Origin of the sequence: Arenibacter hampyeongensis, from assembly GCF_002909255.1 — a bacterium.
GTDB lineage: Bacteria > Bacteroidota > Bacteroidia > Flavobacteriales > Flavobacteriaceae > Arenibacter > Arenibacter hampyeongensis.
On record NZ_PIOB01000002.1, the window covers coordinates 173,015 to 230,685 of the forward strand.

Consider the following 57,671-nt stretch of genomic DNA (forward strand, 5'->3'; position numbering starts at 1 on the left):
TTGGCCCAGATAAAGTAAATGCCATTAACGCAATCACTCAGGACCGCTCAGGAAATCTATGGCTTAGCTGTGAAAAAAATATTGTAATACTAGACTCAAAACAACCTGAGAATATAAATTATTTTTATCCGGATGGAAATAAAAATTCCAATTCCAATTATAGCTTTATTCTTTTTGATCCCGAAAACAATCAATGGATCGGAACTTTTGGTGAAGGGGTATGGTACAAGGAATCTAATGACACCCATTATAAACGCCCTGATATTTTTATTGAAGATGTAAAAAATAGTCTAAATTCAATTTATGTAATAACCATGTTACTTGATACCAAAAATCAGTTGTGGATTGGCACATATGGTGATGGACTTTTTAAAATTGACATAGCACAAAGTCAGTTGAACCAATACTTGCCCGAAAAACATAATCCAAAAACCATTCAATACAAAGATATTCTCAGTATTTATGAAGACTATTCGGGAACCATATGGTTCGGAACGGACGGTGCAGGCATAAATTATTACGACCCCCTCTTGGAGAAATTCAACTCCATCATCAACTTTCAAACTCCCGAGAATATAAATATAGATGTAGTACGATCCATTGCATTGGATGGGCAAAACAATGTTTGGATAGGAACAAGTGGTAAAGGTTTATCAAGGTTTTCACCCAAAAAGAATGAATGGCATACCTTTCAGACAGATAATAAAAAAGGACTACGATCTAACAGAATCATGAGCTTGCTTAGCGATAATGATGGAGATTTATGGATTGGAACACAAGAGGGTGGTCTGCATATTATGGATGTCAAGGAGGATATAATTGAAAATCCAAGCCTAAAAAGTCTTGAAAATGTTACCGTATGGTGCATGCAAAATGATGCAGACGAAAGCAAGTGGATAGGGACCAGGGAAAGTGGACTTTTTAAGGTAAATAAAAAAAAGGGGATTCTAAAAACGTTTGAAAAAGGCAATAACGACAACGGACTACCCTCTAACAATATCAGGGCAATAGCACAGGAAGCCGGTCAATTTCTATGGGTAGGTACCCAGGACAACGGCATTTGCAAAATAGATCTAAGGACCAATAAAATTAAAGTGTACGCCCATGACCCAGAAAACAAAAATTCATTGGCCAATAACCAAATAAAATCTTTGTACTACGATAATAAAGGAATCTTGTGGATCGGCACCAATGGCAGTGGATTATGTGCTTTTGATATTGTAAATGACCAATTCTATAATTATACCGTAAAAGAAGGGCTCGCCAATGACGTTGTTTATGCCATTCTACCTGATGAAGAAAATAATTTATGGTTAAGTTCCAACAGGGGTATCACCAAGTTTTATGTTCCAGAAAATCTAAATTCAGCACCTAAAGTCAATAATTACACCAATTATCATGGACTCGCCACTGAATTTAATACCGGGGCATATTTTAAGGCAAGTAATGGGAACTTATATTTTGGTGGATTGGAAGGTTATTATTGGTTCAACCCTTCGGACATAGAGATAAGTAAAGTGCTTCCAAAAACAGAAATCACCAAGTTTGAAGTTTACAACACCACAAGACCTTTAATCCCCAATTTAAAACTTAGTTATAAGCAAAATACCATTGCTTTTTCATTCGCCAGTCTACAATTCTCCTTACCTGTTAGAAATCAATATCAATTTAAACTTGATGGCTACGATGCCGATTGGATCCAATCCGGTAATGAGAACAATGCAAGATATACCAATTTACCACCAGGCAAATACACCTTTATGGTAAAATCCAGTAATTATGATGGTGTGTGGAACAACAAGGAGGATTCCTATAGCTTTATTATTAATAAGCCCTGGTATCTGACTAATTTTGCAATTCTAATGTACTTACTATTGTTCTCTATCACTCTCCTTTTAATATTTAAATATTTTAAATGGCGGTGGAATATGAAAATACAATTGAAATTTGAACGACAGGAAACCATTAGGTTTAAGGATTTAAATGATTTTAAATCAAAATTATATTCCAATATCTCCCATGAATTTCGAACGCCTTTAACCCTAATTAAAGGGCCGATCAAAAAACAGTTGGAGAACAATCTGGAACCTGGTTTAAATAAAGACCTGTTGTTGGTCGATAAAAATACCAATAGGCTTTTGGATTTAGTGAACCAAATGATGGAATTGAATAAATTGGATACCGGTTCCTTAAAACTTAATCCAGAGAAAGTCCATTTAGGAGGTTTCATCCAGTCATTACTGGAACCCTTTGAATACCTAGCTAAAAATCGCAATCTGGTATTCTCCCATACCGTGTGCCCTATGCCCTTAACATTGGTGGATACTGATGTTATGGAAAAGATTGTTGGCAATCTGGTAGGTAATGCGATAAAATACACTCCACCCAATGGGCAAATTGACTTCAATGCCACCATAATAGATACCAATAAATTAGTAATAAGTATAAGCAATGATATAGACAAGATTATTGAAGAAGATACCAATAAACTTTTTGAGAGATTCTTTCAAGCTAGTCATACCAATGAAGGAACAGGAATTGGACTATCGCTCGTTAAGGAATTGGTTGAACATCTGCAAGGGTCTGCCAATGCATCATATTCCAATGATGGTAAAAAAATATCCTTTAAAATAGAAATTCCAATCCAATTGATCCATGATGATGAAATTAGTGATGTGGTTACTCCCGTTAAGGAGCCAGCAACCTATATCAAAAAGTCAAATCAAGACCTACCTCTAATATTATTAGTAGAAGATAATATATCCCTATTAAATTTTATGGTTTCACTTCTGGAGGACAAATACAAGGTCATAACATCAAAAGATGGCGAGGCAGGTATAAAAATGGCACTTGAAAAGATACCAGATCTTATAATTACAGATCTTATGATGCCCAAAAAAAATGGGATAGAACTATGTAATCAATTAAAGAATGATGAAAAAACTTCCCATATCCCAATTATAATGCTAACTGGAAAAACAGGTCCGGAAAATGAAATTGCCGGCTTGCAAAGTGGCGCAGAAGAATACATGATAAAACCATTTAACCCAAAGACCTTTCAAATAAGAATAGATAATATATTAACCACTAGAAATAAACTTAGGGCTCACTACAACAAGGAGAATGTTTTTAAGCCTAAGCAAATTGCTTTTACCTCAACCGATGAGAAATTTTTAATAAAGGTTGAAGGCATCCTGAACACGCATTTACAAGATTCCAATTTTTCCGCGGAGAAATTTAGCCATCTTCTGGGAATGAGCCGAATGCAATTACATAGAAAACTTATTGCCCTAACGGGGTACAACACTACAGCATTCATACGTCTGGAAAGATTAAAACAAGCACAAAAACTTCTAGAAAAACCAGGAATAACCGTTGCCGAAGTTGCCTATACAACAGGATTTAATACTCCTTCATATTTTATAAAATGCTATAAAAAAACCTTCGGAAAAACCCCTATGTCCTAAATCTATAGCTTTAAATTCCAAAAAGGTTACATCAGTACTATCTTCTGTTACATATAACGGATTGTTTGTCATACATAAAATAGAAATTTGATTCAACAAAAAAGGATCAAGTTTTATTCTTCTAAATATCTTATGTAATGAAAACAATAATGTTATGTGCTAGGTTATCAATTTTTATATTCCTTTTTTGTTTTGGAAATAATACATGTCATGCACAATTCCTGAAAAAATTGGGGAACCGGGTAGAGAATGCTGCAGAAGAAGCTGTCCTTAGAAAATCCGAACAAAAAGTTAACCGCGAAACAGAAAAGGCCATGGACACTATTTTGGATGGCAATAATGGTAATAAGCAGAAAAAGAATCCAAAATCCCAAAATCAGCAAAAAGAATCTGATAAATCAGTAGAAAACACCAACGAAAATACGAAGGAAGAAAAAGCGAAGAGTCAATTTGGGGTATATAGCAATTTTACCTTTATACCAGGAAACAATTTGTTGTTTTATGACGATTTTGCAGCGGATGCCATGGGCGATTTCCCGGCCAATTGGGAAACTGGAGGCTCCGGAGAAGTTGTTAATACGAATTTATCCAAAAGCAAATGGCTCTCCCTTATACGTAGGTCTGGATACTTGCCAACCATGAAAGATAAGCTTCCCGAAAACTACACCATAGAATTTGATTTATCCAATAACGGATATGGCGCTGGAAAACCGAGTAGTAAACTATTTTTTGCATTCCTATCTAAAAAAGCATATGGTATGGGATCAGGGGGCACTTTGGCCGATGTAGAAATACTGCTTTCCAATAATGGCTTTAAAGTAAGTAGTGTTGAAAATTTTGGTGGCGAGGTGGAAGTGAAGATTGGTAGTACAATTGATCGGAATATGCCCGAATATCTAAACAGTACCGTTCATATTTCCATTGCCGTAAATAAAAAAAGACTGAGGATGTGGGTGAACGAGGAAAAAATGGTGGATTCTCCAAATTTAATACAGGCAAATATTGGTAAGTATTTTATAATTCAGGCGATGGACGTATTACCCGAACAAGGCCATTTTGTGGGCATTACCAACTTCAAAATTGCCGAGTCTACAGAAGACTTGCGGTCATTACTACTTAAAAACGGAAAATTCAGCACTACAGGAATTTATTTTAATACCGCCGAATCGACCGTAAAAAAGGAGTCTTACGGAATACTCTTGGACATCGCCAATATACTTCGTGATAACAATAACATCAACCTAGAAATAATAGGGCATACCGATAATCAAGGCGAAGACAAGTATAACCAGACACTTTCTGAAAAAAGGGCGGCATCCGTAAAGCAGCTTCTTGTGGAGGAATTCGGGATACGTGAAGACAGGTTGCAATTTATGGGTAAAGGAGAAACAGAGGCTGTAGATGATAATACCACCGAAAAAGGTAGGGCCAATAATAGAAGAGTAGAGTTTATAAAAATCAATTAAAATAATCCAATCCAAAAAATCATGAAAAAAACAAAGAAAAGTCAAGTTAGAATTTTGTTAATCGCCGGCAGCTTAGTAGTACTTACGGGGTTTGTGAGTTGCAGTAAAGATGATGGCTTAGGTCCAGTTGGCTGTAACAATTGGTCGGAAAAATATCTTTCCCATGCCCAAGCGTATTCCGATGCTTCAGCGGCTTACAGCAATGACCCCAGCGTTACCAATTGTAATAAATTGAAAACAGAGGGTCTGAACTATGTAAAATCCCTAGAAGGAATTTTAAGTTGTGTTCCGACAGTTAATAAATCAGAATTTAATAACGACATAAAAGATTTGAAAGCAGAGATCAATGACACTGCTTGTGATCAATAATTCTAAAAACTAAAAAGATGGAAACAGCAAACAACAAAACAGCAGTGGCAGGTGAAGGTAAGAATATTGCCGTTATCGCCTACATCACCATTATTGGCCTTATTGTAGCCTTTGTAATGAACAATGACAAGAAAGACGCCTTTGCAGCTTACCATATTAAACAATCCCTGGGCTTGGCTTGTACAGGTCTTGCATTAGGGGCCATAGGCATGATTCCCGTATTGGGGTGGATCATTAACATCCTTGGTATTTTTGTTCTACTCTATATGTGGATTATGGGATTAATGAACGCTTTTAATGGCAAAGAAAGTCCAGTACCCTTCTTAGGGGAAAAATTTATGGAATGGTTTAAGAATATTTAAATAACTAAAGTTCATTGCAACCATTTTAAAAACTATCTATAATGCCATGCGTCTCCTATACCTGTTCTTCATAATTATGGTTTTGTTTTCATGTAGTGAAAGTAAAACCATAATTATATAGAACAACAGATTACATTCCCCAATGTGCAAATATTTTCGATGCCATCATTTCAAATATTGATAGCTAAAGAAACAATATAAAATAGGCAGTGATGATACCATATCCACCCCCCATGGCTTAAATGATTGCTGGCCCATAGAAAGTTCAAAAGAATACTTTTTACAACCAATAAAAACAAAATCATGCAAATGCGATTTATACTACTATTGGCGGTCTTACTATTTACCTTGAACATGGATGGACAAATGAATTTTGCAAACATTGATGCCAACGGGAGTTTTCCTAAAATAGAGATCGATACTGACAACACTACCCTATTCGCCAAAATAGGAGAAAATACCAAGCCCTGGTTACATTGGAACGAAGTACCTAAAAGCATTGAAAGCGGTAACGGTCGTTCTACATTTAAAATGACCGTTTACAACAACGACGGTATAGCCAACAGAACTTTCGAAATATCCTATACCATTCCCTATGGCCAAGCCAATACCGACCCAACGGCATACATTAAGGCAACATACATATACAGAGACAAAAGACCCAATAAGGTATTGGAAGAACATTTCAAATTAATACAATAATCAACTATGCTCATGAAAACCAATGTAATTTATTTATTGATCGCTTTGTTTTTAGGCGCTTGTCAAGATAGTCCTAAAACAGAAAATAAAGACGATGTAGGCCTACCCGCTACTTCTGTAGTAGAAATGGCCAAGGCCAAGGCTAAAGAGAATATAAAAGATCAAGAACCTAGCAACAAAGCTGCTTGGAAAGCCTTAAAAAGCACCACACCATTAAGTAGCGAGCAACTTCTACCCTATTTGCCAAAAATGATAAATGGCCACAAAATGGCAAACCAATATGCCTACCCAGGGGGCGGGCAAATGGCTACTGGGGGCTACGGCCCTTCAGATAATCAGTACAACTTTTCCATTGAAGATGGTGCCGGGTCCAAGGCCATAGTAAAAAACTTTTTCAATAGCTATAAACTTAGACAACAAGGACCTGTAGAAACCAAATACATTTTTCTGGAACGTGATGGTTACGAGACCATTGCTTTTTTACAGCCAAAAATTAAAAGAAACCAAATTTCTTTTATCTACAACAACAGGTTCAGGATAAGCTTGGAGGGTCCGGATAAAGCTGATGACCTCTGGTCCTATATCGACTTTGAAAACCTTAAACAATTAGATCAATTCAATTAATTAAATCCAACCAAAACAAAAATCATGATTAATATACTAAAACTAATACCAATTATCTTGCTTTTGGTTTCATGTAAAGAAACTCCAAAAACGTCAGACCCATCAGCATCCAAGATTTTGGATGGGGCAATAAATGAAGTTATTGGAAAGAATGACGATATCAATAAAAAATATGATAATCTACGCGAAGATTTAGGCACCAAAACACCTCTTACCAATGACCAACTCATAGAGGCATTCCCGAAAAAACTGAGCAATCTAAGTTTAGATCCTTCAGAACAGAATAAAATAGAACCTGAAATTACCGATACCCAACTTGTTTCCGGCAGCTTTGGAGATGATACTATTAGAATGGAAATTTTGGATGCCGCCGGGCAGAAGGCCGTTGGTGCGATTATCCCCTTAAAAATGTTGCACCTCAACAAGATAACTTCAGAAAGCAACAATACCATAAGGTATTCCAAAGTAGAGCGCAACGGAATTTTAACCTTTGGTACCGATCGGGATGCAGATACAAAAGCAGATTTTCAATCCGACCTTAGGTTTCTTTACGCCAATCGTTTTTATGTAACCCTGGAAGGCAAGGGGATGGACACCGATGCACTTTGGAAAGCTATGGGCATTGATAATTTGAGTGGATTTAAAAATTAAAATGAATAATAACTAAAGTTATGGAATACTTTCAATCCCTTAGTCAGTTTCAAATAGCAGGCCTTGTTCTGCAATTGGTACTTCTGCCCTTTTTATTTATGGCCCTTCGTCGCTGGTGGTGGGCAAAGCAATCCCTCCAATGGCCGAAAGTTAATGGAGTGGTTACAAAGGGACTCGATTTCCCCCTATCCAAAATAATCGATTTTCTATATACCTATGAATTCAATGGCGCCACTTATACAGGAAAAGAGCCATTTTTCGCCAATTCGTTTAAGAAATTTTCACAAATGAAAGCTTCAGGATTAATTGCCAAATATACTCTTGGAAAGCAGGTTACAGTTTTCTACAATCCGTCAAACCCCAGGATATCCACCCTGGAACCAGGAAGAAAAGATGGCGTAATGGGTGCCTTGCTACTAATGTTCGTGCTTTTTTTATTAGGAGCAGTGTCCTTTTATCGCCCATCCCTAATAGTGGATATCATAGATTATTTTTCAGGTTTATCAACTAACCAATAAAACAACAACATCATGAAAAAATCAGTTTTATTTTTAATGGCATGTGCCTTTCAAGTTGGTATGGCCCAAACAAATCCTATAGTGGAGAATTATCCATTGAAAGCTATGGATTTGGTATTGTTTACTTTTGGTATGGATCATCCTGTAAACATTGGAACGGTTGCCAATTCCGGAGAACTTAATATTAGTCTACCGAATAACTTAAACTCCATACCTGAAGAAGCTAAAGAAAATTTTCTGTCGGATACTGCATTTGTAATGTTTTCCAAATGTGATTATAGCAATGACATTCTATCGGAAAGTGAAAACATTAAAGCAGCTGGTGGAGGGTATATTTCATTAAGCTCAAAAGATAATCCGTATTCCGGTCTGATCTTTATGGTTACGGATGAAGATTTAGTGCCTTGGTTGGAAGATACTTATTCCAATAACGCGGTAGTGGGATCCTATTTTGAACTGGTGTATTTAATAGCGGACTTTAGCTACCAAGGACAATGTTCCAGAAAAGTCTCCAATACTGAGAATGATATTATTGAAACCGTTTATACCTATGACCTAAAATTAAATCCCGGATATAATTTTATAGAATATAAAATTGAAAGCGTACTTGAACATGCTGTTCCCAGTATGTACGAAGAAGGTGTTTTTGACAACTTAATGAAGCCCCGTACAATAACTGTTTCCTCAACGCAAGCAGTTCCGCCAACAACAAAGTGGATCGGTAAATACTTTTAAAAAAGCGAACCCATGAAGTCACTAAATTATCTTTTCCCAATTCTGCTGTTCGTTTTAGGGTTCCAAGGATCTGCCCAAACACCTGAACAACAAAAAATGATAGACAATGCACTAAGAATGCGCGATAGTATTTTGGAGTGCATTGGTCTTGAAGAAGTTCTGCAAAAGGCAGATCAGCAGCAAAAAGGGCTTGAAGCAGATAAGCAAAGTAATAATAAAACGAGCCCTATCCCTAAAGCCACAAAAAGTGAAGATAAATATTGGAAAAACACCTTGGCCAGCGATAAGGATAAGAAATTGAAAAATTGGAACAAAGGGGAAGCCGATCTTGTCTTCAACTATTTCTATGACTCCAGAAATGATAAAATAAATTATGTGAAAGTTGGGGTTATTAAGGTTGATGGAACTATTGACTTGAATCCTACTGGCAAAATTCCTGTGTTACAACCCTTGAACAACTTTAAAAACAGCAACAATTTTTTTGATATCCACAATCCGGATTCTTATCAATATAGTAATGAAAAAGCTGGCTTTAAGCTCAACCCTTATTTATTGGTTTACCAAAACGAGCAACAGATCGGAATTTTAACGATTGGAAATTCTGCAAAAGTTACCCTAAACCTATTAACCCCGGGAGATCTTTATTTTGGGGATGAGGGATATATGTTGTCTTGGATATATGTAGATGAGGCCTGTGCCATAAAGGCCAATGAAAATTGGAGCGGGGATTTAAGCAATACCGGAACTCCAATAATTGTGGAAACCAATGTTGTTTATGACCTGGATTTTAATCCTGGTTGGAATATGGTAAAAACCGAAGTCATAGGTACTTACGAATTTCCAAATGCACCGGAAGAGGACAGATCCAGATATAAAAAGCATAAGCACACTACTATTGCTTCCATACCAAATGATGCCACCTATTTCTTTAGATCAACGGTGCAATTTTAACCGAACATCATCTGTCCATAAAAACCGACTAAAATCTCTACATGATTTAGTAGATTTGTTGGCACCGGTTTTTCACTTTTCCAGCGTAAAAACAAACTTCGCACCGCTTCCCAATTCCGATTCCACATGTATTGAACCTCCTGATTTTTCCACAATTTTCTTTACCGTTGCCAGTCCTATTCCATTTCCAGGGCGGCCAAATTTATCCTTGGCCTTTAATTTTTCGAAAATTTTAAATATCCTTTCCTGATATTTCATTGCTATACCAGGTCCATTGTCACTAACGGAAAAAAGGTAATGGGTATTCAAGTCCGATACCTCCAACTCAACTTGAACCCTCTCCTTGTCATTGTATTTAATGGCATTGGTAACCAAATTAATAAGAATCTGATGTATAGCTGTTTTATTGACTTTAATATGGCCTAAATCCGATTTTAAAACCAGATTTAAACTGTGGTCATAGTTAAAAAGTCCCTCTATTTCCGTTCTCAAACGTTCCAAATCAATATTTGATTTTCCCTCCCTCAATATGTTCTCGGCCTTGCTATAGTGCAGTAAACCTTCAATTAGACCAATCAGGTTGTCGGAAGAAGCAATTATCATTTCCAACATTCCCAAACCTTCGCTCTCCAAAGTCTCCTTATATTGGTTCAGGAAAATTTGCGACAGACTAGAAATATTTATCAAGGGCGATTTAAGATCATGTGCAGCAACCTGGGCAAACCGTTCCAAGTCCTCATTTTTTTCTTCCAATTGTGCTATCGACTGCTCCAACAGCATTTTATTCCGTCTTAACTCCAGTAAATTCATCACCTGTTTTGAAAGGGCAGTTAACGATCGTATCTGGCTTTGACTTAATAAATTAGGTTTATGATCTATGACACACAAGGTTCCCAATGGAAGTCCAGCTTCACTGACCAGTGGTACACCTGCATAGAAAATAACGTGGGGATCACCTGTAACTATTGGATTGTCATGAAAGCGTTCATCCTTTCTGGCATCCTGAATAATAAATACATCATCTGGGGTATTAATGGCATGTCCGCAAAAGGCATATTCCTTAGGTGTTTCCGTAGCATCCAAACCGTGATGGGACTTAAACCACTGCCGCTTGTCGTCAATAAGGCTAATTAGGGAAATTGGGGTTCCGCATATTTCCGCAGCAATCGTGGTTAGATTGTCGTAATCGGATTCCGGCAATGTATCCAGGATAGAATAGGAATCCAATTCCTTTAATCTTTCCTTTTCATTTTGGGGGACTTTGGGATTTTTCAGGGCCTTATAATTTTAAATATTGCCAAATTTAAAATACCATGCTTTTAGCAATACCATTTTGAATATAATTTATGGTAAAGATACAAGTTTTAAGATTTGCCTTCAACTGTGCCATATCTCTGTTATTGGTCCATACAATATCCAATTCGCTCTCCGGGGTTTCATTAATTTTAACGGTACCCAAAAATGCCTTTGATGTATTTCTTAACCGGATTATGTTTAGTTGATTTAATACAATATCCTTTTTAAGACCTTGCTCTACATCCTGCATTGTTAGGGTTGTTCTATTTATCTCCTTGTGTCCTGCATCACCCCCTTTATCCGCAGCTTCGTAGTCGTTTTTTCCAGCAAATATATCCAAATACCAAACCTGTGGAATCCCTGGCATAAATAACTGGATTGCCCGCGCCAGTAACAATTTTTGATCATTTTCTCCCAATGCACTAAAAAAAGTAGCGTTTACCTGATAATAGGAAATCTTTTTCCCCGATGGATCATACAGGTTTTTAACCCTTCCTCCCCTTTCCATAATCTTGTTCATGATATCCTCAATCTCCTTATCCAACAACAAACCTTGATTATAAACACCATTTACCTCCTTGCCCTTTAGATCCAAAACAGGTATCCCGTCATGGCATCCCAACATATTTACCGTTTTATAACCTTTTCCAATTATTTCGTTGACCCAAACCAACAATGCCTTATTGGTGCCATTTTCCAGGGTGTGAATGGTGAGTCCCGGCAAGAAGAAATCATAAATATAATAGCCTTCTGCGGCCACCTCATCGTGTAGATGAAGCCCGTATTCTGCATGAATCTCCGGCAGCAACATTAAATTGTTCTTTTGGGCTATTTGTTTTATGCGCCCCAAATACTCCCAAGTACCTGGTTTATTGAAAAAGTTGGATTCACCGACCTCCTTGTGCAGATAGGCAAAGGCATCCAGTCTTAGGATTTTGCAACCAAAGCCCTTTACCTTTTCCAAGGTTTCCTCATAAAAATCCCAAACCAAGGAAGATTTTGCGTTGACATCCATTTGTCCCAAATAGGACCGATTTCGATTTACGATTTGTAAGATTTCACCTTTGAAGTGGTTGCAGTCGTCAAAGTCCAGGTTGTCTAAATCTTCACCTATTTCTATAGCTCCATTTACCTTGTCACAGATTGATGCTACCTCTCGGCTTGATAAAGCTTGTAAGCTTACTAAATCTTTGGGCGCAATTTTATTATAACCAATATGCTGATAAAAAGTATTCCAATAGGGCTTTTCCGTACCATCCGGGAAATACACCTTTAAAATGGGCAATCCGGATTTCCTCATAAAAAGTTTATTGAGATACTCTTCCTTTGGGATTATAACCCCATTCTTGCCCATTTGGCCATTGTCCTTCCAAAACTCGTTCCAATTGATAAAAAAGTCCTTAAATTTTGAGTCGTCACCAAGCTTCAATAAATCTTGGAACTGTGGAGATGAAACCGATAAATGGTTTAGAACGATATCAAACTTCAACTTTATATTTAGCCTATCGAAGGCCTTTAAATCTGCTTCGGAAACCAAATCTTTATTTAAGTTATAATCTATTATTGAAAACCCTCTATCCAAATCGCTATTAAAAAAAGTAGGCAATACATAAAATAAGGAAAACACATCTTTAAACTCGGGCATTTCCAACATTACCACCAGGTCGTGCAACTTAGTACCTATGCTATCTGGATATGCATTAAGCATTACCCCATTTCCAATATTTTTGCTATTTGCTATATTCTCTTTTGACATTTACTAATGGGTGGTCTAAATTACCTCTTGTTTTAATGGATTAAAATTTAAAGAAGTTCTGATAATATATTGATGTTATCCGGCAACCTACCAACATTCTGCAATTTTAGTGCTGCAAGTTGCAATGCCACCTCCAAGCATTTTTCAACCGGTTTCTCTTTTATATAGGCAAACAGGAACCCCGACCAAAATGCATCTCCCGCACCTGTGGTATCCATTACATTATCCACTTTAATGGCAGGCAATTGAATAATCCCCTTTCCTTTTTGTGATAATTTAACCCCTTTGCTTCCTAAGGTTAAACAGACTATGTCTACCCCTTCCGAATGAAAAAAGTTAAATATTTCGTCATGGGACAAAGTTTCCTCAAAAAGCCTAAGCATATCATCCTCGCTAATTTTGACCAAGGGACCAAACTTACAATACGCCTTAATTACCTTAAGGGCTTCTTCTTGACTTTCCCATAATTTTTTGGCATAATTAACGTCTATACTTAACTTACAACCCTGGTTATAGGCCTCTTCCGCCTTTTTCAATATGGTTGTCCGAGCAGGGTCCAAACTCAAAGCAAAACAAGTGGTGTGAAATATTGTAGAATTCCCAAGAATGCCTTTATCTATTTGGTTTTCAGAAATGCGATAATCGGCAGCACGGAATGGAATAAAATCCGGTGTACTTTGCGATCTTGAGACAAAAATTACACTGGTAGGCCTATCATCAACCGTCTTTATGTAATTGGTATCCACACCTACCTCCTCGAGTCTTTTAAAAATATATTCCCCAAAACCATCATCCCCTACCGTTGCCACCAAGACCGATTTTAATCCCAGTCTGGCGGAATTCATAGCTACATTGGTGGGAGAACCACCTATATATCTATGATAATCCCGAGTTTCATTAATATCCACCCCTGCCTGGTGTCCTATAAAATCGACCAGCACTTCCCCAACACATAGAATATCTATGTTTCTCATGTTATCTTCCAATTAATTCCCCCTTCTTAAACCCATCTCCTTCCTAAAAAGAATAATCGGTCGTTTTGATTTAAACTTATGATTGATATTTAATTAATTTGTGCCTTGGCGTAATCCTTTGAAATAAATAAACACGAAATGGCTCCCAGTACAAAACAAACCCCAACAAAGGCCAAAGCATTTCTTGGATCTCCCTGAAACAAGGCGTCATAAAAAAACGGCACGGTGGCCATACTTATAAACTGCGGAACTACTATAAACATGTTGAAAATTCCCATATAAACACCCATCCGCTCCATGGGTACCGAATACGAAAGTATTACATAAGGAACAGCCATTATGGAAGCCCAAGCCACCCCAACCAGAAACATACATAAGTAAAACATGGTGGTGGTGGTCGCAATTTGCATAGAAAGAAAACCTATGGCCCCAATCACCAAGAAAACGGCATGGGTTAATCTATGGCCCAATTTTTTCCCTATCCATGGAATGGCAAAAGAAATTGTAAAACAGGCCACACTGAATATGGCCAAACTAATTCCGCCATAGAAAGCACCTTTTTCAAAATCTGGATGGGCCGGAGATGCGGCTCCGAATACGTGCCTTGCAATAGCTAAGGATAGATATTGCCACATTAGAGGCAGGCCATACCAAACAAAGAACATGACCCACCAAAGTTGTTTCATGGTTTTGGGCATACTTATAATTGCCTCCTTAACTTCAATTAAGACTTTAGCAATACTTCCCTTTTCCTTTTTTAGTTTTTCAATATCCTCTGGTGGATACTCATTAGTAGTAAAAATGGTCCACAACACGGTACCTAACATAACTATTGCTCCCAATACAAAAGAATACTTAATAAAGTTGGGAATACCATTGGAGTTTTCCAACTCTGCAATTGCTCCATACGCCCCTAGGGTAATTATCCCTAGAAATCCCAACAACCAAGGCATTATGTTTGCCGAAAATTGCCCCAGGCCAACAAAAAAGCTTTGAACTGAAAATCCCAATGTTCTTTGTTCCCCAGGTAATTTATCCGCAATAAAAGCCCTAAAGGGCTCCATGGCTATGTTCATGGAGGCATCCAAAATCCATAATAATCCAGCGGCCATCCAAAGTGTGGAAGAATAGGGCATAAAAATCAGGGCAATACTCGCCAAAATGGCACCTACCAAAAAATAAGGGCGACGACGTCCCAATTTGGTCCATGTTTTATCGCTCATGGCTCCTATAATGGGTTGTACCAACAAACCTGTAAGAGGGCCTGCCAGCCACAGCCAGGGTATTTGGGCTTCGTCCGCACCCAAATATCTATAAATAGGACTCATATTGGCCTGTTGTAGTCCGAATCCGAATTGTATTCCTAGAAATCCGAAATTCATATTCCAAATTTGCCAAAAACTTAACTTAGGTTTGTTTAACATACCATATATTATTGAAGGTTATTTCTATTGTTTATCTAGCAATTGATAACCTATGAATTTAGTGAATTTCGATCAGTCTTAGAAAACCATAAATAATTATAATCCCAAGCTTTATTCCTTTTAAAATAAGTCACACTATTTAAGATTTTGGGCTTAATCAATACCACCAACAGTATTAAACTCTAAGCCAACCTGAAATGCTATTTAAATATATCTTTAATTACTTTTATTTCAATGGTATTTGACCTTCGTTAGTAAAGGAGTCGATTTAATGTTCCCATAATAGCAACTCCTTTTACATAACACTTAAAAAACAACCAACCAACCTAAAAACTTTTATATTTTAACGTAGGTTCCCAACCCTTAGGAAGGACATTACCACACATATTCATTTACCCTTTAAAAGTATGTTGCACCCATTAAATCCAGTGTATCAATTTCAAAACAGATAACACTAATTAGCTTTGAAATTCTAGCTGTTTGCCAATATTTGCCAGGTACATTGCTAAATTTATAATTATTAACACCATAAATTACCAAACTCCCAATCGAAAACGTTTTCGAAATCAACGAAAACGTTTTCGATTTTTATTTTTTTGTTATATTTAATCTTGAAAAAATAAAACTACTGGATGAAACCTGTAACCTTAAAAGAAATAGCCGAACAATTAAACATATCTGTGACCACAGTTTCCAGGGCCTTGAAGGATTATCCTGATATTAGTAAAAAAACCAAGGCTTTGGTGAAAGAGTTGGCTTTAACCTTGAACTATAGGCCCAACGCCTTTGCTGTCAACCTAAGGACCAAAGAATCCAAGACCGTAGGATTAATAATTCCTGAAATTGTCCACCATTTTTTTTCCAACGTCATAAAAGGAATTATCGCCCAGGCAGAAGAAAAGGGCTATCTGGTTATTATACTTCAATCCAATGAATCTTATGAAATGGAAAAAAAGCAGATTCAACTCTTATTAAGCCAGCGAGTTGATGGGATCCTAATTTCATTGGCCAATGGCACAGCCGATTACAATCATTTGACCGATGTCATAGCCCAGGACAAACCCTTGGTAATGTTCGATAAGATTGCCAAAATAGTGAAATGCTCCAAGGTCATCATTGATGATAGAAAAGCAGCTTATACAGCAACACAACATTTAGTAGATACAGGGTGTAAACGAATTGCACATTTTAGAGGCGCCCTTTTACCACAAAATTCCATTGATAGGTTTCTTGGTTACAAAAAGGCCCTATTGGATAATAATATGCCCTACGACCCTTCTCTGGTCTATATATGCGAATGTGGAGATAATAGTTTTGAAGAAGGAAAAATGAATGCGCGCCAATTGTTAAATGACCACAAGGATGTAGATGGCATTTTTATAAATACGGATCTAGTTGCTATAGGGGCCATTACGGAGTTCAACGAACAAGGTGTCAAAATTCCGGAAGATATATCCATAGTCGGCTTTAGTAATTGGTTCATGTCATCTGTCATTTCCCCTACTCTAACTACCATTGACCAGCCGGGATACCAAATGGGAAAAGAAGCCTTTAAACAACTTTATAAGGAAATGCAACAAGTAAAAAATAAAGAACCAATAGTTTTTGAGAGCATTGTATTAAAAACGGAGTTGGTTAAAAGACAATCGACTAAGTAGGTTCAGTATGGTGACATGTGATATTGACAACTTATAAAAGGGATTTCAGTGTAAAATTGAAGGTTCATAACCAACTATGGCTCCGTATCATTTTTCCACTTTATGACAGTACAATCTGCAATTGGAAATAATTCGATCCGTATTTTATTAAGTATTTTCTGACATTTAATACAATATACAAGTCCATATTTAGTTAGTAATTCAAGACTTAAGACGAAAGACCTATAAATTGCAAACCAATAACTTCTCAAATACGTTAAAAAAACTAAGCCCAACAATACGCGACGAAGAAGAGGATTTCAATAAACCATAAACCAACCAATGCCAGTACCATATTTCCAATTACGCAACACCATGTACTTAATGATCATACTATGCATAGTCAATTATGGTGAAGTAAGGGGACAAGCAAATGATGAGCTGACGAATATATCGGGATTTGTAGACTTTAATGGATATTATGATACCAGGGAATTCAGTGTTTTTACTTATAATATACTGATCAACTTGCCCAAAAGATTTCAATATTTCTCTTTGACAAACTATCAGAGTTCCAATAAATCCAATGATTTTTATTCAAATTATGCCGAACATAATCTGCGATGGGGAATAGGGAACGACATTCCTTTAGATCTAACTGTGCAATATGTTTTTCGCAATGGGGAAGACAATGATGACATCCGTTTGGGTTTTCGATGGAAAATAAACGAAACAAAGGGATTGATCGATTTTTTTAAGAAACTCAATATGTCGTATTCCATTAATCCAATGTTGGTACAATTCAGAAGGTCGAATACTACCAAATATATAACCCAACTGGAACACGCCTATTCCATTTTGATCGCTCCCAAGACTTTTGGTAACCGACTTTATCTGGGTGGTTTTGCCGATCAAAATTTCGAAAATGATGGCTATGGTGGAGTTTCCGTTAAGTGGGTTACAGAACATCAATTGGGATTTAGAGTAGTAGATAGGTTGTATACCGTGCTTGAGTTTAGGATCAATGACTATTTACCTACGGATAACTATGGTTTGGGCTATGGCCTAGAATATAAAATTTTGTTCTAAAACCTAATAATAGACAAGACCTATAAAGCAAATGAGGATGGGATCAAAAATTGGAATCGATAAAAATATCAAGGTAGTCATGTTACGACTTTGTCTTTTACTTATTGGCATATCTATATTTAGCGCCTGCAAATCAGAAGTTGAAACAATCAATATTGGATACATCGGCCCGCTTACCAAAAGGGCCACGGATTTGGGAATTGCTCCAGCAAATGCGCTTAAATTATCGGTCTCGGAATATAATGCCAATAGAAAAGCAGGAGAGCCAAAAGTGAATTTATTCGTAGAGGACGACCAGTGGGAAAAAGAAAACTCCATGCCGGCATATGAAAAATTGAGGCGCGAGCATGATGTAAAAATAGTCTTTGTCAGCAATACCGATGGAACAATAGCCATAAGTGATAAAGTATTGGATGACCAAGTTATTTTGGTCAACCCGCTGAACAACGACGCCCTTCTGTCGGCTTTAAATCAAAACATCTTTAAAATAGCCAAATCCACCGAAGAGGCCAATTCGCTAATCGCCATTAGGATAATAGAATTAGGGCTTAAAAAAGTGATTATCATGCATTACCCTAACGACTTTATGACCATGGCAAGCAATAGTTGCAAAAAAATACTGGACGAAAGTGGTATCGAAAATAGGGTGGTAACTGTAGAAAAGGAAAATGTAGATTTTAAGGATGAGCTAAAGTCTTACAAAGAAGCTGGGTACGACGCATTTGTTTTCTTCGGGTATAAGGAATTTGGCTTTGCTATGAAGCAGGCCAGGGAACTGGAAATAACCGCTCCTTTTTTTGGGTCAACGGTTTTGTTGGATCCGGATTACTATGAAAATTCAGCCGGTACCATTATAGGAACGGAATGTAGTTTTTTTACCCCTGCGGACGGTAATTGGGTATTGGCAAATGAATTTTTAAATCGTTATAAATCCACTTATGGCGAAAATCCGTTTTCGGTCTGGCCGCCATTACAGGCGTACGATGCCATGAATTTGGTTTTAAATGAATTAAGGACGCTCAATAGTACACGTGGGAATGGGCAACTTTTTGACGAATGGTTACGGCAGCGGTTATTTAATGTCAAATTTTTTCAGGGCACGTGTGGAAATATTTCCATTAACACAGATGGCTCTTCTAGGGGCATTTACTTTTCCCTATATAAATATGAGGCAAAAGGAAAGTTGTTAAAGGTTAAAAGATAAATCCACTACATTGACTAAAATAGGTTATAAATTAGTACTAGGGTTCGGGATGTTTATAGTCATCCTAATAGCGCATTCGGTTTTGGGTCAGCTTACCACCGATCAGGCGTTGGAAACCCACGACAGGCTTACCACAAAAATAGAGCCCGCCGTTGCGCTTCTTAACGATATTAGGACAGCCAATAAGGAGCTGTATCTGCTTGTGGCAAACAAGGTTATCGACCATAAAAACAGCAGTACTTCCAATAGAATAAAACAAATTATTGAGGTCGATTTACCATACTTCATATCGAATATGGTATTATTGAAGAAATCCCTTGAACCTACAGACCCAAGAAATAAAAATATTGATACCGTAGCTGGATATGCTTCAAAATCCATATTGCTTATCGAAGAAATCAATTCCCTGTTATTGACTTCAAAGGATTACGAGGATCCCATAAAAATAGATATGACCACCGATTTGCTAAATAATCGTCTTTCGGTATTTTCCACGGAAATTGACAATGGGATATCTTTTTTACTAAGGAAGTACAAACAGGAATTGGAAAACAAGGTTGCCGAATTGTCCAATGAACTGCAGAGCAATTCCCGATTCTTCTTGTTAACAAGTCTGCTATTTATAGGTTTTGGGGTGGTAATAACGTATAGGAATACTAGAGCTATAGTTAAACCTATTAATGCACTAATGAACAGTGTACGAAGTATACAGGAAGGGAATTATGAAAATAAAGTGTCGATAAAGGGCAATGACGAATTTTCAATGCTCGGAACTGCGTTCAATCAAATGTCGGAATCTTTGAAATCAAGTTTTGATCAAATCAACACGAAAAACAAAGAACTAGAGCAATTTGTATATATCGCATCACATGACCTACAAGAACCGTTAAGGACCGTCAATAGCTTTACAGATCTATTGGAGAAGGATTATAAGGACAAGTTGGACGAAACGGCTGCTATTTATATTAATTTTATTTCCCAAGCTTCACATCGCATGAGTTTATTGGTAAAGGGGTTGTTGGATTATAGCCGTATAGGTGGAAACAAGGAACTGACCAAGGTTAAATGTAATGAAATGCTGGATGCTTTAAAGGATGATCTTTCTACTTTGATTTCAACGGAGAACGCCACATTGGAAGTTGGCATTTTACCTGAGTTAGGTGTTTATAAGATCGAGTTTAGGCTACTCTTTCAAAACCTTATCAACAATGCGATTAAATTTCACAAACCCGGTATCCCCCCTATTGTTAAGATAACTGCAGCGGAAGAAAAGGATTTTTGGAAATTCAAGATCTCGGATAACGGTATCGGCATAAAAGAGAATCAAAAGGATAAAATTTTTGGCATGTTCCAAAGACTTAACACGCAAAAGGAATTTGCGGGTACTGGTATAGGGCTTGCCCATTGTGTAAAGATTATTGAAATGCACGGAGGTACCATTACGGTAGAATCTGAATTCGGCCGGGGCAGCACTTTTTGCATTACAATTTCAAAAAAACTTATATGAATCAAAAACTAAATAGTATTATGCTTATTGATGATTGTGAAGCCACAAACTATTACAATCAAATAATTATTAATAGGCTCGATTGTGCCAATTCCATAGTAATGGCACAGGGTGGTGAAAAAGCTTTGGAATATCTAAAGAACACTTCTTCAGACGGAAACAGTATTCCTGATCTAATTTTTCTAGACATCAACATGCCAGGCATGAATGGTTGGGAATTTCTGGAAGAGTATGAAAAACTAAGCAACATAAAACAGGCCAAAGTAGTTCTTCTAATGCTGACTACATCACTTAATCCGGACGATCAAGATAAGGCCAGTAAATTGGGAAATGTAAAAGGTTTTGTGAACAAACCATTAGAAACAGAAAAACTGCAAGAACTATTAGTAGCGTATTTTTAAGAAATTCTGAAAATTTAGACAACAGCTAAGAAAATTAAAGTGAGTTTTTAGGTTCCTTTTATGAGTTGATGATATACGAGTGAATCTTACTTCAAAATTAATGTACTGCTTATTTGGGAAGTTAGTGTCTCCATCGGCACGGAAGGAACGCAATAAGGCAGTATAGGTCTTCTTCTTAAACTGAAAAAAGGATATGGATTGGCTCAACATATCCAATTTAAATTAATAGTCTACAGTTTTCGCTACTTCCTTGAAATTTAATTCCCTTTGTAAGAAAAATACACAATGTAGACTATTTTTAGGGTTTGACATTGTTTTTACTTTACTTCACAACATATCCTTTCCATATTGCAATATTGTAATTAAATTGCGAGTTATAGCACTCAACAATTATATGTTTTAACATGAAATTTCCTACTAACATTCAAACAATAGTCAAGGATGTAAACTAAAACGGATTTGGAAAAAATTCAATGGAAATTTTATAATGACCACAATATCACATGGAATATTAAAAAAAGAAAATAGAACAATTGTGCATAATGGCTTACTGGTAACTTGGTCCGCGGACCGTTATATTACACTTGGAAATTGATACTATGAATGAAATCCCAAATCTTACCTATATCACTAAACTTTCCAATGGAAATAAGTCATTTGAAAAAAGTCTTTTGAATATTATAAAGAAAGAACTGCCTAGAGAGGTAGAGGCTTACCAATTACATCTTCATGATGGAGATTTTATTAAAATAGCTGAGGATGTGCACAAAATAAACCATAAAATTAAAATTCTAGGATTGGAAAAAGGCTGCAAAATTGCAGAAAAATATAGAATGGGCTTGTCAGAAAAGAGTCTAAAATTAAAAACAGATTTTGAAGGCATATTGACATCAATGTTGCTTTTTATCGAAAGGGTATAAGTATGAACTGTATTGTTATAGACGATGAGGACACGGCCAGAGCTATAGTTGGACATTTGGTGGATAACCATCCCAACATAGAGTTACTGGATAGTTTTAATAGTGCTATTAATGCAATTAAGTATCTTAACGAGCACTCTGTTGATCTTGTTTTTCTTGATATTCACATGCCAATGTTCACCGGCTTTGATTTTATAAGAACAATCAAGAATCCCCCAAAAATAATATTGACTACATCCGATAAAAACTTCGCCCTCGAGGCCTTTGAATACGAATGTATTGTAGATTATTTTATGAAACCCATTACGCAGCAACGCTTTGACAAAGGTGTGGAAAAGGCCATTGCGACACAAAAGGACACAGCGGCAACATTTGATAGTCCGGTTCCTGATGAAGCTATTGATGATCTTTATGTAAATATAGATAGGAGGCTTGTAAAAATTGATATTCCGAGCATAAATTTAGTCCAGGCAAAAGGAGATTATATATTTTTGAAAACGGCAGATAAAAATTATATGGTGCATTCTACCTTAAAAAAAATTGAGGATAAACTGCCCCAGGATGCCTTTTTAAAAGTACATCGATCTTATGTTATCAATACTAGGAAAATAATAGACATTGAAGATAATAGTGTTTTAATTGGTAAAGATGTAATTCCCGTAAGTCGGTCGAATAGGGCAGAACTTTTGAGGCGTTTACATTGTCTCTAAAAAGTACATGAACATTAAGGGCTATCATCTAAATTTGATAACCAAAAAAAATAGCGTAGTCATCTCTTCGCTATTTTTTTGGTTTTAAGTATTGGCGCTTTATTAAAATGAATAATTCCAATATTAAAAACTTATAGTAGTTCAAGACCATGGATAAACATAGAATTTTTGTAAGAAAATAGGAAGTGAGGTATTCATAAGCCAGGAGTTGGCAAACCCCATGGCCATTTAAATTTCTTTAAGCACGACAGTTAGTTACATTAATTATGGCGAAAGGAAGGAAAAGAAGCGCATCTCCGCCAACACAGGTTTCTTCCACAGCAGAAAAGGAACAATTCCAAAAAAACCTGGTGCTAACAAATATTCCATGCTCCACCCCGTAACCTATACTGAACACAATGAAGAATAGGCCTTCCATATGGGCAACTGGATCTAAATGTGCAGGTGTTGCTAAAAATTAGGCCTCAATTTAATGGGAAATACGGATCTGGTGTTGAGACATTCCATTACCCCCATTCGTCGGGTCCCATGACATCGATTCAGCTATATATAAAGTCAATACCTGATTAATTGCCCTTAACTGCGTTTTGCGTCAACGAGAATCAACGTAAGTATTTTCCCACTCATCTACACTAAAGCGCGATCCACCGAAAAACAACACTTTAAGATGGAGATCCACCTTAAATTTACAGTATTAATAAACCCAAATCAATTTATTATGAGAAATTTAAAATTTATTAACCTATCCACTATTTTACTGTCAACTTTAACTTTAAGTTTTATTTGCTTGTTGTTAATTACACAATTAGCGAATGCATCCAACGGTAATTTAATATAGTGTACAAGCAGTAAGGAACCATATTAAACCTAATACCTGCTTAACAAAAATTAATAATATTTTAAATATCATCCATATTAACCTTAAAATAAACCTACTATGAATACGCTAATATTAATTAAGGAAATTTACAAGGAAGGATTCAAGAATTTAGGCAACAAATTTGTGAAAAATTATTTCAAGGCATTTGCCCTGTTCGGTTTCTCCATGTACGGAGTAGTCCTATACGCCCTAATATTCAGAGTTTCGACTGGCTTCGCATTTGACTAATGTTATAAGTAAAGTAATATTAATAAGGAATAAGAGGATATATAGAATATAACCCAAAAATTAACCTACTATGAATACGCTAATATTAATTAAGGAAATTTACAAAGAAGGATTCAAGAATTTAGGCAACAAATTTGTGAAAAATTATTTCAAGGCATTTGCCCTGTTCGGTTTCTCAATGTACGGAGTTGTCCTATATGCCTTAATATTCAGAGTTTCTACTGGCTTTGCATTTGATTAATAGTAAGTGTAAATTTGGAAATATTTTTAATAAAAAATGGACTATATGGGGAAAAACTACCTAATGACTTTGGAATAAACTTATTTTTGAATATTACTTTTGCTTGGAGAATAAAAATCCCGGCCAAAAGGAATGGCTATGACTGGTTGCCTTGTTTTCGGGATAAGGGCTGAGGAGTCTTAGAATAATTCCATAATAAATGATTAAAATGTCAATCCTCCAAAGACGCCGGATACTTGTTTACAAATTAATATCCCATGAAAAAAAAACTCAATTGTGTATTGTTGGTGGATGATGACGATGCCACAAATTTCATCCATAACTACGTTATCAAAGAAGCTGGCTTTGCCGAACACATTAAGGTTGTGGAAAACGGTCAGGAGGCATTGGACTATTTAAAATCTAAAAATGAAAAGGAGTACCTAAGGCCCAACCTGATTTTCCTAGACATCAACATGCCTGTAATGGACGGCTGGGAGTTCCTTGAGCAGTACAAACATCTAGATGAGGAATTACAAGGTCATATGATGGTCGTCATGATAACAACTTCACTAAATCCAGACGACAAGTTAAATGCCAAGTCACATGATATCGTTGACCACTATATGAGCAAACCGCTGACTGTTGAAATGCTTCATGATTTACAATCGCGGCTTTTTGACCATGATTCTTAAAAGGTATAAAGCAATTTAAAAACTGGTCATCCCTGATATAATCTTTAGTAGAATTTAGAACGTTGGCCATAGACCTACTACTTTCCTTGGCCAAAAGAGTCGATGTTATGATTATGAATAATCGTATTTTCTTATGAAAACCTTCAAATCTTTCGGTAACAAAAACTTCAAACATGAACTCGGTTGAAGAATCCTATGTCAAAACCAACCAAGAATAATTAAATCAATTAATCGCTGGTTTCAATCCCCTTTATCCCTGGCCCAAAAGCCTTCCAAATCTTTTTGATGGCTATAACAACCAATAAACAAAGGAAGCCTATAACCAGACCGGCTAAAAATTCCCCCACTATTTCCGGTATGCCAATAAGCCAATGATGTAGCCATTCAAGGTTATGCACAAAAACCCCTGGCCACTAGAACCAGGCCATTCGGCTTTGACGTCATTTCAAACCTCTGGCCGCTCCGCTAACTATTTTCCCCTATAAAATGGTAGACCCTGTTGAGAAGTTCCTTGGGATCGTCTATTATAAAAGAAGGGGCAAGTATATTTGCAGTATGAACCTGACTTCTGGTAAGGTTATTGGTTACCGCAAAGACGTGCATACCGGCAGCAAGTCCCGCTTTAATACCATTTACCGAATCTTCAATAACCAAACATTCATTAAATTCAATTTTGAGCAATTCCTTAACTTTAAGATAAATCTCCGGATGCGGCTTTCCCTGTACAATATCATCGCTGGTAAGGATAAAATCCAGTTTTCCCCGGATTCCCATGGCCTCGATCACCGTTTCAGCCTCACGGCAATGCGACATGGTGGCCAGGACCGTTCGAAAATTATCCCCGTGAACTCTACCTAGCAACTCAAGGTTATACTTACAAAAATGACTGGATAGGAGATTTTTATCGTTCAGCATTTGATGGTATATGGCAAGTCTGCTTGTAATAATCCTCTCTTTGACAGTTTCCGAATCAAGGCCACCCATATGTTCCAATAATGGTTTTTTATATTCCCCAAAAAGTCCATTCACAACTCCGGCCCTGGGAAGCCCCACATACTTCCCGAAACTGTCCATCACCATTTTTTGCAACACCGATCCCTTGGTCAAAATCTGAATGGCCTGGGCATAAGATTCCGCTTTTAATATTTCGGTATGTACCAGGGTTCCATCAAGATCAAAAATTATTGCTTTTATCATCTTGTCCTTAAATTGGCCATAATTATTGAAAAGTGTAACTTTTTTTCACCATCTCCGTTAGTCTAAAGTATCCGTATGCATAATTTTCCGGATTGCTAACATTGACACAATTTCCCTTCAGGGGGACGGGAGTAGAACTAAAAAGACCAGTACCTCCCGACTGTTCTATAAGTATCCCTATGAAATTGGAATATTGTTCGGAGATACCGTAAAACTCAATATCAATGATATCACCAGGAACAAATGCCTCTATTTTATCCGTGCTTTCATCTTCCTCCTTTTCAAAATACCAACTAATTTCGTTCCCGTTTATAAATTCATCATCCGCATCCTCCAGATAAGGCAAAAGATCGCCCCGTTCTTTGAACTTAAAAAGATAAAAATTTTCTTCCTCTTCGGGATCAGTAAATATAACGTTAACTTCAAGATCCTCATCGTTAAAACCTTTTTTTCGGGATTGGGTAAGGTCTGAAATATCTACTACCGGCATTAATTTCTCCGTGGCCGTATAGGTTTCATTATTATAAATAACTTCCAAGGTATATGTCCCGTTTAATACCGGTACAAAAGATGTAGTGGTATATTCCCCATTGTTTTGGTCTTCAAATGCATATGTTGCCCCATTAGCGTTGTTAGTGACGATAACGGATGCCCCGGTTACACTGGAATTGTCATTGTCGCCAAAATAGGGCGTGGAAGTGCTTAGCTTAATAGTTTGTTCATTCCCTGAAGTTCCTTTTTCCCAATCCAAAGAGGCTTCGATAGTTAATCTTGCCGGTGCCGTTTGCACATCAACATCTATTACATCTGTACAGGCACTAAAGGTAATCAGGATGGAAATAATTGCAAGTGTTATATATGTCTTCATTTTCTATTAAAATTTAAAGTTATAGGTTACTGATGGCACAATGCCGAAAATTGCCGTTCTGGTGGCTTCATTGGCTCCCGTATCCACATTCTGTCCAAAAGAGATGGAAGCTGCATTTTTATGATTATAAACATTATATAAACCTAGGACCCACTCCCCTTTCCATCTATTATTGGGTTTTCTATTGGGTCTATAAGTAGCGGAAACATCCAATCTATGATACGCTGGCAAGCGATCGGAATTTCTATCCGAGTAACTGGCAATGGACAGGTCTTCATAGGTATACTGACCGTTGGGATAAGTAACCGGTCTACCTGTTTGAAAGACCAGATTGGTCCCAAACGACCATTTCTCATTTAATTCATAGGCCCCTGTCAAAGAAAAATCATGGGTCCTGTCATAAGCGGTGTTGTACCACTTGCCATCACTGATTCCCAAACCTCCTGCATTTCCTCCTGGAGTTCGTTGTTCAGATTTTGCCAAGGTATAGGCAAACCATCCGGTAAACCTACCTTCATTTTTCCTGGCCAAAAATTCAAGCCCATAAGCCCTTGATTCCCCATTCAAAATTTCTGTCTCAATATTGTTGGCCCCTATTAAATCAGAACCGTCTATATAATCTATTCTGTTATCCGTGGTCTTGTAATAGGCTTCCACCTCCATGGAATACATTTTATCGTTGAAATTTCTAAAATAGCCCAAGGCATATTGATCCGACAATTGTGGTTTTACAAATTTGCCGCTGGGTGTCCAAACATCCAGAGGCGTAACCGAAGTGGTATTGGACAATAAATGAATATACTGTGCTGCACGTGAATAGCCGGCCTTTACTGAAGACAAATCGTTCAACTGAAATGCAAGGGAAAGCCTTGGTTCAAAATTGCCAAAAGTTTTAATAGTTTCACTTTTCCCATAATAGGTCTCCCCTACTGCAGTACCTCTTTCGTAAATACCCAATAGTTGGTTATACACCACTGGTTTATCATCCACATATTCTGTCATTGCCTGCCCTCCCATGCGACTAAATGTGCTATAACGAAGGCCGTACTGTACCGTTAACTTATCGGTTAGCTTATGTTCCGCATTAATGTACAGTGCACTTTCAAACGCTTTTTTACGGTCCAGGGACAATGGATTAATTTCCGATGATTCTGAAGTAGGCCGAATTTGCCCCGGATCAAAATCGTAATAAATGCCACTTGCCCCAAAATCCAGTTTAAATTTTTCACTGGTATAATACTTTAAATCATATTTTATATTGTAGTTGTTTATGGAGGAAATCCAATCGAACTCCTCAATTACAATACCCAGATCATAGTCGTACTTGCTATATATCAATGATAGGTTGGAAAACAATCTATCATTAAAAATATGGTTCCAGCGCAAATTTCCCGACAAGTTTCCATAACTGCTATTAAAACTTTCCCCTAATTCAAAGGCATCCCTGCCAAAATATCCGGAAAGAAAGAGCTGGTTACTCCCATTAAGGTTGTAATTGGTCTTAAGATTCAAATCATAAAAATTTGCACTGTTGTCTTCCCCTGCAGCCTTCAACAGCAAATGGGCATATGATCCTCTTCCTGCAATTAAGAAAGAACCCTTTTCATTGAACATAGGGCCTTCCAAGGCCAGTCTGCTAGAAATAATTCCGATTCCTCCGGTCATGGCAAAATTTTTACTATTCCCATCCTTTTGGCGTACATCCAAAACTGAAGATGTTCTTCCTCCAAATCGCGCAGGAATACCTCCCTTGTACAATTTAATATCCTTGATGGCATCTGCATTAAAGACCGAAAAGAATCCTAGTAAATGGGATGTATTGTAAATAATGGCCTCGTCCAAGAGTACCAAATTTTGGTCTGCCGCACCACCTCTAACATGAAACCCGCTGGAGCCCTCTCCATTATTGGTAACTCCTGGAAGCATTTGTAGAGATTTTATAATATCCAACTCCCCTAATACCACTGGCATTTGTTTTACTGTTTTAATGTTTAGTTTGGAAACGCTCATCTCCGGCTTTCTAAGGATAGCACGTTCCGGTTCTTCGGCAGTCACCACAATTTCGTCCAGTTGGGTAGAAAACTCCATGATTTCAAAATCTAATTTTTGATCCCGATCTAGGACTATCTCCTTTTTTAATTCAGTAAAACCGATATAGGAAATAATAATTTTGTAATTCCCTTTTGGAGCGGTAAGGGAGTAAAAACCATATTCGTTGGTGGTAACACCTATCGTTGTCCCCTCCAAAAAGACAGAAGCCCCAAAAAGAGTTTCCCCATTACTCCCATCCGCAATGGTACCACTTACGGTATACCTTTCCTGAGCGGATAATACTGTCGTGAATAATAAAAATGTTAGAAAAATATTTTTCATTCTTTGATTATTGAATATTTCTTTAATGATTGTTCGTTTGTTCTTTTTTAATAAGTACCTAAGACAGCCCTATGCCGTTACCTTGTAGTTTTGATTGATGAATAAACCTACTAAGTGTATTGGGTACCTCTGCTGATTACTCGATAATTTTTGCTACATCTAATTTGCTTTATACTTACAGTGGTTAAAATTTATTTTTTTTGTTCTTACTTAATCCATATTACCAAATAGGTATGTGCCTACATCATCTTTTCCCTGGTAAGGCCAACCCAATAAACCGTTGGTTCCATTAGGTACTGACAAGATTCTTCCCATAATTCCTCGGCAAAATTGTGCATTCATTTCCTTTCAAACGTTCCGTAATGAAAATCCGAACCTTATTTTGAGAATAGTGTTTCATTGGGATTTGCAATTCGGCTAGAGGCTATGTTGGAATTTAGTAATGTGGACCAACAGCCTCTATGGGAATATCCGTTTCCAGAATATAGATGCGCTATATCTTTCCTAGGCCTACTTGTAATTTTGGCAATAACACTTTCTATTGCCAACCACCTAAAAAATAATAAACTGCCCCCCTCAATAAAGGATCCCAATTCTCTATTTTGATTTCTTGATTTCAATTTTTGATATTCATGTTTATGATATGGCCTATTGACATCCGAAAAAAATAAAGGTTGCATATCTTCCATAAAAAAAATTATTTCAATTTTCAGCTGCCAAGTTTATTCCGCTAAAACTTGCCCTATTTAGTGGCTTTTGGAGTAAAGGAGTATGGGTGAAATTAAAGTGTCCAAAAATATTTTTCTGTTTAGATGCAACTTTTTCCACTATTGTTTGTCTATTATTTTGAAATCCCCCCTGATTGGACCGTTAAAACCATTTTTTTAGTTGAAAACCAATATCCGTTTTACACACCAGGAACTTGTTGAAAAGAGCAAGTTGGGCGACCGAAACTCACAGTTTCAATTGTATGAACAGTATGTAGATGCTATGTACAATGTTAGTATGAGGATGTTGTGCAGTAAGGAAGATGCTGAAGATACCGTTCAGGACAGTTTTGTTGAAGCATTCAAGAATTTGGGGAATTTTAGATATGAGAGCACATTTGGTTCTTGGCTAAAAAGAATTGTAATCAATAAAAGTATTAACCATTTAAAACTAAAACGAATTCCCTTAGTGCCAATAATTGACCATGAATATCATCTCACTGAAGAACCTATTGAAAACATAAAGGACATAGATATAGAAAAAGTAAAAAGAGGCATTAAACAGCTTCCACCGGGTTACCAGCAGATTATACACCTATACTTGATCGAAGGATACGATCATGAAGAAATTGGGGAAGTACTGGAAATATCAAAATCCACCTCTAAATCCCAGTATCACAGGGCTAAGAAAAAGTTACTTGAAATTATAAAAGAAATGTAATGGACTATTTTGAAAAACATATAAGGGACAACAAGGCATTGTTCGATGAACACAAGGCAGACAGATCTAAAATGTGGGCCAAAATTGAATCCGAACTGTCCAATACGAACCCAAAGGTAGTTCCGTTGTGGAAATCCCCGTTATTTCGTGTTGCAGCCAGTATTGTGTTGGTCTTGCTTTTGTCTATCCTAATCGGTATTACAGTGTATGGCGGACAGCAGTCCGGCTCGCAGAACAACGTTGTCTCCCAAGAACTCCTGGATATTGATATGCATTATAGCAACTTGGTACAACATCAAGTACAATTAGTAAAAAATCATCCCGACTTATCACAAGAAGACAAAAATGAATTTCTATCGTTCATGGACGAATTGGATGAAGAATACGGAGTTTTAAAATTGGAAATGGAAAAAAACCTCGGCAACGAAAGGGTCTTGGAAGCTATTATTGGCAATTACAAAAAAAGGATAGAACTCATCGAAAACTTATTGAGGCAAATAAATGATTCAAAAATGATAAATGACGATTATGGATACACCTTATAAAAACTCGCTATTATTTCTAGCCATGGTCCTTATGGCCAATTTAATGCTAGCCCAGGAAAAAGTATCTAAAACCATATCGGAGACTTTTGAAATGTCCAATGCCGGAGAACTCCAAGTGGACAACAAATATGGCAACATAACTATCCACGGGTGGTCCAAGAATAATATTTCGATTACTGTAGATATTACTACTACTCATAAAAAAAGGGAGAACGCACAAAACCTATTGGATCGTATTGAGCCTAGAATTAAATCCATATCCGATTTTGTGACTATTAGTTCGGAAATTGCAGAAAAAAACAAAGGTTTTTTAGCCGAGTATTTCAACAAGGCGAATCCGTTCGATTTTGACCGAAGCAATATACAGATAAATTACTCCATTTATTTACCCGCCAATGCGGTGGTGGACATCAATAATAAGTTTGGCGACGTCATTCTAGAGGATTGGACCGGTAAATTAAAGATAGACGTACAGCATGGCGATATTTGGATCAACAAAAACCTTAAAAACGCTGACATCCTCTTAAAATTCGGCAAGCTCAAGGCCAAAAACATAAACTTTGGTAGTATAAACATAAAAAATGGCAATTTGTCCCTTGGTAAATCCAAAGACTTAAGATTGACCAGCAGCGGTTCTACAATAGATTTAGAGGAAATTACCTCCTTGGAAATCTATTCCAGCAAGGATGAAATTACCATCAATGAAGTTGAAGCCATACATGGGGAACTGGAATTCTCTAATGTGGCATTGGCGAATTTAGATAATGAAATTGATCTGGTCATGAAAATTGCAGAATTCAAAGTATCCACCATTCATAGTGCCGATGCCAAAATTAACATTCATCAACAATCCTCGGAAATTGTTCTTAATGTTCAGGACTTCTCCTTTAGGTTTAATGCAACCTTGGAAGAAGGACTGTTGCGTCTTCCTAAAACCTTCGAAAATGTAGAAACCCAAATGATAGATAAGGGAAAAAGAATACGTGATATAAAGGCTACTTACGGCAATTCCAAACAGGGTTCCATTTCAATTACAGGTGAAAAAGGGGTAATACTTTTAAAGGAACTTTAATTTAAATAAAAAAAAGTAAAAAAAATGCAACTTTTTACAGAGTTTGTTGTCTACTATAACATCATCAATCAAAAATCAAAGAGCATGAAATTAAACACAGCAATTTTACTTCCCCTTTTATTGGGGTTCACTATTCCAACCTTTGCCCAGGACACTTCTGGCGATTATGTGGAGTTTAATGATCGAAATAATGTAGTGCATGGGGTCTACCTAGGTCTAACAACCCACTATGGAGACATTGAGGATAAGGACACCTACTTCACAAGTTTGCAAGTCGCATATGTGGCCAACCAACAATTTGAAATAGGTTTTGTGGGCACCTTCTTCTATTCGGATCAGAATATTTATAGGGGTCTTTCCATGTACGATGAAGATCTTATTGGCGCTTATGGTGGGCTACATTTAGAACCAATTTTTTTTAGTAAAAACCTCGTAAACCTCTCATTTCCGGTATTGATAGGAGCTGGGGGCATGGGTTATATAGATGACAATTATAGTAACCATGATTTTGACGAGGATGAATTTGAAGATAACGCGCAGGCCTTTTTTATAGTTGAACCTGGGATCAACGCCTTGTTCAACATTTCCAGGTATCTACAGTTGGAAGCTGGAGTAAAGTATCGATTTTCAAATAAATTCAACGATGCCAAGAGCTTTGCCCCCATTAAGGACATAAACGGCTTTTCCGCAGGAATAGGAGTCAAAGTAGGCATTTTTAATATGGGAAGGAATAGGTATAAAAAGAATATATAACATGAAAAATATAACTAAAAGCATTTGCTGCATCTGCCATGATGTTATTGAGACCCAACATGTATTTTCTGAGAACAATCAAGTTTTCCTAAAAAGAAATATGGTCGAATCCTCTAATGGAAAAACCCTCAAAGACCAATGGCATCCGATAAATTTCCAATGGATATCGGACATGGAACTAAGAAATAACTTAGCGCTGCAATCCAATTTGGATTAATTATTATTAATTGATAAAAGGCTTCTTCCTAGTTCTAAAACGTGTACGAACAAGTATTCATTTGTTGTCGGTTTTGCGGTTCGGCCATATCATGGCTAAAACCTTCTTAAATACCATTACCACCAATAAACAAAGGAAGCCTATAACCAGACCGGCCAAAAATTCCCCCACTATTGCCGGCAATGCCTCTAGCCAATGATGAAGAAATTCTAGGTTATGTACAAAAATCCCTCCGGCCACCAGAACTAAGGCAATGGTTCCTATTACCGATAAACTTTTAATTACCCACGGCAGCGCCCCAACTAAAAACCTGCCAATATAATCCGATATACTGTGTTTCCTACCATTGAGCTCTATAAGCTTTAGTCCAAAGTCGTCCATCCTAACTATAAGCGCCACAATTCCATAAACTCCCGCAGTGGCCACCAGGGCTATAATGGAAACTACCATTACCTGGGTCCAAATGGGCTCCAGAACCACCGTACCTAGGGCTATGATCACTATTTCAACGGAGAGAATGAAATCGGTTAGAATGGCCGACTTAATTTTTTCCTTTTCCAAAAGCAGGATTTCTTTTTTGGTTAAATAGGTCTTTATTTGCTCCGCTTTTGGGTGTTTGTGGGGCACAACAAATTCATAAATCTTCTCTGCCCCCTCATACGCCAGATAAAGTCCGCCCAATACCAATATTACCGTGACCGCCACTGGCAAAAAGGCACTGAGCAGAAAAGCAATGGGAAGAATGATCAACTTGTTCAGTATTGACCCTTTTGTAATGGCCCACAATACTGGAATTTCACGTGAGGATACAAAACCGGAAGCCTTTTCGGCATTAACCGCCAGATCATCCCCCAAAATGCCGGCCGTTTTTTTACCCGCGATTTTAGTCATTGCCCCTACGTCATCCATTAAACTAGCAATATCGTCCAGTAAAGCAAAAAATCCTGATGCCATATAATTACACTTCCTTTATTAATTTATACTGTTTTTTCTACTATTATTTTTTTCACCCCCATGCTACCGCTCCATGGCTGCAAATATATTTTATAATTCCCATACATACATTTTAATTAAGATGGGTTCGACTTAAATAAACTTCATCCAACTGATAATTATCTAATTAAAGTCAATAATTCTGTCTCCTCGAGCCTGTCTAGCCGAAGGTAGGCTGGCCGGGGCCGCATTACCTAAAACATTCCATCAATAATTAAAAATCAATCAAGCTCAAGTTAATTACAGGAATAGGTCCTTTTACTAAAAAATATAAGCCTTAAATCCACAAACCTAACTAGGCTCCATTTTCCATCTAGACTCCGCGTGGGCCAAAACAGGAACAAACCTGCCTATTATGGTCCAATATATTTGGACAAATACCCTTCACCTTTTTGTTTTATTTAATAAGTTAGTTTAAGATTGGTAAAAGCTCATTTACTATTGCATTATTGATGATCTTTGGCTGGCAACAAATGGAAAAGAACAAATTTACATATCGCTTTCTCAAGGGCATCGCCAAAACTATTTTGGTATTGGCAATATTGTTTGTCGTTTTGGTACTTTTCGTTAGAAGCCCTTGGGGACAAAATATAATTGTTACCAAAGTCACTGCTTATGTTGCCAATAAGACCAACACCAAAGTTGAAATAGACCGACTTTTTATAACTTTTTCCGGGAATGCATTTTTGGAAGGCCTGTATTTGGAGGACCAAAAAGGGGATACCTTACTGTATTCAAAAAACCTTGAAGCCAACGTACCGCTTACTCCCTTGCTGTTTGGTAATAAACTGAACCTCAAATCTGTGGAATGGGAAGGCTTAAGGGCATATATATCCAAGAGCGAGGATTCGGGCAAATTCAATTTTGATTTTATACTGGAGGCCTTCGCTACCAGTGATACAACTCCCCCACCCTCGGAAGTGGAACCTATGATAATCAATGTTGGATCGCTTGATTTATCCAACTTTGAAATCGATTACGTTGATGCGTACTCAGGCGTGGAAAGCAGGCTTGTTTTGGGGCAACTATATTTAAAATCCAATACTGTAGACTTGGAGACCATGCTGTTCGACCTAGAGGATTTTGAGCTCTCGGACACGAACATTACATACAAACAAACCAAGACCGTTGTTCCTGAAGACGACGCTCAAACACTACTGCCTTTTTTAGTCGTCAACCATCTAAAACTAAAAAATGTACGGGCCAATTATAACTCAATTCCCGATGGTGTGCTGGCCAATGCATTCCTAGGTGATTTTGAATTGGAACTGCCCAAGGCCGATTTAAGCAAGAAAGAACTGGAAATAGGGTTACTTTCCCTAAAAGATTCGGACATTTCCTTAAATATACAAGAAAGGGGACATACCCCTAAGGATACTACCAGTAATACAGTAGAAAATATTGAATTTTCCTGGCCAGATCTTTTTTTAGTGGCCGATAACATCATCCTTAGCAATAATTCTTTCATATACCGTTCTAATAATAAAACAATAACAGAGGGTCAATTCAATCCTAACGATATTATCCTTTCAAAACTTAATTTAGAGGCCAACGACCTCAACTACCACCCTAAAAATGGTAGCTTGAATTTAGATCAATTGTCCTTTGTTGAAAAAAGTGGCATTCAGTTACAAAATCTTGTTTTCGAGGCCAAACTGGACGACAGCTCCGCAACGCTCACGGGATTGCTATTAAAGACCAATTCAAGTTGGTTGACAGCCGACTTGAAAATGAATTATCGATCCCTAAACCAATTGATCCATTCCCCAAGGAAAACCAAAATGGACCTACAAATGTCAGAGCTACATCTTGCACTGGAAGAGGTCCTTTTTTTTCAACCTAAATTAAACGAGAACAAATATTTTGCTGCCGCCCAGCAGCACCCATTGACAGGGAATTTAGAGGCCAATGGGATACTTGACCGTATTGACATCCGAAATCTACTATTTAGCTGGGGCAACAGTTCATTGGTGGCCGAAGGAACCGTATCCAACATAATGGAAACGGATTCACTAAGCTTTGATTTCCCTATCCTTAAGGCAACTACGATCCGGGAGGATCTGCAACAATTTGTTTCGGAAAAGGAATTGGACATTGAAATTCCCCAGACCATTTTGGTCCAAGCCAAAACCCATGGTAATCTAAAAAATATCTCGGGGGAAGCTTCCCTGAAAATACCGGAAGGTGCTGCCCTACTTAAAGGTAACTATACCAACATTGGCCAAATCAACTTCGATGGAAATCTCCAAGTAGACAGCCTGCAACTAGGCAAGTTGTTAAGAAATGAGCAGTTGGGACTCTTGACCTTTAAGATCAAGGGCTCTGGCAATGGTAATAGCCTTAAAACACTAAATGCTGTTTTTGAATCCGATTTTACTCAATTGGAACTTAAAAAGTATGACTTTTCAAATCTTGGTTTAAAAGGAAAAATCCAAAACGGGAAAGGCGATATTGACCTAAAGTTTAAGGACAAGAACCTAAATTTCGAATCGAACACAGCTTTGATACTGGATTCCATCTCCTCAAAAATTAAGCTAAACCTTAATGTTATCGGCGCCGACCTACAAGCCCTAGGTCTCACGAAGGCGAACATCAGGGCCGGACTGGATTTGGAAGCCAATTTTGACGGGAACCTGAATACTTATGGATTGAATGTCCGGATAAACAATGGTGTAGCAGTATATGATGATCAGCAGTACCAAATGGGCCACATGCTAATAAAATCCAAGATAGACACTCTTAGTACCGAAGTTATCATCCAAAGCGATTTTCTGAACGGCGGATTAAAATCCAACTCTTCACCTGTGGGAATCAATACCGCTCTGACCAAACAATTCAAGAGCTACTTTGAAAATACATTGACAGAACCAACCCCGAACGATTCCGTAAAGCTTGAAATGAATCTTAATATACATCCCAATGCCCTTATTACAGAGGTATTCCTTAGGGATTTGGAGCAGATGGATTCCATTATTGTCAGAGCCAGTTTTGATGCGGCCACCAAAAATATTAATGCCGAATTAAAGGTGCCCTCAGCCAAGTATAAGGGAATTACACTGGATAGTTTGAACCTCTCGGCAATTGGCGATTCCACCAACCTCAATTTCACCGCTGGTATTATTAACCTCATTGCGGATCCGGTGCATATTAAAAGAACCTATTTAGAGGGTACCCTTAAAAACAAGGAATTGTTGTTGGATTTCAGTTCATGGGACGAAAAAGAAAAAGTATTGTTTATCGCCTCAAAAATGATTTTGGCCAGAGATACCACCTTGCTCCAAATTAATCCCGATGGACTTTTGTTCAACAAAAAGGAATGGAATATACCTGAAGATAACCGGATAAGTTTTGCCCCAAACCACCTTAGTTTTAAGAACCTAAATTTGACAAGAAATTCCCAACAACTTAGCCTAAGCAATTCCGTTTCCGATTCAGGGGAAGAACATCTGGCCATAAACTTCGACCAATTTAGGTTACAAACCTTTCTAAGTCTGTTCAACCCAGATTCTCCCTTGGCCTCTGGCTTGGTTAACGGAAATTTGATTTTGGAAAATCCCTTCGGAGCAACAGGAATAGTGGCCGATTATAAAATTAACGGTTTTGAGATAATGCAACACCCCTTAGGTAACTTGTCCTTAAAGGCAACTTCCAAAACCAGCAATGCCTATGATTTTAATCTAGCCCTGAAAGGAGATGGGACGGACATAGATTTAAAAGGGGACTACGCCGCTGCAGAAACAGGGGCCAAACTGAATCTTGATCTGGACATAAACCGAATAGACCTTAAGGTTATTGAGGATTTTCTCTTTGGGACCTTGAAAGATACCCACGGTTATCTTTCCGGGAAAATAGATGTTTCGGGCACCACCACATCCCCGGTTTATACAGGATCCATCAACTTTAATGAAACCGATTTTAATGTCGCCAGTCTGAATTCCGTTTTTAAAATTTTTGATGAAACATTAAAGATTGATACAAACGGATTGTATTTGGATAATTTTCAGATTACCGATGTCAATGGCAACGGTTTTAAAATGGACGGTTCCATTGCTACCGAGGAATTATTGAACCCAAAATTGGACCTTAGACTAAATGCCAACCAATTTCAGTTCCTGAACTCTACAGAGAAAGACAACGAATTATTCTATGGGAAGGCCAGTTTTGATCTTGACCTTAAGGTGAAGGGAGATTTAAACCTACCTATAATAGAAGGAAAAATTCGTGTACGCGCGGGTACCGATGTAACTTACGTTGTCCCGGAATCTATATTGGATGTTGAAGAACGTGAGGGGGTGGTCCTTTTTGTGAACCGTGAAAACCCCAATGCCATACTTACTAGAAATGATAATGAAGAAACAGCAGCCTTCTTTAGGGGCATGGATGTCAAAGCCATTTTGGAGATAGCCGATGATTCCAATTTTAATATCATTATAGATAAACGTACAGGTGATAACCTTCGAGTTTCTGGGGACGCCTCCCTTAATCTTAATGTAGAGCCCAACGGAAGGATGCAGCTCACAGGGCGATACGAACTTAACTCCGGTCATTACGAGACCAATTTGTACAACCTTGTAAAACGAAGGTTCCAGATAAATCCTAACAGCACCATAACTTGGCAGGGAGACCCCTCCAATGCCAAGTTGGATGTTACTGCAACTTATAAGGTAGAAACTTCTGCTGCCCCTCTAATGTCGTCTGTGGTTTCCAGTGAGGACAATAGCCTAACCGGCAAATACCGACAAGTACTACCATTTTTGGTTTATCTTAATGTAGATGGAGAACTGCTGGAACCAAAATTGTCCTTCGGACTGGATATGCCAGAAGACGAACAGGGATCCTTGGGTGGTGCGGTCTATGGAAGGGTTCAACAATTGAACCAACAAGAGGCTGAACTTAACAAACAGGTATTTTCCTTGTTGGCACTTAATCGTTTTTATCCAGATTCCGGCAGTGACGGAAGCATTGGTGGTACTGCGGCCATTGCAAGGGACAATGTAAACAAAGTATTGGCAGGGGAACTGAACGCATTTTCGGACAGGGTTTTTGGGCAATCCGGGTTCGAGGTAGATTTTGATTTGGACAGCTTTACCGATTACCAGGGTGAAAGTCCCCAAGACCGGACCCAACTGAACATCAACGCCAAGAAAAAATTGTTCAACGACCGTTTGATCGTAACTGCAGGGAGTGCCGTTGATGTTGAAGGCAGTGCACAGCCTGGGCAAGAGGAAACCCCAATAATCGGTAATGTAAGCCTAGAATACCTGCTCACAAAAGATGGCCGTTATAGACTAAGGGGGTTTAGAAAGAACGAATTCGAAAACATCATAGACGGACAATTGATCGTAACTGGTGTAGCCCTGATCTTCAACAGGGAATTTAATAGATTTAGTCAATTGTTCAATCCTTTAAAGGAAGTCAAAACGGCTGAAGAAAAAGACAAAGAAGTTCAAAAAAAAGAATAAAAGTTTGATGGCAACAAATACATATCGGACTATTTTAACTTTGCTAATTCTAGTATGTATATATTCCTGCAGTATTGGGAAATTCATCCCTGAGGGCGAGACTTTATATACCGGTTCAAAGATCAATGTTGCGTTTGACAACGAAGTAAAGCACCAAAAAAAAGTAACGCAAGAATTGTACACCTTAGTGGTACCGGAGCCCAATTCCCAATTTTTGGGAATGCGACCGGGCCTGTATTTTCATTACAAAGCACAAAAGGAGAGACCTGGTTTTTTAAACCGATGGCTCAATAAAAAGATTGGGGAAGAACCAGTTTATCTCTCCGATGTAAATCCGCAGCGAGTAAAACAACTAATGCTGAACAGACTTGACAATCGCGGGTTTTTCTATAGCCAAGTAACCTCTGAAGTGGACAGTACACAAAAACACGCTGCCATTAAGTACAACTTAAACTTGCCAAAACCATATACCCTGGAAAAATTTGAGTTGGATAAAGACTCGCTGCCCATCTATGCCGAAATTGAAAAAGCTTTGGAGGAAACAGAAATTAAGCTTGGAGACCGTTTTGATCTGGAACTAATGAAATTTGAAAGGGAACGGATAGACCATGAACTTAAGCAAAGAGGGTATTACAATTTTAATCCAGATTTTTTGATTTTTGAGGCCGATACCAATCGTTATGACAACAAAAAGTACGACCTCTTTCTACGTTTGAAAAGAAATCTCCCAAAAAAAACGGTGATTCCCTATACCATTGATTCCATCTCAGTTTACCCCAACTTCTCCGTTGAAACTGAAAAAGAGGCCGACACCAGTAAAACAGTCATCAACGGCATTAGTTTTATTCAGGAAAAGGAATTCTTTAAACCTAAGAAAATGGAACCCTATATATTGTTTGGGGTAGATCAGAAGTATAATTCGGAAACGGCCAGGTTAACCAGCAATAGACTTTCGGCCTTAGGAAACTATAAGTATGTAAATATTCGGTTTAATGAAAAGGACAGTTTGGAAGTAGATAGTACAGCCTCGTTGTACGCCGATATTTTACTTTCCCCACTTACCAAAAGGTCTGTACGGGCGCAATTACAGGCGGTAACAAAATCGAACGGTTTTGCCGGGCCGGGAATATCGCTCACTTATAACAACAGAAACCTTTTTAAGGGAGGGGAAACCTTGAGCATAACGGGTAATTTTGCGTATGAAACCCAGCTTTCCGGAGGTAAAGGAACTGGCCTTAGCAGTATAGCGGGAGGTCTGAAAACCGATTTGATCATCCCTAGGTTAGTACCTTTTTCCCCCGAACAATTTAAGTACGCCGTACCCAAGACCAAAATTAGCTTGGGAACCGATTTCTTAAAACGCACTAAACTTTATACCCTAAATTCGTTCAACGCCTCCTTTGGTTATACCTGGAATGCCAATAGGTTTGTATACCACGAGCTTAACCCTATTAGCATCAATTACGTAAACCTATCCAATACCACTGAAGAATTTACGGCCATTTTGGATAAAAATCCGTTCTTAAAACAAAGTTTCGACCAGCAATTCATCGCTGGACTCAACTATACCTTTACCTACAACGAACTGGTAGATGTGAATAACAATCACCCCTTGTTTGTTTCCGCAGGCCTGGATATAGCCGGTAACACGCTGCAGCTTATTGGTGGGTCCGATAAAACGGTTTTTGGATTGGAATATGCACAATATGCCAAGGCCGATATCGATTTTCGCTATTATATAAAATGGGGCAGGGAACAAGCCCTTGTAACCAGACTTTATGCAGGATGGGGCATTCCATATGGCAACTCCTCCACCCTACCCTTTGTAAAACAATTTTTTTCAGGAGGTCCCTATAGTGTAAGGGCATTTAAAATACGGTCTCTGGGGCCAGGAACATTTAGTTCCACTGAAAATGGCACATCTTCTTTTTTCGACCAATCGGGAAATCTACGATTGGAAGGCAATTTGGAATATAGATTTCCAATATGGTCTTACCTAAAGGGCGCCGTTTTCGCGGATGCCGGTAACGTATGGTTGACCAATGACATTGTAATTGCGGAAGATGAACCTGCAGCCAGTCGTGAATTTAACGAAGAATTGCTTGCCAAAGGAAAATTTAGCTCCAATTGGGCCAAGGAATTGGGTATTGGAGTGGGCTTGGGCCTTAGGGTTGATATCCAAAGTTTTGTCTTGCGCTTCGATTTTGCTTCCCCTTTACAAGTCCCATACCTGCCTGAAGGAGAACGCATCAGAATTCCCTTTTTTGATGGCGGCAGTGGCAATCTTATCTTCAATTTTGCCATCGGTTATCCCTTTTAATGGCTCTTAAAACTAAAAAACCGCTCTTGTTTTATTAAGAAAATCATAAAGTTTTACAACCAAATTAAATGGGTCAAAAATGTAATCTTTTGAATTATTAGCTAGTGGAATTTAGGTCTAATTTTATTAAAGACAAATTATTAACCCGTCTGCCTTTCGGTGCAGACTTTAAATAAACAAGACTATGAACAGTGATCAATTGGAGGGAAAATGGAAACAAGTCAAAGGTAAGTTCAAACAGAAATACGGTGATCTTACCGATAATGACCTAACTTATTCAGAAGGTAAGTTCGATGAATTGTTAGGCCGGTTACAAGAGAAGACCGGAAAAAGAAAAGAACAATTAAAAGAAGAGATTGACAATATGTAGCCTCGAGCACAAAATTTAAATTTCATTACTATAACCCCTGCTATTTAGTAGGGGTCATTTTGTTTATAGATGAAGCGTAATAAATCAAATATAAAAATTGAGTCCAGCACAAAACTGGAGTTTTCCGGAAATTGGAAAAAACATGAATTTGCTGTATAGGTTTATGCCATATTTCCCTTGAGCATCTCCTCATTATTTGGGTGTTACCTCTTTGGTCGTTCGGGCCCTTGGCTATATCCCAAGCGGTGCTGTAGGGGTGCTGCCACAGTCCCTGTCCGCCATAGGCGGGCCTAACTTATTATAAGCTATTCCATAGGCAGAAATGCGACAGTTCCTGTGCGATTACAGTATTAGAAAAAATCAAAGTCTGTCCTTATTGTCCTTAGCGTACTCCTTCTTGTACATCCGAACAATAATTAGGAAAAGACTAATTAGCAGAGGACCAAAAATAAGTCCTATAAATCCGAAAATGGGTACCCCAATAATTACACCTATCAGCGTAATTAGAGGGTGCACATTGTCCAATTTTTTAAGAATAAAAAGTCGAAATAAATTATCTGTTGCACCCACTACAATAAAGCCATACAAGAGGATACCCCAAGCTTGGAAGGAGCTACCATAGGAGAGAGATAAAATAAAAACAGGCAGAATTCCCAACAAAGAACCTATAAAAGGAATCATAGAGCCAATGGCAACAATTACCGCCCAGAAGAATGGGGAATTAATTCCGAAGACCAAAAAACCTATTAGCGCAACAACCCCTTGGGCCAAAGCCACCAAGGGAATACCTAAGGCATTGGAACGCACCATTGCCCTTACTTCCTCTCCAATTATTTTTAGGTTTTCCTTGCTTATGGGAATATACTTGAACAATGATTCACGTAATTCACGCCGATTCGTCAACATATAATAAAGCATGAAATACATGATTCCTATAGCTATGAACATAGTGAAAGTACCACCTGCAAAACCCTGTAGGTTTTTGGATAGCCAGGTAGAGATAGCACTGGCATCTATTTCGGACGTTAAATCATATCCAAGTTGACTTTCCCATTTACCCAACTGTGATTTCAAAGCCGAAATTACCTTCTCGGAATTTTGTGCAGCATTGCTTATTTTTGAGCCGAGCATTACAATGATTCCGGAAATGGGCAACAAAATGCACACAAAGGAAACCACCAACAATACGGCAGCGGCCAAGTCCGGATGCCACCCCCTTTTTACAAGGTTTGCCATAGGCCCCCTTAAAAGGACATAAATAGTTATAGCTCCCAAAATCCCCGTAAAATAAGGTAGGATTGCTTGGAATATTAATCCTCCCAGCAGTAGGATAAGTAAAATAATAAATAGTTGGCGAATTATACTGGATCCAATTGGTTTCATAAATCAATTACCATAGGTTAAAATATTAATGGGGTATTGGGTGTAATTTTCAAGGACATTAAATCCGTCAATAGCAAATTTAAAAATATTATAGGGAGGACATTTTTACTAATGAAATGATAAGGTTTGGACCGAGGTGAAATGTAGATAAAATATTCGGATAACAGCAAGGAATTTGAGGATGTTTGCAAATTAGGGAATCTCGAATTATAGAAGCCAAACACCATACAACATAGGCCATACGAAGAGTGCGGGGTCACTCTTCGCCCAACCTTCTAAAAATATAAGTCTTATAAAGGCTTTCTACCTGATATGATATTGTAAAGAACGGCAATTACAGCAATTACCAAAAGAATATGAATCAAATTACTGGTGCCCATACCGGCAACTATACCGAAAAAACCCAACATCCATATGATAATACTAATTACAGCGATTAACCAAAGAATATTTCTCATAATTTTAAACTTAAGTGATTATAAATTTATGTTTAATTACCTTTCTGTCCACGATAAAATGTCTCAATAGACTTTATTATAAACACTTATAAAGTTATATTCTTGTTATGACAGGTGGTGATTCATTAGCTAAATTTATTAATGCAATCAATTGAAATATTAAAGAGTAGTACTTGACAAGTATTACAATTGGTAAGTACATAAAGGATTTTAATTATTTGTTTCCACTGATTTTCGAAAATAGGATTTGGATAATCCCAATGAACCCTAAACCCAAAGCCTTTACCCCCGTCTTCATTTCTGTACACTTCATACAGCCTTTTTCTCAATCCATACATGTTTGTATTGTTAAGCAGACGACGACAAAATACCTTCGCTTAATTTAAAAAATAACTCAGGTAATTTGCGGGCTGTTGGGAACATTATTTCATAGGCCCGTTTAAACCATTAACTCTTAAACCTATTCCATTATGAACAGTAAAATTCCAAGTTTTTCGATTGTGGCGGGTATCATTTTGATAAGCCTTTTGGCATGCATGGGCAAATCAAATAAACCAGAAGTAGATCTCGTAACTACCGAATCTACCTCAGAAAAGGATACAACCGCACTGGTTGCCCGCGGAGAATATCTGGTAAAATCGATTGGCTGCGCCGATTGTCATTCTCCAAAGCGTATGGGTGCCAATGGACCTGAAATAATTCCCGAACTTGATTTATCGGGATTTCCATCAGACGGAACCGTACCACCTATAGACCTGAAATCGATTTCCGACGGTTGGATCATGTTTAATCCTGATGGGACCAGTCATCTTGGTCCATGGGGTCAGACCTATGTGGCCAATATTACCAGTGACCCAAGTGGGATTGGCAATTGGACGGTAGAAAATTTTATCCGTGCCATTCGGAAAGGCAAGTACAAGGGTCTTGAGAATTCACGGGATTTGTTGCCGCTTATGCCATGGTATTTCTATAAAAATTTGACAGATGAAGATTTAAGCTCGATTTATTATTATCTAAAAACAACGAATCCTGTATACAATGTAGTTCCGGCCCCAAAATCATTGGAAGATTTGAAGCAAGATCAGTCCGTTAAATAATAACCGAAAAAATTAGGGCCTTTTTTTGCGCAAAACCTGTTTCCAATCCGGGCGAAACAGGTTTTGCATAAATAATGTGCCCAAAGGGAAATATTTTACGGCATAATAGTTAAAATAATTAGCCTACTGTATCAAATAAATGATGTACGATTTATACATGGCTTTTCCCAATTCATAACTATCTTTATATAGTAAGTGGGCACCAGAAATCGTCAAGTTATAATAAACCTGAATTTGGAAGTATTATGAAAATTCGGCTACCACAATACAACAGTTTGGATAACCAGGTAATGCTACTCGTATCGCCAATATTTGCCTTTTTACTCAATTGTATCAATTTCGGTTCACAGTATTTTTCAAGCCCTGGGTATTTCCTATTCGCTACAATAGTATCATTTGTGTGGTTCTGTTTGGATTTTGTAAGCTGCGGGGCCATTGCCGTTATTTTTAAGAAAAGATTTCCTTTAGAGACGGAAGTACCCAAACGTTTGTCCTTAATGATCATTATTTTTTTGATAACCACCGGATTATTTTTAGGTGCCCTTTTTAATATATTCGAATCCATACCTTATTTTAATTACCGGTTTAATGAGAATGCCTTTGCCTGGAGCTACCTGGCACTGGGCATCATGAATATTTTTCTTACGTTCTTAATGGAGGGGATTTCCCGATACGAAGAGTGGCAAAAAAATCAGAAAGAAACCGATAGGTTAAACCAAGCCTACAAGCAAAGTCAGTTACAGGGCCTGAAAAGTCAGGTAAATCCACATTTCCTATTCAACAGTTTAAATTGTTTGTCCTGTTTAATTCAGGAAGATGAAGAACGGGCAGAAAAATTCCTGGATGAAATGAGCAAGGTGTATCGTTACATGCTGCGCAACGATGATGAACCACTGGTAAGTGTACAAACCGAATTGAAATTTGTTGATTCATATAGGCATTTGTTGAAAGCCAGATTCGGTGATGGACTACAGTTGAATATAGATGTTGCCGATGCGGATAAAATCAAATTACTGGCACCACTTACCCTACAAGTGATTATAGAAAATTCCTTCGCTAAAAATAAGCTCTGCAAAAGCGAGCCGTTATCAATATCAATCCGATCCAAAGGTATTGGCATCCTTGAAATAGAGAATAATATACAGCCCAAACTTATTACGGACTCTATGGACTTTGAAGCAGATCTTGACAATTTGATCAATAAATATGAATTATTTGCCAGGCCGATTTCAATAGATAAAACCTCGGATACCAATAGGGTAATAAAAATTCCCTTGATCAATGAAAAAATGGAGTTAACACCATGAAATTTGTTAAACCACCTAAATTGGAATTGTATTCATTCCTGTTTTCAATGCCATTGATTTCGGCAATAATTAATTTGATTCTATTTGACGATCGTCTATGGAAAGATTACAAAGTATGGATCTATTCCATACCACTAATTTATATGATTGGAATCCCATCATGGTATTTACATGTGCTTTATGCAAATTGGATAGAACAAAAATACCCTGAACTTAATCAAAGTAGACAACGGGTAATTGGAAAGGCATTGGTGCTCCTTTTTGTAATGATCCCCAGTATATTAATAATTCTGTTTGTTTATGACCATTTTCATATATTGGATTATCAGTTGCAAATCGAGGATTTGTATAAAGGTCTGTTCGTAGGGGTTGGGGTAAACATTATTTTTGAAACCTTATTCGAAGCCGATTACGTATTTTCAAAGATGAAACAAAGTGCACGTGAAAGGGAAACAATGAACGAGCTAGCCGTGCATCAGGATTTCGACACCCTAAAGAATCAGGTAAATCCTCATTTTTTATTCAATTGCCTTAATACCTTGTCTTCCTTAATAGGTGTTGATAAAAAACGGGCAGAAGTTTTTCTGAACGAGCTGAGCAAAGTGTATCGATATCTCCTAAAAAACAATGAAGAAGGGGTAAGTACGGTTACACAAGAAATCAGATTTATTGAATCATACTATAAGCTTCTTCAAACCAGGTACGGCGATGCTGTGAAGCTCAATTTACAGATTGATAAACGTTACGATTCTTATTTATTGCCATCTTTGACCCTGCAACTGCTGGTCGAAAATGCTGTTAAGCATAATTCACTTTCGAAAAACAGTCCATTGGTCATCGATATTTTTACAGCCGCAGCAAACAAGCTTGTAGTAAGTAACAATCATCAACCACTAACCGTAAAAGCGCCCAGTACCAAAGTTGGCCTTAAAAACATAAAAACAAAGTATGCCTTATTAAAACAGCCGGGTTTTCTAGTTATGGAGGATGATAAAAATTTTACAGTAGTCTTGCCCTTGATTTGGAACCAACAGCTTAGTAAGATTTGAGTAGTGACAATATTAAATATTATAATTGACAGTTCATTTGCGCAAATCCGCAATTCATGGGTTCGTTTGCCCTATCAATTCAATTTACCCGTAAAGCAATATTGTTTTATACTAATTTTATAATAACCTTCTTTAATTCTACAGAACATGAAAATATTACTAGTTGAGGACGAGGACCTAGCTGTAAAAAAACTTCGAAAGACATTGGAAGCTGTAGACGGGTCGATTGAGGTCATAGGAACTACCGATAGTATCAAAAGTACAGTGGAATGGCTAAAAGACAATCCATCTCCAGAATTAATATTGATGGATATTGAGTTGGCCGATGGCCAAAGTTTTGAAATATTCAATCTAGTAGATGTAAAAAGTCCGGTAATCTTCACCACATCTTACGATGAGTTTGCCTTAAAGGCCTTTAAAGTAAACAGTGTGGATTATTTGCTAAAACCAATTCAAAAAGATGAGTTGGAGGCTGCAATAAATAAATTGAGAAGATTAAAGGGCTCGGATCATTTTAGTACCGATTTTGATAATTTGGTAAAGGAACTTCAGCAGAAATTGCAACCCAAGGAATTTCGCAAACGTTTTCTAGTAAAACAGGGCCAAAAATTGATAAGCATTGAAATTGGGGAAATTTGCTATTTTTTCAGCGATGGGCGGCTTAACTTTTTTAAAACGACCGATAACCAAATGTTCGTTGTGGATTATACCATGGAAGAACTTGAGGAAATGCTGGATCCCGAAAAATATTTTCGCATCAGCCGTTCCTTCTATGTTTCAGTCAACAGTGTAGAAAAAATTGACGATTACTTTGGGAACCGACTGTTGCTTGGATTAAAACCACCCGTAGATAAGCAAGCCTTGGTTAGCAGGGAAAAGGTAACCGCCTTTAAAAAATGGATGGGTAAATGATCTTATCATCCCCGTCAAGGCTCCACAGCCCTGCAATTCATAAGCGCACCTTGTCTAACGCACTATAGGTATTTTTAATTCCAATATTGAATTGTTATCAAGCATATGCATCCTCACCATGGTACTGGTGGCATCTGCCCTTTGGACAAGTTCTTGACGATATTTAAGACTGTTCAGCTGCTGAATATCACAACATTTCGTATTGAATTGCATGGTATAGACAAGGTTCGATTTTTCTATTGTCAAATGTATCATACATTTTGAAGCACAAGCTTTTACCAATCCTAGAATGCTATCTTTAAACAGTAAAAAGGCCTCGTGCCTATATTTCATATCCAATTGCAATGATTTTACCCTCTCGTCCACAAAAATTTCTATCCCACTATTATGGCGGCTATTTAGGGCATCGATATACTCCCTCATCCGCTCTACTGTTTTTACCATACTGTCGTTTTCTGGAGAAATGCTCCAAAGCATATCGTCCATCGCAATGATCATATTATGGCTCTTGGAATGTATCTGATCTATAAATTCCGTAGATTTTTGTGGATCGCTGTTTGCCTTTATTTTGGCCATCTCACTTAGAATATTGATCTGGTTCAATGCCATGTTTACCTCCCCATGTAAGCTAGTGGCAATATTGCTTCGCATTTTGTGAACCATTTCCTTTCTCTGCATCCTAATTTTATCCAACCAGAAAAAGATAAAACCAATGGCTAGTGCAAGTAAGCCATAAAACCATTTTGTCTTCCAAAATGGTGTTTCCACAGAAATGTTCAGTACCAAGGGATTTATACCTTCCTCTCCTTCTGCATTTACCGAATTGGCCTGAAACTGATATGAACCGGGTGGCAGATAGGGGTAAATAAGCTGTTTGGACATATCCGCTATTTTCCATTCATTATCCAGTCCATCCAATTTATATTTAACAGCATAGGCCGTATTGTATGACATGGTAGAGACGTCAATGGAAATAGAGTTTTGGTTGTGGCGCAAATCTATTGTTGGTAACCTAAATAAGGAATCCAGTGACAAGGACCGGTTGCTTACCTTGAAATCGGTTATATTTACCACTGGATAGCTGGTATTGATTTTAATGGCGGCCGGATCAAAGACTACCATACTTTCCGAAGCGCCAAAAATCATTCTTCCATCGGGGAGGACGTGGGAGGCCGAAATCACAAAAAAGTCGTTTCTGATACCGTCATTCCTATTGAATTTTACAAAAACCCTATTATTTAAGTTTACTCGGGTCAATCCAGCAGTAGAGGATACCCAAAGATATCCGTCCCCGTCTTTTTCCATGGATTGAATAAACCCGGATATGGACTTATTGTGGCCCAGAACGGATAATTTTTGGTATAACCTATTATAAAGAAACACATTGGCACTGGTACCGATTGCGACAAGGCTATCATTATATTCGAGTACGGTCGAAACCATTTTATCAGGCAACTTCAACCCGTTTGTTCCCTTATCATAAAAATGTAGGGCCACAGAATTGGTTTTGGGATCTATTACATATAAGCCCTTGGTATGTGTCCCTACCCATACCATCCCGGCACCGTCAACCATTATTTTATTGACGCGCACTTCGGGAATCGGCAAAAAATGGGAAATATCCTGTTTAAAATCGATTTTGCCTTTTTTAACATCCCATTTGTAAACACCGTGTTCCTGTAATCCAAGCCAAAGGTTTCCCTCCTTGTCTTCTACAATCTCTCGAATCCTACTTCTCAACATTGGCAATTCATAAAACTGTATCTGCCTCTTTTGCTGGTCATACTTATAGATACCGTTCTTAACGGCCATCCAAATAATTTTATCTTGGCGGGATTGGCATAAACGGACAACTGTGGTTAGTTCATGTGGCGAAAATCCCTTTATGTTGAGCGGCACGGGCCTAAAGTCACGATCATAACGATATAAATGGTCGTTCCAAACCCCTACTAATATACTGCCGTCAAGATCGTGCATAAAGGTGATAGGGGCCCCGGTGCCAATTTTGCCTATAAGTTTGGAGGTATGTTCTATACTGCTGAAAAATTCTTCGGCCGGGTTAAAGCGAAATATTCCGTTGTTGCCCGTTGTAACCCAAATATTGCGCTCCCTCCCTTCATTTAGGCTGGTAATTACAATGAACTCAATACTACGGTCGTCCACATAACCATTATATACCTGCTGAAATTCCATTTCCTTTTCAAGGTATTTCGCAAATATATTTATACCGGAAATCCATATACTGCCGTCCCGCTGTTCTAAGAATTGGTGTACTTCATGGTATTTGGGCACTTGTTCAAGAAAGCCGTATTTGTCAAAAACGGGTTTCCCCTTTTTCAGATCATAACAATATATATAGGGCAACCCCTCATCTGTACCTACATGCCACGCACGACCCTGACCATCAAAAAATAATTTGTTCGGGTTTGTGGTGGTTTTGTAATACTCGATAAGTTTGTCCTGGGCAATATTATTGCCGTTATGACTTAGCTGACCTGTGTTCCGGTCAAAAACCGCCAGTCCGTAATCGGAGAGGCACATCCAATATTTATTGGTTCCAGGTTGCGGTACAAAATCGATTATTTTCCAATCCGGTTTTGGTATAAAAAAATTATGGCTAGCCGAGAATTCGTGCTTATCCTTTTCATAGGTTAACAGTTCCTCCCCCGAAATCAATAAAAAAATACTGCCATTATCGTCGGCTATCAGCTTTTTGGGCATTGTTAGCGAACCTAGAAAAATTTCATTTTTAACTTTTATGTGAGCCTCCTTCATTGTGAACGATTTGGTATCAAAAACCCCAACACGGCCATCCTGGGTCAGAACCCAAAAATTGCTGTTCGAATCTATAAGTACCTGTAGAATTGCCTTTGACAGTAGAGAGGAGGTATCCTTCTCCGTTTTTACAAAATTCTTATAGCGAATACCATCATATCGCTGCAGACCCTCGTTGGTGCCGATCCATATAAAGCCTTCATCGTCTTGGACCGTAGAATTTACCTGGTAAGAAAGTAGTCCGGATTCCTCTGTATAATGGGTAAAATTATAACGCTTTGGTTCAGGCGTTTGGGCTATGCCTGCCAAACCATAAATCGCAATCGAAATATATATAATTATATTTTTCAAATGCAGTTATTTAGAGTTTACAAATTTAATGAACTCCTGCCATTATTAAACCTAAATAATGTCTTAATCATGTCATTTAATACCACAGCGGAAATAGTTCACAAAAACTTCATTTTAAAAATTCCATTTGCAACCCAATAAGGCAGATGGCCATGGGATTCCACAAGCACTTTGAAAATTTACAGGCCTTTTTTTATGATTTTGCCAAGGTATTTTTACGTTGACCTTCTCAGTACATTTTTAAAACCTTGGAGCAAATAACAAAAAAATACATCATCATACATTTGTCATATAATCATTGGGGCACCAGGAAATTATCTAATAATGAAGGGTGTAAAATGGAACAAAATTGTGAGAAAAGACAAAAGTAAGATTACATCAATATTCAGGATAAAAGCAATTCAAACCATCTTTTTTCCAGTTCATCCCCTTTCACTTTTGGCACCCTAGGATTGCCATTATTTTTACCACGGATTAACAAAAACTCAATTTTAAAACAATTAAAAAACAAACAACATGAGAGCATTTAAAAGAGAATTACTACTGCCATCAGAATCGAGGAGGTTTTCAACTTTCAAGAACTCTAAGAGAGTGCATTGGTTCGAAACCAGGCGTTTTAAATTCTAATTCTTGAATAAGAATAGTAGGTCCAAACATGCCTATTGAGGAATATGGGCCAGTTATTTTAAAGACTGGCCCAATTTTAAGAAATAAAAAGTCATTCGGCGGGTCCATATAGCTATTTGGCCAAACCGCTAATTAAAAAATCAATCCATAAAACGAGGCTACATATGGGAAAATTATTATTTAAACCACCGGTACTAGGGTTAAAGGAAATGCAAAAAATCTGGATAATTACATTGTGCTGGGCCTTCGTACAATCCGTATTTTATATTTACAGGTACTATTCCACTATGGATCTGGTTCATTTGTACAAACTTACTGGAACCTTCGAATTTTGGCCCGACTTTTTAAGCAACCTGATTATCAGTGTTTTTGGGGGCATTATTGGGGGGGCTATATTAGTATCCAAGCGATATACGACCAACCATCAAAAATATTTTGAATATGGTGCAATTGCTTCTGGACTGTATTTTATTCTTTGGTATTTAATGCTGGCATTAATTGGTATCCTCATATCCGGTTTCGTCATTTATAAATTGCAAGGGAAAGGGGATTCGGCCTTTGACAATTCCATTCAGAATTTGATGACGAATCTAAGCACCCCTTCCTTCTTTGTTACCATGGCCGTTTGGGGTCTTTTGGTATCCGCCACACAATTTGTATTGCAAATCAATGACAAATTCGGTCAAGGCGTACTTTGGAAATTTCTTATAGGCAAGTACCGACGACCCAGGGAGGAGGAACGCATCTTCATGTTTCTAGATCTCAAGGGGGCTACAGCGATAGCAGAAAAAATGGAAAGCAAAATGTTTTTTGAGATGCTCAAGGAAGTCTATAAAGACATTACCGTACCAATTATCAGGAGTTTAGGCGAGATATATCAGTATGTTGGCGACGAGGTGGTTATTTCTTGGTCCTTGGACAATGGGATAAAAAATAATAATGCACTCCGCTGCTTTTATCGAATAGAAAAAACCATCGAGGGAAAAAAATCCAAGTATCTGGAAAAATATGGGGTCGTCCCAACTTTTAAAGCAGGCCTGCATTTTGGAAAGTCAACTACCGGAGAGATCGGGGTAATCAAAAGAGACATCGTATATTCGGGAGATGTTCTAAACACCACCTCACGCATACAGGCCCTGTGCAATCATTATAACGTCCGAATCCTAGTCTCATCTGCCCTATTACAGTTAATGAAACTAGGTGCAAAATACATAAGTATCCCTATGGGTGAAATTAGTTTAAGGGGCAAGGAGCAAAAAATTGCTTTGAATACCATACAGGTCATTTAAATATATTTTGGAAATGAATCGAGTATTGGTAACCGGGGGAACGGGAAATTTAGGCAGGGTTATTATTCAGGCACTTGTTAGACATGGATACCATCCTACTATTTTGAGCAATAAAACCAACTATATTCCCCCGACCGGCCACACTATTCTCTTCGGGGATTTAACCGAAAAACAAAGCTTGCCCGATATCAACACAGACGTTATTATCCATTGTGCAAGTAATCCGATGGATTCAGAAAATGTAGATGTAAAGGGTACGGAACATTTAATTGGGGCGATCCACAAGGATTCCTTACGCCACATGATTTATATCTCCATTGTAGGGGTTGACAAAAGTTCCTTTTCCTACTACACCCATAAAAGGAAAGCGGAAAATATCATTGAAAATTCCAAAATTCCATATACCATTCTAAGGTTGACCCAATTCCATGACTTCGTATTTCACCAGATGATATATAATCTGCAATATGAAGGGTCTTTGGAATTCAAAATTCCCAAAGGGTTGGAATTCCAGTCCATAGACCACAAAGATGCTGCCAAATTCATCATGGAGTTGGTGGAGAAGGGACCTCTTAACTCGACAGTTACTTTGGGAGGACCCGAAATCTTATCTCTTAAAGTGATGACCGAAATTTATCTTAAGCAGATAAAAAAGGACTATAAGGTAATTGAACTTAGCGGCAACATGGAGGATAATGAGCTTCATGGCATATTTAGATCAGGTATTAATTTATGCCCCGAACATAGGTATGGAAGTATTAGGTGGACAGATTTTATAGCCAACAAAACGATATAAGGGAAGACTTTTTGAAAAATGGATTCTGTAAATCATGGAGTTGACCAAAATTTAATGTACTGGATTGAATGGGTTTATAAACTGAAATAATAAAAACGAAGTGGGCCACTTATCAGTGGGACATTTCGAAGAACGAACGCCTTAAAATCGGAAGGGTCGTTAAACTTATTTTGACGATTCTTTTGATATGCGGAATTTCAGTCAATTTAGGCAAAATCATTGCAACGGGAATTCTTGCTTGCTTTATATTTCCCGCGTTGTAAATTCACGCCTGTTAATAACCAAAGAAAAAGGGTATTAATGGTTGGGCCGGAGAACCCAAAAGAAAATATTATAATTTTCCCAAATGGGACAAAAATATATTTTCAAGATGAATGTCTATGTTATACTTAATCTAAAAGGCTTTTTCCATCTTGACAATTATTCCCTTTATCATTTAATGCCAAAGTTTAAACAGTTCAATCCGGGTTTATGCCAATTCACCCCCAATCACTTTCATGACCCTTAGTTCTGTGCTAATTTCATCCTATCTTTATCGATACAAATGCCATAGGAGAATTTCAGTTGCCCAAATAATAGAAGAATTAATTAACCATCTAGAAATCCAAGAGATTGAATTGACTCGTAACAAAACGACAGTAAATCCAGTCCTGGAAAGCAAAAGCTCCGTGGAAGAGTGGCTTGAAAAAGTAGATCATCCTAATTGGCAATACCAATATAATTCAGATGAAATCCTATAAAATCATAAATGGCATTCTCCAGCAGGTGATGGAAGGCCAACCTTCAATAAACAAGAATCAGGTACTCGTTAAAATAAATGCGGTATCATTGAATTATAGGGATTTATTGGTAACTGAGGGAGTAGGTCAATGGAAACCCACCGAGGATCGAATTCCCCTTTCCGATGGTGCCGGCCAGGTCGTAGAAATCGGGAGCTCCATCAAAAATTTCAAAGTGGGCGATCGGGTCACATCCTTGATCACACCCAATTGGGAGTCAGGAAGCTTATCCCCACAGAAGCTTGTTGGTGCAATAGGTGGTGCCATGGTCGACGGGGTTTTGGCAGAATACGTGGCGTTCCCGGAAAATGCCCTGTCTAGGTTTCCCGACTATCTATCCTACGAAGAGGCTGCGACCTTACCCGTTGCTGCACTTACTGCATGGAATGCCGTAATTGAGCAATCTCCCTTAAAATTAGGAAGTACCATTTTAATCATAGGCACGGGAGGAGTTTCCCTTTTCGCTTTGCAATTTTCCAAATTGGCAGGATACAGGATCATCGTGACTTCCGGAAACGATGAAAAACTAATGAAAGCAAAACAGTTGGGTGCCCACCATACTATAAATTATAAAAGAAATAAGGATTGGATAAATGAGGTATTAACTATTACGAAAGGAGAAGGAGTAGATCAGGTGGTTGATGTAGTCGGGGGAGATCATATAACGGAATCATTAAAATGTATAAAAAGTGAGGGTATTGTAAGCATGGTTGGGGTAATCGGTGGAACCCACGGACTTATCGATACCGGAATGATCATGGGTAAAGCCGCCAGAATACAAGGCGTTGAGACCGGATCTAGTGAAATGTACGGAAGAATGTTAACCGCTATGAATATCCATAAGGTCCGACCAGTTATCCACTCAGTTTTTCCATTTGAGAAAGTACCTGAGGCACTCTTACTTTTAAAAGAGGGCGGCCATTTTGGGAAAATCTGTATTAAACTAATTTAAACTTAAAATTACATTTATGAAAAAGCAACAGCAACCAAGTTCAAAAATAAGGCCCGATCAACTTGTCCTGGAATTATTCGATAGGGTTTGGCATCACCCGCATGAGTTGGAGGCGATAGATGAATTAATGACAGAAGATTATGCCATTACGACCGGAGGGAACAAAATACAGGGAAGGGACAAATTCAAAGAATGGATAAAGGCGTTTCAAAAATTACTTTTGGACGCCAAAACGGAAAGTGTGGATATTTTCTTTGATAAAGCCGAAAGCAAAGTCGTTTCACGATGGGTATGTTCAGGTTTGAACAATGGTCTATTCGGTCTAAAACCAGACCTTAAATCCATTTCTTTTACGGGAATAGCAATTTGGAAAGTCGAAGGTAATAGGCTTTCCGAATGTTGGGTAGAAAGAAGTTCGTATGAACTTTATAGAAAGCTGATAAACGAGTCAGAAGAAGCAAAATTTGTTTAATATTATACATGGAAAAAAGGAGATAATTTTATAATAGAAAACTGACGTCATATGGCACCTCTTATAATTCTGATTGTTGGTTTTGTCCTGATCTTTTTAATCAACAATTACATTCTTAATAGGAGATTGAAACTATCGGTTGTTGGGAGAATGGCACTGGCTATGATGTTAATATTTACCGCAATTGCCCACTTTACCAAAACCGATTTGATGGTTGAAATGTTACCGGAGTTGATACCCTTAAAAAAACAAACCATCTATTTTACTGATATACTTGAATTTATTGCTTCCTTCGGACTTTTAATCAGGAATTACGCTAAAACAACAAGTATAATTTTATTCCTATTTTTTCTAGCTATATTACCTGCAAATATAGTAGGAAGCTTAAAGGAGGTTCAACTTGGGGGAATGCAAAATGGTGTTGGTTATCTTATTTTCAGAATACCCTTGCAGCTTCTATTCATCGGATGGACATATTATTTTGGAATAAGATTAAACAATGTTCCCGCTAATTTTTAAGGGGGAAGTACCGACCATATTTATGATTGTGTCTTTTCCTAATAATGCTCACGAACAGGATTAAACAGTACTTTGGCCCTGCCAAGATGCCACTTTTGCGTCTTTTTCAACTTTTTACCGTCCTCTGATTAGTAGGCCCATTTAAAATAAAAGGATAAATCAAAGATATGGCAGATAAAATATGGAGGGATTTCAGTTGGGAATTGAAAGGTTTTATCCAAAAGAAAGTTAAAGAAGAAAGTCTTGCAGATGATATATTACAAGATGTTTTTATCAAAATAATAAACAACATGGATAAAGTTTCCAATTCCAGAAATATGCGGCAGTATCTTTTTGGGATGACCAGAAATGCGATCGTTGACCATTTTCGAAATACTTCCTTCATGTCGAAAGTAGACGAAATTGCCGAACCTTTTTCGGAAGACGAAATCGAATCATTTAATAGGACCATCGCCGATTGTTGTATAAGACCATTTATCAATCAGCTTCCGGACAGATATCAAGAGGCACTTTTAAAAACC

Annotated in this window: 49 protein-coding genes (2 of these 49 running past the window's edge); 38 read left to right on the top strand and 11 right to left on the bottom strand. The window is 37.7% G+C overall.

Annotation, left to right across the window (positions count from 1 at the left end; all coding sequences use genetic code 11):
• From CWD91_RS05685 to CWD91_RS05730, 10 genes are all read left to right on the top strand, one after another.
• A protein-coding gene (locus CWD91_RS05685; protein WP_103440017.1) for a hybrid sensor histidine kinase/response regulator transcription factor crosses the window boundary here: on the top strand, positions 1–3,467 show its 3' portion. It extends 481 nt beyond the left edge of the window; 3,467 of the gene's 3,948 nt are visible here — the last part of the coding sequence; its start codon lies beyond the left edge, outside the window; it ends in the stop codon at positions 3,465–3,467.
• Between the two features lie 137 nt (positions 3,468–3,604).
• A complete protein-coding gene (locus CWD91_RS05690; protein ID WP_103440018.1) occupies positions 3,605–4,933 on the top strand; it encodes an OmpA family protein in 1,329 nt (442 codons plus the stop codon).
• Positions 4,934–4,954: 21 nt separating this feature from the next.
• Complete coding sequence (locus CWD91_RS05695) at positions 4,955–5,302, top strand: hypothetical protein (protein ID WP_103440019.1); 348 nt, start codon at positions 4,955–4,957, stop codon at positions 5,300–5,302.
• 17 nt (positions 5,303–5,319) lie between these two features.
• Entirely contained in the window at positions 5,320–5,664 is a 345-nt protein-coding gene (locus tag CWD91_RS05700; protein ID WP_103440020.1) for a DUF4870 domain-containing protein, read from the top strand.
• Between the two features lie 309 nt (positions 5,665–5,973).
• Positions 5,974–6,366: a hypothetical protein gene (locus CWD91_RS05705; protein WP_157943727.1), complete on the top strand. Its 393-nt coding sequence runs from the start codon at positions 5,974–5,976 to the stop codon at positions 6,364–6,366.
• Between the two features lie 12 nt (positions 6,367–6,378).
• Complete coding sequence (locus CWD91_RS05710) at positions 6,379–6,990, top strand: hypothetical protein (RefSeq protein WP_103440022.1); 612 nt, start codon at positions 6,379–6,381, stop codon at positions 6,988–6,990.
• 24 nt (positions 6,991–7,014) lie between these two features.
• Positions 7,015–7,641, top strand: coding sequence for a hypothetical protein (locus CWD91_RS05715; RefSeq protein WP_103440023.1), 627 nt, complete (start codon positions 7,015–7,017; stop codon positions 7,639–7,641).
• 20 nt (positions 7,642–7,661) lie between these two features.
• Positions 7,662–8,159 carry a DUF3592 domain-containing protein gene (locus tag CWD91_RS05720; RefSeq protein ID WP_103440024.1) on the top strand — a complete coding sequence of 166 codons (498 nt, stop codon included), beginning with the start codon at positions 7,662–7,664 and terminating at the stop codon, positions 8,157–8,159.
• 12 nt (positions 8,160–8,171) lie between these two features.
• On the top strand, positions 8,172–8,894 hold the full coding sequence (locus CWD91_RS05725; protein ID WP_103440025.1) for a hypothetical protein: 723 nt from the start codon (positions 8,172–8,174) through the stop codon (positions 8,892–8,894).
• A 12-nt stretch (positions 8,895–8,906) separates the two neighbouring features.
• Complete coding sequence (locus tag CWD91_RS05730) at positions 8,907–9,845, top strand: hypothetical protein (protein ID WP_103440026.1); 939 nt, start codon at positions 8,907–8,909, stop codon at positions 9,843–9,845.
• 72 nt (positions 9,846–9,917) lie between these two features.
• On the opposite strand, the gene CWD91_RS05735 is transcribed toward CWD91_RS05730, so the two are convergent.
• From CWD91_RS05735 to CWD91_RS05750, 4 genes are all read right to left on the bottom strand, one after another.
• The gene (locus CWD91_RS05735; RefSeq protein ID WP_239985668.1) at positions 9,918–11,072 is read right to left on the bottom strand and encodes a sensor histidine kinase; all 1,155 of its coding nucleotides are present in this window, start codon (positions 11,070–11,072) and stop codon (positions 9,918–9,920) included.
• A 76-nt stretch (positions 11,073–11,148) separates the two neighbouring features.
• Entirely contained in the window at positions 11,149–12,897 is a 1,749-nt protein-coding gene (locus tag CWD91_RS05740) for an alpha-amylase family protein (protein WP_103440028.1), read from the bottom strand.
• A 47-nt stretch (positions 12,898–12,944) separates the two neighbouring features.
• Positions 12,945–13,871: a carbohydrate kinase family protein gene (locus CWD91_RS05745; protein WP_103440029.1), complete on the bottom strand. Its 927-nt coding sequence runs from the start codon at positions 13,869–13,871 to the stop codon at positions 12,945–12,947.
• 89 nt (positions 13,872–13,960) lie between these two features.
• Positions 13,961–15,253, bottom strand: coding sequence for an MFS transporter (locus CWD91_RS05750; protein WP_205164604.1), 1,293 nt, complete (start codon positions 15,251–15,253; stop codon positions 13,961–13,963).
• A gap of 674 nt (positions 15,254–15,927) precedes the next feature.
• Here CWD91_RS05750 and CWD91_RS05755 point away from each other — a divergent pair.
• The 10 genes from CWD91_RS05755 (at position 15,928) to CWD91_RS05795 (ending at position 24,786) form a co-directional block, all read left to right on the top strand.
• A complete protein-coding gene (locus tag CWD91_RS05755; RefSeq protein WP_103440031.1) occupies positions 15,928–16,953 on the top strand; it encodes a LacI family DNA-binding transcriptional regulator in 1,026 nt (341 codons plus the stop codon).
• 363 nt (positions 16,954–17,316) lie between these two features.
• Positions 17,317–18,021, top strand: coding sequence for a hypothetical protein (locus CWD91_RS05760; protein WP_103440032.1), 705 nt, complete (start codon positions 17,317–17,319; stop codon positions 18,019–18,021).
• A 37-nt stretch (positions 18,022–18,058) separates the two neighbouring features.
• Complete coding sequence (locus CWD91_RS05765) at positions 18,059–19,225, top strand: ABC transporter substrate-binding protein (protein WP_157943728.1); 1,167 nt, start codon at positions 18,059–18,061, stop codon at positions 19,223–19,225.
• A 10-nt stretch (positions 19,226–19,235) separates the two neighbouring features.
• Positions 19,236–20,732, top strand: a complete 1,497-nt coding sequence (locus tag CWD91_RS05770; protein ID WP_157943729.1) for an ATP-binding protein — start codon at positions 19,236–19,238, stop codon at positions 20,730–20,732.
• Positions 20,729–21,133, top strand: a complete 405-nt coding sequence (locus CWD91_RS05775) for a response regulator (protein WP_103440035.1) — start codon at positions 20,729–20,731, stop codon at positions 21,131–21,133. Before CWD91_RS05770 ends, CWD91_RS05775 begins: the two co-directional genes overlap by 4 nt.
• A 599-nt stretch (positions 21,134–21,732) precedes the next feature.
• The gene (locus tag CWD91_RS05780; RefSeq protein ID WP_103440036.1) at positions 21,733–22,053 is read left to right on the top strand and encodes a histidine kinase; all 321 of its coding nucleotides are present in this window, start codon (positions 21,733–21,735) and stop codon (positions 22,051–22,053) included.
• A 2-nt stretch (positions 22,054–22,055) separates the two neighbouring features.
• The gene (locus CWD91_RS05785; protein ID WP_103440037.1) at positions 22,056–22,763 is read left to right on the top strand and encodes a LytR/AlgR family response regulator transcription factor; all 708 of its coding nucleotides are present in this window, start codon (positions 22,056–22,058) and stop codon (positions 22,761–22,763) included.
• A 937-nt stretch (positions 22,764–23,700) separates the two neighbouring features.
• Positions 23,701–23,871 (top strand): DUF6747 family protein, encoded by a 171-nt coding sequence (locus CWD91_RS22770; RefSeq protein ID WP_192877642.1) that lies wholly within the window; start codon positions 23,701–23,703, stop codon positions 23,869–23,871.
• Between the two features lie 70 nt (positions 23,872–23,941).
• Complete coding sequence (locus CWD91_RS22775; RefSeq protein ID WP_192877642.1) at positions 23,942–24,112, top strand: DUF6747 family protein; 171 nt, start codon at positions 23,942–23,944, stop codon at positions 24,110–24,112.
• Positions 24,113–24,369: 257 nt separating this feature from the next.
• Complete coding sequence (locus CWD91_RS05795; protein ID WP_103440039.1) at positions 24,370–24,786, top strand: response regulator; 417 nt, start codon at positions 24,370–24,372, stop codon at positions 24,784–24,786.
• 465 nt (positions 24,787–25,251) lie between these two features.
• On the opposite strand, the gene CWD91_RS05800 is transcribed toward CWD91_RS05795, so the two are convergent.
• The 3 genes from CWD91_RS05800 to CWD91_RS05810 are packed head-to-tail and all read right to left on the bottom strand — an operon-like array spanning position 25,252 to position 29,224.
• Entirely contained in the window at positions 25,252–25,983 is a 732-nt protein-coding gene (locus CWD91_RS05800) for an HAD family hydrolase (protein ID WP_103440040.1), read from the bottom strand.
• A 22-nt stretch (positions 25,984–26,005) separates the two neighbouring features.
• Complete coding sequence (locus CWD91_RS05805; protein ID WP_103440041.1) at positions 26,006–26,851, bottom strand: DUF4249 family protein; 846 nt, start codon at positions 26,849–26,851, stop codon at positions 26,006–26,008.
• A gap of 6 nt (positions 26,852–26,857) precedes the next feature.
• A complete protein-coding gene (locus CWD91_RS05810; protein WP_103440042.1) occupies positions 26,858–29,224 on the bottom strand; it encodes a TonB-dependent receptor in 2,367 nt (788 codons plus the stop codon).
• 888 nt (positions 29,225–30,112) lie between these two features.
• On the opposite strand from CWD91_RS05810, the gene CWD91_RS05820 reads away from it, so the two are divergent.
• The 5 genes from CWD91_RS05820 to CWD91_RS05840 all read left to right on the top strand — a co-directional run bounded on the left by CWD91_RS05820 (position 30,113) and on the right by CWD91_RS05840 (position 33,239).
• A complete protein-coding gene (locus CWD91_RS05820) occupies positions 30,113–30,652 on the top strand; it encodes an RNA polymerase sigma factor (RefSeq protein ID WP_157943730.1) in 540 nt (179 codons plus the stop codon).
• Positions 30,652–31,197 carry a hypothetical protein gene (locus tag CWD91_RS05825; protein ID WP_103440044.1) on the top strand — a complete coding sequence of 182 codons (546 nt, stop codon included), beginning with the start codon at positions 30,652–30,654 and terminating at the stop codon, positions 31,195–31,197. The genes CWD91_RS05820 and CWD91_RS05825 overlap by 1 nt, the downstream gene beginning before the upstream one ends.
• On the top strand, positions 31,181–32,269 hold the full coding sequence (locus CWD91_RS05830) for a hypothetical protein (protein WP_157943731.1): 1,089 nt from the start codon (positions 31,181–31,183) through the stop codon (positions 32,267–32,269). Before CWD91_RS05825 ends, CWD91_RS05830 begins: the two co-directional genes overlap by 17 nt.
• Positions 32,270–32,353: 84 nt before the next feature.
• Positions 32,354–33,022 (top strand): hypothetical protein, encoded by a 669-nt coding sequence (locus CWD91_RS05835; protein ID WP_157943732.1) that lies wholly within the window; start codon positions 32,354–32,356, stop codon positions 33,020–33,022.
• Position 33,023: 1 nt separating this feature from the next.
• Positions 33,024–33,239 carry a hypothetical protein gene (locus CWD91_RS05840; protein WP_103440047.1) on the top strand — a complete coding sequence of 72 codons (216 nt, stop codon included), beginning with the start codon at positions 33,024–33,026 and terminating at the stop codon, positions 33,237–33,239.
• 57 nt (positions 33,240–33,296) lie between these two features.
• On the opposite strand, the gene CWD91_RS05845 is transcribed toward CWD91_RS05840, so the two are convergent.
• A complete protein-coding gene (locus CWD91_RS05845; protein ID WP_103440048.1) occupies positions 33,297–34,193 on the bottom strand; it encodes a DUF808 domain-containing protein in 897 nt (298 codons plus the stop codon).
• A 512-nt stretch (positions 34,194–34,705) separates the two neighbouring features.
• Between CWD91_RS05845 and CWD91_RS05850 the strand changes: the two genes are divergently transcribed.
• The 3 genes from CWD91_RS05850 (at position 34,706) to CWD91_RS05860 (ending at position 42,384) form a co-directional block, all read left to right on the top strand.
• Positions 34,706–39,694 carry a translocation/assembly module TamB domain-containing protein gene (locus tag CWD91_RS05850; protein ID WP_157943733.1) on the top strand — a complete coding sequence of 1,663 codons (4,989 nt, stop codon included), beginning with the start codon at positions 34,706–34,708 and terminating at the stop codon, positions 39,692–39,694.
• A gap of 7 nt (positions 39,695–39,701) precedes the next feature.
• The gene (tamL, locus tag CWD91_RS05855) at positions 39,702–42,014 is read left to right on the top strand and encodes a translocation and assembly module lipoprotein TamL (RefSeq protein WP_103440050.1); all 2,313 of its coding nucleotides are present in this window, start codon (positions 39,702–39,704) and stop codon (positions 42,012–42,014) included.
• Between the two features lie 184 nt (positions 42,015–42,198).
• Positions 42,199–42,384, top strand: coding sequence for a CsbD family protein (locus CWD91_RS05860; RefSeq protein WP_103440051.1), 186 nt, complete (start codon positions 42,199–42,201; stop codon positions 42,382–42,384).
• 360 nt (positions 42,385–42,744) lie between these two features.
• Here CWD91_RS05860 and CWD91_RS05865 read toward each other — a convergent pair whose 3' ends face one another.
• Positions 42,745–43,767 carry an AI-2E family transporter gene (locus tag CWD91_RS05865; protein WP_103440052.1) on the bottom strand — a complete coding sequence of 341 codons (1,023 nt, stop codon included), beginning with the start codon at positions 43,765–43,767 and terminating at the stop codon, positions 42,745–42,747.
• A 290-nt stretch (positions 43,768–44,057) separates the two neighbouring features.
• Positions 44,058–44,225 (bottom strand): lmo0937 family membrane protein, encoded by a 168-nt coding sequence (locus CWD91_RS05870; RefSeq protein WP_103440053.1) that lies wholly within the window; start codon positions 44,223–44,225, stop codon positions 44,058–44,060.
• A gap of 470 nt (positions 44,226–44,695) precedes the next feature.
• Here CWD91_RS05870 and CWD91_RS05880 point away from each other — a divergent pair, with 470 nt between their 5' ends.
• From CWD91_RS05880 to CWD91_RS05895, 4 genes are all read left to right on the top strand, one after another.
• Positions 44,696–45,322, top strand: a complete 627-nt coding sequence (locus tag CWD91_RS05880) for a c-type cytochrome (protein ID WP_103440055.1) — start codon at positions 44,696–44,698, stop codon at positions 45,320–45,322.
• Positions 45,323–45,567: 245 nt separating this feature from the next.
• Positions 45,568–46,629, top strand: a complete 1,062-nt coding sequence (locus tag CWD91_RS05885) for a sensor histidine kinase (protein WP_103440056.1) — start codon at positions 45,568–45,570, stop codon at positions 46,627–46,629.
• Complete coding sequence (locus CWD91_RS05890) at positions 46,626–47,678, top strand: sensor histidine kinase (protein WP_103440057.1); 1,053 nt, start codon at positions 46,626–46,628, stop codon at positions 47,676–47,678. Before CWD91_RS05885 ends, CWD91_RS05890 begins: the two co-directional genes overlap by 4 nt.
• 147 nt (positions 47,679–47,825) lie before the next feature.
• Positions 47,826–48,590 carry a LytR/AlgR family response regulator transcription factor gene (locus tag CWD91_RS05895; protein ID WP_103440058.1) on the top strand — a complete coding sequence of 255 codons (765 nt, stop codon included), beginning with the start codon at positions 47,826–47,828 and terminating at the stop codon, positions 48,588–48,590.
• Positions 48,591–48,644: 54 nt separating this feature from the next.
• Here CWD91_RS05895 and CWD91_RS05900 read toward each other — a convergent pair whose 3' ends face one another.
• A complete protein-coding gene (locus CWD91_RS05900; RefSeq protein ID WP_103440059.1) occupies positions 48,645–51,716 on the bottom strand; it encodes a ligand-binding sensor domain-containing protein in 3,072 nt (1,023 codons plus the stop codon).
• Between the two features lie 791 nt (positions 51,717–52,507).
• On the opposite strand from CWD91_RS05900, the gene CWD91_RS05905 reads away from it, so the two are divergent.
• The 6 genes from CWD91_RS05905 to sigZ all read left to right on the top strand — a co-directional run.
• The gene (locus tag CWD91_RS05905) at positions 52,508–53,632 is read left to right on the top strand and encodes an adenylate/guanylate cyclase domain-containing protein (protein ID WP_103440060.1); all 1,125 of its coding nucleotides are present in this window, start codon (positions 52,508–52,510) and stop codon (positions 53,630–53,632) included.
• Between the two features lie 13 nt (positions 53,633–53,645).
• Positions 53,646–54,428, top strand: a complete 783-nt coding sequence (locus tag CWD91_RS05910; RefSeq protein ID WP_103440061.1) for an SDR family oxidoreductase — start codon at positions 53,646–53,648, stop codon at positions 54,426–54,428.
• Between the two features lie 726 nt (positions 54,429–55,154).
• Entirely contained in the window at positions 55,155–56,159 is a 1,005-nt protein-coding gene (locus CWD91_RS05925; protein WP_103440063.1) for a zinc-dependent alcohol dehydrogenase family protein, read from the top strand.
• 16 nt (positions 56,160–56,175) lie between these two features.
• Positions 56,176–56,631 carry an ester cyclase gene (locus CWD91_RS05930; RefSeq protein WP_103440064.1) on the top strand — a complete coding sequence of 152 codons (456 nt, stop codon included), beginning with the start codon at positions 56,176–56,178 and terminating at the stop codon, positions 56,629–56,631.
• 51 nt (positions 56,632–56,682) lie between these two features.
• Positions 56,683–57,150, top strand: a complete 468-nt coding sequence (locus CWD91_RS05935; protein ID WP_103440065.1) for a DoxX family protein — start codon at positions 56,683–56,685, stop codon at positions 57,148–57,150.
• Positions 57,151–57,317: 167 nt separating this feature from the next.
• Positions 57,318–57,671 carry the 5' portion of an RNA polymerase sigma factor SigZ gene (gene sigZ, locus CWD91_RS05940; protein WP_103440066.1) on the top strand. Its footprint extends 186 nt past the window's final position, so only the first 354 of its 540 coding nucleotides appear in the window; its start codon is at positions 57,318–57,320; its stop codon lies off the right edge, out of view.

Coding starts and splice junctions, on each gene's coding strand:
- CWD91_RS05690 (WP_103440018.1), top strand. CDS start 3,605: ATGAAAACAATAATGTTATGTGCTAGGTTATCAATTTTTATATTCCTT.
- CWD91_RS05695 (WP_103440019.1), top strand. CDS start 4,955: ATGAAAAAAACAAAGAAAAGTCAAGTTAGAATTTTGTTAATCGCCGGC.
- CWD91_RS05700 (WP_103440020.1), top strand. CDS start 5,320: ATGGAAACAGCAAACAACAAAACAGCAGTGGCAGGTGAAGGTAAGAAT.
- CWD91_RS05705 (WP_157943727.1), top strand. CDS start 5,974: ATGCGATTTATACTACTATTGGCGGTCTTACTATTTACCTTGAACATG.
- CWD91_RS05710 (WP_103440022.1), top strand. CDS start 6,379: ATGAAAACCAATGTAATTTATTTATTGATCGCTTTGTTTTTAGGCGCT.
- CWD91_RS05715 (WP_103440023.1), top strand. CDS start 7,015: ATGATTAATATACTAAAACTAATACCAATTATCTTGCTTTTGGTTTCA.
- CWD91_RS05720 (WP_103440024.1), top strand. CDS start 7,662: ATGGAATACTTTCAATCCCTTAGTCAGTTTCAAATAGCAGGCCTTGTT.
- CWD91_RS05725 (WP_103440025.1), top strand. CDS start 8,172: ATGAAAAAATCAGTTTTATTTTTAATGGCATGTGCCTTTCAAGTTGGT.
- CWD91_RS05730 (WP_103440026.1), top strand. CDS start 8,907: ATGAAGTCACTAAATTATCTTTTCCCAATTCTGCTGTTCGTTTTAGGG.
- CWD91_RS05740 (WP_103440028.1), bottom strand. CDS start 12,897: ATGTCAAAAGAGAATATAGCAAATAGCAAAAATATTGGAAATGGGGTA.
- CWD91_RS05745 (WP_103440029.1), bottom strand. CDS start 13,871: ATGAGAAACATAGATATTCTATGTGTTGGGGAAGTGCTGGTCGATTTT.
- CWD91_RS05750 (WP_205164604.1), bottom strand. CDS start 15,253: ATGAATTTCGGATTTCTAGGAATACAATTCGGATTCGGACTACAACAG.
- CWD91_RS05755 (WP_103440031.1), top strand. CDS start 15,928: ATGAAACCTGTAACCTTAAAAGAAATAGCCGAACAATTAAACATATCT.
- CWD91_RS05760 (WP_103440032.1), top strand. CDS start 17,317: ATGATCATACTATGCATAGTCAATTATGGTGAAGTAAGGGGACAAGCA.
- CWD91_RS05765 (WP_157943728.1), top strand. CDS start 18,059: ATGGGATCAAAAATTGGAATCGATAAAAATATCAAGGTAGTCATGTTA.
- CWD91_RS05775 (WP_103440035.1), top strand. CDS start 20,729: ATGAATCAAAAACTAAATAGTATTATGCTTATTGATGATTGTGAAGCC.
- CWD91_RS05780 (WP_103440036.1), top strand. CDS start 21,733: ATGAATGAAATCCCAAATCTTACCTATATCACTAAACTTTCCAATGGA.
- CWD91_RS05785 (WP_103440037.1), top strand. CDS start 22,056: ATGAACTGTATTGTTATAGACGATGAGGACACGGCCAGAGCTATAGTT.
- CWD91_RS22770 (WP_192877642.1), top strand. CDS start 23,701: ATGAATACGCTAATATTAATTAAGGAAATTTACAAGGAAGGATTCAAG.
- CWD91_RS22775 (WP_192877642.1), top strand. CDS start 23,942: ATGAATACGCTAATATTAATTAAGGAAATTTACAAAGAAGGATTCAAG.
- CWD91_RS05795 (WP_103440039.1), top strand. CDS start 24,370: ATGAAAAAAAAACTCAATTGTGTATTGTTGGTGGATGATGACGATGCC.
- CWD91_RS05800 (WP_103440040.1), bottom strand. CDS start 25,983: ATGATAAAAGCAATAATTTTTGATCTTGATGGAACCCTGGTACATACC.
- CWD91_RS05805 (WP_103440041.1), bottom strand. CDS start 26,851: ATGAAGACATATATAACACTTGCAATTATTTCCATCCTGATTACCTTT.
- CWD91_RS05810 (WP_103440042.1), bottom strand. CDS start 29,224: ATGAAAAATATTTTTCTAACATTTTTATTATTCACGACAGTATTATCC.
- CWD91_RS05825 (WP_103440044.1), top strand. CDS start 30,652: ATGGACTATTTTGAAAAACATATAAGGGACAACAAGGCATTGTTCGAT.
- CWD91_RS05830 (WP_157943731.1), top strand. CDS start 31,181: ATGGATACACCTTATAAAAACTCGCTATTATTTCTAGCCATGGTCCTT.
- CWD91_RS05835 (WP_157943732.1), top strand. CDS start 32,354: ATGAAATTAAACACAGCAATTTTACTTCCCCTTTTATTGGGGTTCACT.
- CWD91_RS05840 (WP_103440047.1), top strand. CDS start 33,024: ATGAAAAATATAACTAAAAGCATTTGCTGCATCTGCCATGATGTTATT.
- CWD91_RS05845 (WP_103440048.1), bottom strand. CDS start 34,193: ATGGCATCAGGATTTTTTGCTTTACTGGACGATATTGCTAGTTTAATG.
- CWD91_RS05850 (WP_157943733.1), top strand. CDS start 34,706: ATGGAAAAGAACAAATTTACATATCGCTTTCTCAAGGGCATCGCCAAA.
- tamL (WP_103440050.1), top strand. CDS start 39,702: ATGGCAACAAATACATATCGGACTATTTTAACTTTGCTAATTCTAGTA.
- CWD91_RS05860 (WP_103440051.1), top strand. CDS start 42,199: ATGAACAGTGATCAATTGGAGGGAAAATGGAAACAAGTCAAAGGTAAG.
- CWD91_RS05865 (WP_103440052.1), bottom strand. CDS start 43,767: ATGAAACCAATTGGATCCAGTATAATTCGCCAACTATTTATTATTTTA.
- CWD91_RS05870 (WP_103440053.1), bottom strand. CDS start 44,225: ATGAGAAATATTCTTTGGTTAATCGCTGTAATTAGTATTATCATATGG.
- CWD91_RS05880 (WP_103440055.1), top strand. CDS start 44,696: ATGAACAGTAAAATTCCAAGTTTTTCGATTGTGGCGGGTATCATTTTG.
- CWD91_RS05885 (WP_103440056.1), top strand. CDS start 45,568: ATGAAAATTCGGCTACCACAATACAACAGTTTGGATAACCAGGTAATG.
- CWD91_RS05890 (WP_103440057.1), top strand. CDS start 46,626: ATGAAATTTGTTAAACCACCTAAATTGGAATTGTATTCATTCCTGTTT.
- CWD91_RS05895 (WP_103440058.1), top strand. CDS start 47,826: ATGAAAATATTACTAGTTGAGGACGAGGACCTAGCTGTAAAAAAACTT.
- CWD91_RS05905 (WP_103440060.1), top strand. CDS start 52,508: ATGGGAAAATTATTATTTAAACCACCGGTACTAGGGTTAAAGGAAATG.
- CWD91_RS05910 (WP_103440061.1), top strand. CDS start 53,646: ATGAATCGAGTATTGGTAACCGGGGGAACGGGAAATTTAGGCAGGGTT.
- CWD91_RS05925 (WP_103440063.1), top strand. CDS start 55,155: ATGAAATCCTATAAAATCATAAATGGCATTCTCCAGCAGGTGATGGAA.
- CWD91_RS05930 (WP_103440064.1), top strand. CDS start 56,176: ATGAAAAAGCAACAGCAACCAAGTTCAAAAATAAGGCCCGATCAACTT.
- CWD91_RS05935 (WP_103440065.1), top strand. CDS start 56,683: ATGGCACCTCTTATAATTCTGATTGTTGGTTTTGTCCTGATCTTTTTA.